Annotated in this window: 43 protein-coding genes (2 of these 43 running past the window's edge); 11 read left to right on the top strand and 32 right to left on the bottom strand. The window is 74.4% G+C overall.

Features of this window, described 5'->3' with window-relative positions; translation table 11 throughout:
* Positions 1–1,971, top strand: partial view of a type VII secretion protein EccCa gene (gene eccCa / locus ACIQCH_RS22335; protein ID WP_402583366.1) — the 3' portion only. The gene continues 1,983 nt to the left of window position 1, outside the view; only the last 1,971 of its 3,954 coding nucleotides appear in the window; its start codon lies off the left edge, out of view; its stop codon occupies positions 1,969–1,971.
* Between the two features lie 82 nt (positions 1,972–2,053).
* Positions 2,054–2,293, top strand: coding sequence for a DUF397 domain-containing protein (locus ACIQCH_RS22330; protein WP_402583364.1), 240 nt, complete (start codon positions 2,054–2,056; stop codon positions 2,291–2,293).
* A 143-nt stretch (positions 2,294–2,436) separates the two neighbouring features.
* Here ACIQCH_RS22330 and ACIQCH_RS22325 read toward each other — a convergent pair whose 3' ends face one another.
* The 4 genes from ACIQCH_RS22325 to eccB all read right to left on the bottom strand — a co-directional run bounded on the left by ACIQCH_RS22325 (position 2,437) and on the right by eccB (position 6,058).
* Positions 2,437–2,727, bottom strand: a complete 291-nt coding sequence (locus ACIQCH_RS22325) for a WXG100 family type VII secretion target (protein WP_030195416.1) — start codon at positions 2,725–2,727, stop codon at positions 2,437–2,439.
* Positions 2,728–2,782: 55 nt separating this feature from the next.
* Positions 2,783–3,124 (bottom strand): WXG100 family type VII secretion target, encoded by a 342-nt coding sequence (locus ACIQCH_RS22320; protein ID WP_402583362.1) that lies wholly within the window; start codon positions 3,122–3,124, stop codon positions 2,783–2,785.
* Positions 3,125–3,294: 170 nt separating this feature from the next.
* Positions 3,295–4,479, bottom strand: coding sequence for a type VII secretion-associated serine protease mycosin (gene mycP / locus ACIQCH_RS22315; RefSeq protein WP_402583360.1), 1,185 nt, complete (start codon positions 4,477–4,479; stop codon positions 3,295–3,297).
* Positions 4,480–4,498: 19 nt separating this feature from the next.
* Positions 4,499–6,058, bottom strand: coding sequence for a type VII secretion protein EccB (gene eccB, locus ACIQCH_RS22310; protein ID WP_402583358.1), 1,560 nt, complete (start codon positions 6,056–6,058; stop codon positions 4,499–4,501).
* Positions 6,059–6,390: 332 nt separating this feature from the next.
* Here eccB and eccE point away from each other — a divergent pair, with 332 nt between their 5' ends.
* From eccE to ACIQCH_RS22295, 3 genes are all read left to right on the top strand, one after another.
* Positions 6,391–7,740: a type VII secretion protein EccE gene (eccE, locus tag ACIQCH_RS22305; protein WP_402583356.1), complete on the top strand. Its 1,350-nt coding sequence runs from the start codon at positions 6,391–6,393 to the stop codon at positions 7,738–7,740.
* 134 nt (positions 7,741–7,874) lie between these two features.
* Positions 7,875–8,570 (top strand): hypothetical protein, encoded by a 696-nt coding sequence (locus ACIQCH_RS22300; RefSeq protein ID WP_402583401.1) that lies wholly within the window; start codon positions 7,875–7,877, stop codon positions 8,568–8,570.
* 716 nt (positions 8,571–9,286) lie between these two features.
* A complete protein-coding gene (locus tag ACIQCH_RS22295; protein WP_402583354.1) occupies positions 9,287–12,694 on the top strand; it encodes an SCO5717 family growth-regulating ATPase in 3,408 nt (1,135 codons plus the stop codon).
* Positions 12,695–12,806: 112 nt separating this feature from the next.
* Here the strand turns inward: ACIQCH_RS22295 and ACIQCH_RS22290 are convergent, their stop codons facing one another.
* The 9 genes from ACIQCH_RS22290 to rimP all read right to left on the bottom strand — a co-directional run bounded on the left by ACIQCH_RS22290 (position 12,807) and on the right by rimP (position 25,061).
* Positions 12,807–13,763, bottom strand: coding sequence for a bifunctional riboflavin kinase/FAD synthetase (locus ACIQCH_RS22290; protein WP_402583353.1), 957 nt, complete (start codon positions 13,761–13,763; stop codon positions 12,807–12,809).
* A gap of 95 nt (positions 13,764–13,858) precedes the next feature.
* Positions 13,859–17,671 (bottom strand): hypothetical protein, encoded by a 3,813-nt coding sequence (locus ACIQCH_RS22285; RefSeq protein WP_402583351.1) that lies wholly within the window; start codon positions 17,669–17,671, stop codon positions 13,859–13,861.
* 381 nt (positions 17,672–18,052) lie between these two features.
* On the bottom strand, positions 18,053–18,958 hold the full coding sequence (truB, locus tag ACIQCH_RS22280; RefSeq protein WP_402583349.1) for a tRNA pseudouridine(55) synthase TruB: 906 nt from the start codon (positions 18,956–18,958) through the stop codon (positions 18,053–18,055).
* Complete coding sequence (rbfA, locus tag ACIQCH_RS22275; RefSeq protein WP_030195384.1) at positions 18,955–19,395, bottom strand: 30S ribosome-binding factor RbfA; 441 nt, start codon at positions 19,393–19,395, stop codon at positions 18,955–18,957. Before rbfA ends, truB begins: the two co-directional genes overlap by 4 nt.
* Positions 19,396–19,430: 35 nt before the next feature.
* Complete coding sequence (locus ACIQCH_RS22270) at positions 19,431–19,724, bottom strand: DUF503 domain-containing protein (protein ID WP_030195381.1); 294 nt, start codon at positions 19,722–19,724, stop codon at positions 19,431–19,433.
* Between the two features lie 182 nt (positions 19,725–19,906).
* Positions 19,907–22,987 carry a translation initiation factor IF-2 gene (gene infB / locus ACIQCH_RS22265; RefSeq protein ID WP_402583346.1) on the bottom strand — a complete coding sequence of 1,027 codons (3,081 nt, stop codon included), beginning with the start codon at positions 22,985–22,987 and terminating at the stop codon, positions 19,907–19,909.
* 147 nt (positions 22,988–23,134) lie between these two features.
* Entirely contained in the window at positions 23,135–23,410 is a 276-nt protein-coding gene (locus ACIQCH_RS22260) for a YlxR family protein (RefSeq protein WP_402583344.1), read from the bottom strand.
* Positions 23,411–23,553: 143 nt separating this feature from the next.
* Positions 23,554–24,546 carry a transcription termination factor NusA gene (nusA, locus tag ACIQCH_RS22255; RefSeq protein ID WP_030195373.1) on the bottom strand — a complete coding sequence of 331 codons (993 nt, stop codon included), beginning with the start codon at positions 24,544–24,546 and terminating at the stop codon, positions 23,554–23,556.
* A 2-nt stretch (positions 24,547–24,548) separates the two neighbouring features.
* Positions 24,549–25,061, bottom strand: a complete 513-nt coding sequence (rimP, locus tag ACIQCH_RS22250) for a ribosome maturation factor RimP (protein WP_402583342.1) — start codon at positions 25,059–25,061, stop codon at positions 24,549–24,551.
* Positions 25,062–25,225: 164 nt separating this feature from the next.
* Here rimP and ACIQCH_RS22245 point away from each other — a divergent pair, with 164 nt between their 5' ends.
* The 4 genes from ACIQCH_RS22245 (at position 25,226) to ACIQCH_RS22230 (ending at position 28,346) form a co-directional block, all read left to right on the top strand.
* Positions 25,226–25,867, top strand: a complete 642-nt coding sequence (locus ACIQCH_RS22245; RefSeq protein ID WP_402583340.1) for a hypothetical protein — start codon at positions 25,226–25,228, stop codon at positions 25,865–25,867.
* Complete coding sequence (locus ACIQCH_RS22240) at positions 25,864–26,322, top strand: ferritin-like domain-containing protein (protein WP_402583339.1); 459 nt, start codon at positions 25,864–25,866, stop codon at positions 26,320–26,322. Before ACIQCH_RS22245 ends, ACIQCH_RS22240 begins: the two co-directional genes overlap by 4 nt.
* A gap of 16 nt (positions 26,323–26,338) precedes the next feature.
* Positions 26,339–27,232 carry an aminoglycoside phosphotransferase family protein gene (locus tag ACIQCH_RS22235; protein WP_402583337.1) on the top strand — a complete coding sequence of 298 codons (894 nt, stop codon included), beginning with the start codon at positions 26,339–26,341 and terminating at the stop codon, positions 27,230–27,232.
* 112 nt (positions 27,233–27,344) lie between these two features.
* The gene (locus tag ACIQCH_RS22230) at positions 27,345–28,346 is read left to right on the top strand and encodes an SPFH domain-containing protein (protein ID WP_402583335.1); all 1,002 of its coding nucleotides are present in this window, start codon (positions 27,345–27,347) and stop codon (positions 28,344–28,346) included.
* Between the two features lie 40 nt (positions 28,347–28,386).
* Here ACIQCH_RS22230 and ACIQCH_RS22225 read toward each other — a convergent pair whose 3' ends face one another.
* The 11 genes from ACIQCH_RS22225 to ACIQCH_RS22175 all read right to left on the bottom strand — a co-directional run bounded on the left by ACIQCH_RS22225 (position 28,387) and on the right by ACIQCH_RS22175 (position 45,511).
* Positions 28,387–30,081 (bottom strand): proline--tRNA ligase, encoded by a 1,695-nt coding sequence (locus ACIQCH_RS22225; RefSeq protein ID WP_402583333.1) that lies wholly within the window; start codon positions 30,079–30,081, stop codon positions 28,387–28,389.
* A gap of 125 nt (positions 30,082–30,206) precedes the next feature.
* Complete coding sequence (locus ACIQCH_RS22220; RefSeq protein ID WP_402583331.1) at positions 30,207–30,809, bottom strand: GNAT family N-acetyltransferase; 603 nt, start codon at positions 30,807–30,809, stop codon at positions 30,207–30,209.
* Positions 30,810–30,896: 87 nt separating this feature from the next.
* A complete protein-coding gene (locus ACIQCH_RS22215) occupies positions 30,897–31,739 on the bottom strand; it encodes a GNAT family N-acetyltransferase (protein ID WP_402583399.1) in 843 nt (280 codons plus the stop codon).
* A 149-nt stretch (positions 31,740–31,888) separates the two neighbouring features.
* A complete protein-coding gene (gene ispG / locus ACIQCH_RS22210) occupies positions 31,889–33,046 on the bottom strand; it encodes a flavodoxin-dependent (E)-4-hydroxy-3-methylbut-2-enyl-diphosphate synthase (protein ID WP_037887509.1) in 1,158 nt (385 codons plus the stop codon).
* A 208-nt stretch (positions 33,047–33,254) separates the two neighbouring features.
* The gene (locus ACIQCH_RS22205) at positions 33,255–34,556 is read right to left on the bottom strand and encodes a M50 family metallopeptidase (protein ID WP_402583329.1); all 1,302 of its coding nucleotides are present in this window, start codon (positions 34,554–34,556) and stop codon (positions 33,255–33,257) included.
* The gene (gene dxr, locus ACIQCH_RS22200; RefSeq protein WP_402583327.1) at positions 34,553–35,803 is read right to left on the bottom strand and encodes a 1-deoxy-D-xylulose-5-phosphate reductoisomerase; all 1,251 of its coding nucleotides are present in this window, start codon (positions 35,801–35,803) and stop codon (positions 34,553–34,555) included. The genes ACIQCH_RS22205 and dxr overlap by 4 nt, the downstream gene beginning before the upstream one ends.
* A 21-nt stretch (positions 35,804–35,824) precedes the next feature.
* Positions 35,825–37,198: a hypothetical protein gene (locus ACIQCH_RS22195; RefSeq protein WP_402583325.1), complete on the bottom strand. Its 1,374-nt coding sequence runs from the start codon at positions 37,196–37,198 to the stop codon at positions 35,825–35,827.
* A 150-nt stretch (positions 37,199–37,348) separates the two neighbouring features.
* Positions 37,349–39,292 (bottom strand): acyl-CoA dehydrogenase family protein, encoded by a 1,944-nt coding sequence (locus ACIQCH_RS22190; protein WP_402583323.1) that lies wholly within the window; start codon positions 39,290–39,292, stop codon positions 37,349–37,351.
* Between the two features lie 513 nt (positions 39,293–39,805).
* Positions 39,806–41,251: an aldehyde dehydrogenase family protein gene (locus ACIQCH_RS22185; protein ID WP_402583321.1), complete on the bottom strand. Its 1,446-nt coding sequence runs from the start codon at positions 41,249–41,251 to the stop codon at positions 39,806–39,808.
* Between the two features lie 177 nt (positions 41,252–41,428).
* Positions 41,429–43,009, bottom strand: a complete 1,581-nt coding sequence (locus ACIQCH_RS22180) for a PucR family transcriptional regulator (RefSeq protein WP_402583319.1) — start codon at positions 43,007–43,009, stop codon at positions 41,429–41,431.
* Positions 43,010–43,186: 177 nt separating this feature from the next.
* Complete coding sequence (locus ACIQCH_RS22175) at positions 43,187–45,511, bottom strand: ATP/GTP-binding protein (protein WP_402583317.1); 2,325 nt, start codon at positions 45,509–45,511, stop codon at positions 43,187–43,189.
* Positions 45,512–45,732: 221 nt separating this feature from the next.
* Here ACIQCH_RS22175 and gabT point away from each other — a divergent pair, with 221 nt between their 5' ends.
* Together gabT and ACIQCH_RS22165 are read left to right on the top strand one after the other, a co-directional pair.
* The gene (gene gabT / locus ACIQCH_RS22170; protein ID WP_402583315.1) at positions 45,733–47,067 is read left to right on the top strand and encodes a 4-aminobutyrate--2-oxoglutarate transaminase; all 1,335 of its coding nucleotides are present in this window, start codon (positions 45,733–45,735) and stop codon (positions 47,065–47,067) included.
* Positions 47,068–47,456: 389 nt separating this feature from the next.
* Complete coding sequence (locus tag ACIQCH_RS22165) at positions 47,457–48,146, top strand: phosphatase PAP2 family protein (protein WP_402583313.1); 690 nt, start codon at positions 47,457–47,459, stop codon at positions 48,144–48,146.
* On the opposite strand, the gene ACIQCH_RS22160 is transcribed toward ACIQCH_RS22165, so the two are convergent.
* The 8 genes from ACIQCH_RS22160 to ACIQCH_RS22125 all read right to left on the bottom strand — a co-directional run.
* A complete protein-coding gene (locus ACIQCH_RS22160) occupies positions 48,134–49,930 on the bottom strand; it encodes a chitinase (RefSeq protein WP_402583397.1) in 1,797 nt (598 codons plus the stop codon). The genes ACIQCH_RS22165 and ACIQCH_RS22160 overlap by 13 nt on opposite strands.
* Positions 49,931–50,097: 167 nt before the next feature.
* Positions 50,098–50,583: a hypothetical protein gene (locus tag ACIQCH_RS22155; RefSeq protein WP_402583311.1), complete on the bottom strand. Its 486-nt coding sequence runs from the start codon at positions 50,581–50,583 to the stop codon at positions 50,098–50,100.
* Between the two features lie 198 nt (positions 50,584–50,781).
* On the bottom strand, positions 50,782–52,200 hold the full coding sequence (locus tag ACIQCH_RS22150; protein ID WP_402583310.1) for an NAD(P)/FAD-dependent oxidoreductase: 1,419 nt from the start codon (positions 52,198–52,200) through the stop codon (positions 50,782–50,784).
* A gap of 26 nt (positions 52,201–52,226) precedes the next feature.
* On the bottom strand, positions 52,227–53,021 hold the full coding sequence (locus ACIQCH_RS22145) for an ABC transporter permease (protein ID WP_402583309.1): 795 nt from the start codon (positions 53,019–53,021) through the stop codon (positions 52,227–52,229).
* Positions 53,021–53,947 (bottom strand): ABC transporter permease, encoded by a 927-nt coding sequence (locus ACIQCH_RS22140; RefSeq protein ID WP_402583307.1) that lies wholly within the window; start codon positions 53,945–53,947, stop codon positions 53,021–53,023. Before ACIQCH_RS22140 ends, ACIQCH_RS22145 begins: the two co-directional genes overlap by 1 nt.
* A complete protein-coding gene (locus ACIQCH_RS22135) occupies positions 53,944–55,095 on the bottom strand; it encodes an ABC transporter ATP-binding protein (RefSeq protein WP_402583305.1) in 1,152 nt (383 codons plus the stop codon). Before ACIQCH_RS22135 ends, ACIQCH_RS22140 begins: the two co-directional genes overlap by 4 nt.
* A 45-nt stretch (positions 55,096–55,140) precedes the next feature.
* Positions 55,141–56,388, bottom strand: a complete 1,248-nt coding sequence (locus ACIQCH_RS22130) for a spermidine/putrescine ABC transporter substrate-binding protein (protein ID WP_402583395.1) — start codon at positions 56,386–56,388, stop codon at positions 55,141–55,143.
* A gap of 54 nt (positions 56,389–56,442) precedes the next feature.
* On the bottom strand, positions 56,443–57,671 hold the 3' portion of the coding sequence (locus tag ACIQCH_RS22125) for a gamma-aminobutyraldehyde dehydrogenase (protein ID WP_402583303.1). Its footprint extends 286 nt past the window's final position; only the last 1,229 of its 1,515 coding nucleotides appear in the window; the start codon falls outside the window, past its right edge; it ends in the stop codon at positions 56,443–56,445.

The following is a 57,671-nucleotide window of genomic DNA, read 5'->3' as shown; positions in this document are numbered from 1 at the left end:
CCGCCGGTGCCGGGTTCGGGCTACCTGAAGTTCGGTACGGACGACATGACGCGCTTCAAGGCGGCGTACGTGTCGGGCACCTACCGGGCGGCCGGTCCGGAGCTGTCGGTGGGCCGGTTCCCGGTGGAGCGGCGCCCCGCGCTGTTCACGGCGGCGCCGGTGCCGGTGGTGTACGCGGCGCCGGACCCGGCGTACCTGGCGGAGGAGGCGGCGCGCGGGGACGACGCGCTCGCCGACACGGTGCTGGACGTGATCGTGCGGCGGCTGGAGGGGCAGGGCGTACCTGCCCACCAGGTGTGGCTGCCGCCGCTGGACGAGGCGCCGCCGCTGGACCAGCTGCTGCCGGGCCTCGCGCCGTCGGCGGAGCGGGGTCTGCACGCGGCGGGGTACACCCGGCCGGGCGGTCTGGTGGTCCCGCTGGGGCTCGTCGACAAGCCGTTCGAGCAGCGCCGGGAGGTGCTGTACCGGGACTTCTCGGGGGCGGCGGGGCACCTGATGGTGGTGGGCGGTCCGCAGTCGGGCAAGTCGACGCTGCTGCGGAGCCTGGTGTCGGCGTTCGCGGTCACGCACACCCCGCACGAGGTGCAGTTCTTCGCGCTGGACTTCGGCGGTGGCTCGCTGGCGTCGGTGGCGGAGCTGCCGCACGTGGGCGGGGTGGCCTCGCGGCTGGATCCGGAGCGGGTGCGGCGCACGGTCGCCGAGGTGGCCGGGGTGCTGGCGCGGCGGGAGGAGTTCTTCCGGGCGCACGGGGTGGACTCGATGGCCACGTACCGGCGCCGGCGGGCGGCCGGGGAGCTGCCGGGCGAGGTGTTCGGCGACGTGTTCCTGCTGGTGGACGGCTGGGGCGCGTTCCGGGCCGACTACGAGCACCTGGAGCCGGTGGTCGCGGACGTCGCGGCGCGCGGGCTGGGCTACGGCGTGCACGTGGTGCTGACGGCCTCCCGCTACATGGAGGTGCGGGCGGCGCTGAAGGACCAGATCCTGGGCCGGCTCGAGCTGCGGTTGGGCGACCCGATGGACTCGGAGTTCGACCGCAAGGTGGCGGCGAACGTGCCGACGGGCGCGCCGGGCCGCGGCCAGGTACCGGAGAAGCTGCACTTCATGGCCGCGCTGCCGCGGGTGGACGGGCGGACCGGCGCCGAGGGGCTGTCGGAGGCGACCGCCGCGTTCGTGGCGTCCGTACGGGCCGGCTGGGCCGGTCCGGGGGCGCCCGCGGTACGGCTGCTGCCGCGCACGCTGCCGGCCGACCGGCTGCCGAAGGGCTTCGAGTTCCCGGAGCGGGGCATCGCGATCGGCATCGACGAGACGGACCTGGAGCCGGTGTTCGTCGACTTCGAGACCGATCCGTTCTTCCTGGTGTTCGGCGAGGGCGAGGCGGGCAAGACGGCCCTGCTGCGGCTGATCGCCAAGCAGCTGGCGGAGCGGTACACCCCGGACCAGGCGCGGATCGTGGTGGGCGACTACCGGCGCACGATGCTGGAGGCGGTGGCCCCCTCGCACCTGCTGGAGTACGCGCCGATGGCGTCGTCCATGCAGACGCACATGGAGGCGGTGGCCACGGTGATGGGCCGGCGGGCGCCCAAGCCGGACGTCACGCCGCAGCAGCTGCGCGACCGCAGCTGGTGGACGGGTCCGCAGCTGTTCGTGATCGTGGACGACTACGAGCTGGTGGCCACGCAGGCGGGCAGTCCCATGGCGGGGCTGGTGGAGCACCTGCCGTTCGCCCGGGACGTGGGCGTGCGCTTCATCGTGGCGCGCAGTACGGCGGGCGCCTCCCGGGGCGCGTACGAGCCGTTCCTGCAGCGGGTCAAGGAGCTCGGGGCGCAGGGCGTGGTGCTCTCCGGCGACCGCAACGAGGGGGACGTCCTCGGCGGGGTGCGGGCGCGTGCGCTGCCGCCGGGCCGGGGCGTGTTCGTCTCGCGCAAGCGCGGGCAGTCACTCGTCCAGCTGGGCTGGCTGGCGGATCGCTGACGCGGGCGGAGGCGGACAAGTACGATCCGCGGCAGGGCTGTTCGTACGACCGCTCCCCCGCACGCCCGAGAGGAAGGCGCCGATGGCCGACGCACGTGAGAAGGACGAGCTGTACGCCCTGGACATCTCGGGGGTGGAGTGGCTGAGCGCCCCCGGGACCGAGGAGCACGAGGAGCGCGTGGAGATCGCGCACCTGCCCGGCGGGGCCGTGGCGATGCGGTCCTCGCTGGATCCGGGCACCGTGCTGCGGTACACGGAGGCGGAGTGGGAGGCGTTCGTCCTCGGCGCCCGCGACGGGGAGTTCGACCTCGAGGAGCGGTGACGGGTCCGCCGCGCCCCGCGGACGGCGGCGACGCGTACGCCCCGCCTGCTCGCCGCGTGGCCCGGTCGCCGCACGCGCCGGAAGGGGCCCGCGCTGCTCGGCGGCGGGGCCCCTTCCGGGTGGTGCGGGTGCGCGCGGGGCGCTCAGACCATGCGGAAGCGCGCGGCGTTGCCCCGGTCGGTGTCCTGGTAGCCGACGAGGGAGTTGTCGAGCAGGCGGGCGATGGTGCCGAGCTTGTTGTTCATGCCGGCCATCTCGGTGCTGACGACCTGCTGGATCTCCAGGTACGAGGTCTTCGCCTCGCCCTCCCAGGACTCGGCGACGGTACGGACCTGGGCCATCAGCTGGTCCAGCTCCTCCGACAGCTTGTGGCTGGTGGTGCGGACGTCATCGGCGGCGGTGGCGACGGTGTCGTAGTTGACTGCGAAGGACATGTCGGTCTTCTCCCGTGGGAATGCGGCTGCGGCAGGGCGGGGCGGGGCGGACGGCTCAGATGTCGAGGATCGCGCTGTGCGCCGGCTCGCCGTCGCTGTCGTTGACGCGGCGGATCTCCGCGATGCGCTGCTGCTCCTCGGCGGTGAAGCCCTTGACGCTCATGCGCATGGCGTCCTCGAGCTCCTGGAGCTTCTGCTTGATCTTCCGCAGGTGGTCGTTCACCCCGCGCTGCAGGACGTCGTACTCCTGGCTGGCGGCGCCTTCCCAGCCTTCCTGGATCCGGTCGACCACGTCGTTGAGCCGGGTGATCCGGTTCGACAGCTCGGTGTGGTAGCTCAGGATCTCGTCGGCGAGCTTTTGCTTCTTCGCGTCGTCGACTGCGAGGTTGAACGCCATGGTCGGTGCACTCCCGTCATTACTTCTGTGAAGTCGCTTGCCACTCTAGCCACTTCATAGGACAGGCCCAACAAGTACCCCTGATGGCCCAGGGTGACGGTCCGCGGGCGCCGCGTGTTCGCCGACTGCAAAGTTCCGTACGGCAGTCGCTCGGGCGGCGCGTCCGCCGGCTACCGTCCGCGGCGTCGGCGGCGCAGGTCCCTGGTGACCGTCGCGGTGCCCGCGACGACCGCGATCAGCAGCCCCGCGAGGGCCAGGGCGTACGTGGCGTACCGGGCCTCGCGCTCCTGGCGCGTCTCGGCGGTGGACAGCGGCGCGGCGTCGGGGGCCGCGGCGGGGGCCGGTCCGGGGTCGGGGGTCGGGGACTCGCGCGGGTCCTCGTCCTCGGTCAGGGCGCGCACCGGGTCGACCACGCCCCAACCGACGAAGTCGTCGTGGCCGTTGACCGAGCGCACGGCGGTCTGCTCGATCTGGGCGACGATCTGGCGCGGGGTCCAGTCGGGGTGCTTGGCGCGCAGCAGGGCCGCGACACCGGCGACGTACGGGGCGGAGAAGCTGGTGCCGTTGTCGACGCACTGGCCGTTGCCGGGAACGGTGGAGACGATGTCCACGCCGGGCGCGGCCACGCCGACGAAGGGGCCGGGCTGGGAGAACGCGGCGCGCTCGTTGTTGCGGTCGGAGGAGGCCACGGCCAGGACGCCGTCGAAGGCGGCCGGGTAGGTCTTCTTCTGTTCGCCGGTGAGGCCGTCGTTGCCGGCCGAGGCGACGATGACCACGCCCTTGCCGATCGCCCGCGCCACGGCCTGTGCGAGGGCGGAGGCCGGCGGCAGGGGCTTGTCGGTGTCCTGCGAGATGTTGATGACCTGGGCGCCCTTGGCCACCGCGTGGTCGATGGCCTCGGCCATGGTGGCGGCGGTGCCGCTGTTGCGGTCGTCGTTCTGGCGGACGGGGATGATCGTGGCTTCGGGGGCGAGGCCGACGAAGCCGGTGCCCTCGCGCGGGCGGGCGGCGATGAGGCCGGCGACCTTGGTGCCGTGGCCGACCTGGTCGTCGGTGCCGTCCTTGCCCTTGTCGAGGAAGTCGCGGCCGGCGGTGGTGTCGACGGCGTCGCGCAGCTGGGGGTTGACGCGGTCGACGCCGGTGTCGATGACGGCGACGCGGACGCCCTTGCCCTTGGTGTCCTGCCACAGCTGGTCGAGCAGGACGCGCTGGAGGGGCCACGGCCGGCCCGCTATCTGCTTCTTCATCGGGAACGTGCACTGGCCGGCGCCGGCCAGGCGCGGCCCGTCGGCGGGTCGGGCGGCGGTCGGGGCGAGCACGAGCGCGGCCGCGAGCAGGGCGGTCGTACGGATCACTGGCGTCCCTCCCCGGTCCTCAGGAACCCTGCGGCTGGCGGGCGCTGTTGGTGTCCAGCCGGGGCCCCTTCGAGAGGAACTCCGACCACGCGATCGGCACGAGGGTCGGCACCACCTTCTCGTAGCCGAGCCGGATCTGGGCCTGGCTCGCCTCGGGGCGGCCGTCCTCCTCCCTGCCCCCGCCCGCGCCGGCGCCGACGGCGGAGCGGCGCGCGTCGCTGTCGCCGTTGGCCTGGAGGGCGTAGCGCAGCCCCGTGTCGGTGAGGAGGAAGAGGGAGCCGTCCGGGCGGGACCGGGCGCCGCCCTGGACCTGGGTGTAGAGGAGTCCGGTGCCGGGCGTGACGTACGTGCTGGTGCCGGTGGCGGTGAGGTCCACGGGGAAGCCGGTGCCGGCCCAGGTGCTGAGGGTGGCGCGGCCCTTGGCGTCGACCTCGCGCAGCACGGCGCAGACGGTGTCGCGCGGCGCCGCGCCGGAGGTGCCGGGGGCGGCGGCCCTCGTACGGTTGACCTGCGCGGGCCGGGACTGGGGCCAGCGGGCGGAACCGGCGAAGGTGCCGCGGGCCGGGTCGAGGGACTGCAGGTCCACGTCCCGCGGCCGGCCGTTCATGTCGAGGCCCGCGGTGACGGGGGCGTTGATGAGCAGCCAGGCGGTGAACTCCGAGACCGGCTGGACCTTGCCGGGCAGCACGACGTAGTGCTGGGGGCCGGCGCCGGTCTGGGCGCGCAGCACCAGGCCGACGCGGTTGTCCGCGGTGGCCAGTCCCGACACCCTGGCGTCGGCGCCGGGGCGGCCGGGCAGCTCGGGGAAGGCGACGGGGGTGCCGGTGCGCAGGGCGGCCAGCCAGGCGGCGGTGACGGGTTGGGAGCGGGCGGTCTCGCCGACCAGGGCGCGCACGAGGGTGTCGCGGTCGGACTTCGGGCCGGCGATCGCGTACTTGATGCCGGCGGCGTCGACGAGGTAGCGGGTCTTGTCGGGGCCGTGGACGTAGAGCACCTGGGCGCCGGTCAGCCGGTTCGGGCCCTCGGTGCGGGCGGCGTCGCGGTCGGCGAGGACGAAGGCGGCGGTCTGCGTGCCGTGGCCGCCGGCGCCGGGCTGCTGGCAGACGGCCCAGCGCTTGGCGGTGCCGGCGTCCCGCGCGGTGGGCAGCCGGTCGGGGGCGTAGGGGATGCCGAGGATGGGTCCGCGCGGGGGCCTGCCCGAGTCGAGGATCTCGTCGCTGACCTGGATGACGTCGAACTGCTGGGGGGTCAGCAGCAGGCGGGCCGAGGCGAGGTTGAGGACGGGGTGCAGCAGCGTCTTGTCACCGGTCTTGAGGACGACGTACCGGGTGGTGGACTGCTCGCCGACGATGACCTTGGCACCGGGGGTGTCCCAGCCCTTGGGTGCGACGGGCTTGAACATGCCCCAGGCGCCGAAGCCGGCCAGGACGAGCGCGCCGGCCACGAGGCCGGGCACGACGGCGCGCAGCGGGCGCGGGGCGCCCTCCTCGCTGCCGGTGGCGGAGGGTTGCAGGAACGCGGCGACCGTGCGCCGCTTCGCAAAGGTGTAGGCGTTGAGTTCGTCGCGCCGTGATGCCATGACCGCCTGTCTCTCCCCGCTTCTCCCCGGTCGCGCCCGGCCGTTGCCGGCCGTTCCCGGCCGTCGCGGGCCCCGTGACGGGGCCCCCGGTGGCCGGTGCGCGCGGGCTGGACCGCGGTGGGCGGTCGGCCGCGGGCTGTCGGACCGGGCACCTACTATGCCTGTTGCCGGACGGCGAGTTCGGGCCGGGTAGGGTGGCCGCGCCCCTGCGGGCGTTCCGCACCGGCCCGTTCGGGCCCGCGTCAGGCCGATGGGGGCGGATCGGGCGGATTCCGGACGGCGCGCGGCGCGGGTGCGGGTCCGCCGCACACGAAGGGGGAGGTGCGCGGGAGATGGCCACCGCGACGGAACCACGGGCCGCGGGGGCCCTGCGGCCGGACGCCGGGAGTTCGGGCCCGGGCGGCGGCGCAGCCGCGGCCGACCGGGGCGGGGTGACGCCGCGTCCGACGGCGCGGCCCGGGCGCTTCGGTCCGTTCCGACTGCAACAGGTCGTCCTGCTGGAGCTGGCGGCCGCGCTGCTGTTGGTGGCGTGGGTGCTGGGGCCGTGGCTGCTCGTGCCGGCCGGCGTGCTGGCCGCGGTGCTCGTCCTGCTCGCGCTGGTACGTCGTCACCAGCGCTCCCTCCCCGAATGGCTGGGCACCGCGCTGGCCCTGCGGGCGCGGCGGCGCCGGGCGGCCGCGTCGACGGTGCCGGCGGGCACCGAGCCGGGGCTGGCTCCGCTGGTGGAGGCCGAACCGGCGCTGCGCACCTACACGTTCGCGGACCGGGAGAGCGAACGGGAGCGGGGCCGTGAGCGGCCGCCGGTGGGGATGGTCGGCGACGGCACGTTCCTGACGGCCGTGGTGCAGGTGGACGTGGAGGCGACGGCCCTGCGGCCGGACCGCTCGGAGCGGGCGCTGCCGCTGGGCCTGGTCCGGGACGTGCTGGAGGCGGACGGGATACGCCTGGAATCGGCCCAGCTGGTGCAGCACACCCAGCCCGCGCCGGCCCCGCACCTGCCGAAGGAGGCGATGGCGGCCCGCAACTACGCGCCGCTGCAGGCCCGGACGGGCACGCCGGCGGTGCGGCTGACGTGGATCGCGCTGAAGCTGGACCCGGAGCTGTGCCCCGAGGCGGTGGCCGCGCGCGGCGGCGGCCTGGTGGGGGCGCAGCGGTGCGTCGTACGGGCGGCGGACCAGCTGGCGAGCCGGCTGACCGGTGCCGGGTTCCGGGCGACCGTGCTCACGGAGCAGGAGCTGACGGCGGCCCTGGCCACCTCGTCCTGCGCCAACCCGATGGCGATCACGCAGGCGGGCCGCGCGGGACAGGCCGGTACGGCGGGGCGGCGCACGGAGGAGACCGCGCGCAGCTGGCGCTGCGACGACCGGCGGCACACGACGTACTGGGTGGGGCGCTGGCCGCAGCTGGGCGGCGGGTCGGCACCGTTGGCGCAGTTCGCGGCGCTGCTGACGTCGGTGCCCGCGGTGGCGACGAACTTCAGCCTGACGCTGGCGCGCGGGGCGCGGCAGGAGGTCGCCCTCGCGGGCCACGTCCGCATCACGGGGCGCAGCGACGAGGAGTTGGTGGTCGCGCGCCGCGAGCTGGAGCGCATGGCGCGGGGCGTGCGTACGGGACTGGTCCGGCTGGACCGCGAACAGGTGCCGGGGCTGCTGGCCTCGCTGCCGCTGGGAGGTGCGCGGTGAGGGCGCGGCGGAGTGCGGGGGCCTGGAGGGGCCGGGGCGGTGCTGGTTCTGGGGCTGGTTCTGGCTCTGGGGCTGGTGCTGGTGCTGGTGCTGGTGCTGGTGCTGGGGCGGCTGGGGACCGGCGCGGTCGGCAGCTGCTCGGCTTCGGTCTGATCGGCCCGCGGCGCGAGCGGCACGCGGTCTCGTCCGAGGAACTCGACGCGCTGGCGCTGCCGGTGGCGGACGACGGCGTGGTCATCGGCGTGGACTCCGGTGGCCGGCCCGCCGTGCTGGGGCTGAACCGGCCCACGGCGTACGACGTCACGCTGGTGGGCGGCCTGTGGACCGCCCAGGTGGTGGCCCTCCGGGCGGCGGCGACGGGGGCCCGGGTGGCCGTGGAGACCGGCCGCGCCCCGGCGTGGACGACCCTGGCCCGCTCGGCCGGCGGCGGCCAGCAGTGCGTGACGCTGCACGAGGTGGGCCGGGTGCCGCCGCAGGGCGCGTCGGCGGGCAGCCCGGTGCTGGTGGTGCGCGACTGCGGGATGCGGCCGCCGCGGGGCCGGGTCGTGGCCGGGCCCTGGCAGTCGGTGCTGACGCTCCTGCCCTATCTGAGCCCGGCGGCGCCGCGGCTGCTGGAGCAGTCCGCGCTGGTGGGCGTGCAGCGGGTGTCCCCGGACGAGGCCGAGCAGGTCGGCCGCCTGATGAACCTGCCGCGCTCGGCGGTGGACGCATTGCCCACGCTGGGCGACGGCGTCACCCTGTGGTGCACGGGCCGGGACCGGCAGTTCGTGATGACGCAGGGCACGGAGGCGGAGCTCGGGCTGCTGGGCGCGGCCCGGCGGATCGACTGAGCGGGCGGCGCGGGGCGGGGCGACGCGGAGCGGTGGGCGGTGTCGGGGAGGTGGACTCCGGCTTCGTGGGGTCGTCCCGTGGTGTGTGGAGCCCCTCGCCTCTTGACCCGCCATGGCCTGCAGGCCCTGCGGCAGGCCTACCCCGAGGGCTTCGGGGCTTCGCCCGGGCCTGCGGCCCCCCCTCGGCCCGGGCCCGCCTCCGGACCAGCCTGCCATGGCGCCTCAAGAGGCTCCCCCACACACCACGGGACGGCCCACTCCCTCGATTTCGTGGGCCCGGGGCTTCGCTGCCGGGTCGGCCGGGGTCCGGACCGCTTCGGGCGCGGCGGCTGGGCGCCGTACCCGGCTGGACGCGGGGCGCATCGGCTCGCGGCGGTGCGGAGGGCCGTACCGATCGGGGCAGGCGGAGGAGCATCAGGGGGCACCCGAACTGCGTTCCGATGGTGGGGCGTTGGCGCGGCCCGTCGCCATCGGCGGCTCATTGCCGCCCGCCGGGGCCGGTGCAAGGCGGCGGGAGCCCGGCGGGAGCGTCGGGACACCCCCTAGGCTGGCCGTGTGCGCGGAGGCGCCACGTGGGGGGTCCGGTCGGGATCGCCCGGCCGTCCAACCGGCCGGCTCGTACGGCAGCTGCGGTCGGCACCTGGACCGGGCCGGGCCCCGGGCGGTCCGCCCACGCGAGTGCCGGACGTCGGCACTCGGACCGAGCAGGAGGATGTGTGTACGGCGATCGGAACGAGAGCCGCGACGGGTCGCGAGACGTCCCGACGGACGATCAGTCCGACGCGGAGCCCGAGCTGACGGGCGAGTTCACCATCGACTACACGCCGCCGGCCTGGTACACGCAGACCGCGGCGCCGGGACCGGTGCCGGGCGTCCCGGTACCGGGGCTGCCTCCGGGCAGCGGCTTCGAGCCGAACTGGCCCCCGCAGGACGCCGCCCCGGCGCAGCCCGCGGTCCCCCCGGCCTGGTCCACCCACGGCACCCCGCCGGGGCCGTCGGGCCCCGTACCGGCGCGGCCGGAGCAGGGCGTCCCCGCCCAGGCCGGCCCCCCGGCGACTCCCGCACACCCTGACCAGGGCTACGAGGCCCCGGCCCGGCCCGGCTTCTCGACCCCGCCCGCCCCGGCGCCGGTCCACTCCGGACACGAGGCGCAGGCGCAGTACCCGGTGCAGCCCGGTGCCCCTGCCGCCCCGCAGCACGGCACGGCCGCGCCCTCGGGCGCGGTGGCGGCGCAGCCCGGGTTCGAGGCCGCACCTCCCGTTCTTCCTGCGCAGGCCCAGCACGGACCCGCGTACCAGGGCCCGGCCCCCGCGCAGCCCGGCCATGGTGTGCCCGTGGTCCCGCCGGCACCGGTCCCGCCCCGTGCGGGCGTCGGGTCGACGCCGGCACAGGGTGCGACCGTCGCGCCCGCCGTGCCGGCGCCGCCCGCGGAGGGCGGGGTCGCGTTCCCCGTACTCGCTCAGCCCGGTCGCGAGGCCGGCGCACCGCCGGCTCCTGGTGGGCTGCCGGTCGGGCCCGGGTCCGCCGCTTCCCCCCAGGCCGACCCGCTCGGCGCGACGGCTCCCGTACCGGCTGGGGTCGAGCCGTTCGGCTCCGGTCCGCAGGCCGCGGTGACCGCCGGAACCCCGCACGAGGGGGTGCCCGGCGCGGCCGCGGAGGGCCTCGCCGCCGGGCCCTTCGTGGACGTACCCGGGTCCGGTCCCGGCGGCGCACGGGGCCCGGCCGGGTCAGCCGATCGGGTGACGGGTGCCGTCGAGCGGGTCACCGGTGCGGGCGACGCGGCCCCGGGCCCCGGCAACGGGCCCGCGGACGCGGTCCTGACCGCCCCGACGCCCCCGGCCGGAGAGGCGGTCCGCGCACCCGTCACCCCCTACGCCGACTACTCGGTCTCGGCCGAGGCTCCCGGCGCGTTCCCGGACCCGGAGCACGCGCCGATGCCCCCGGCCGAGCCGGCCACGGCTGCGCCCCTCGCTGCTGCCCCGGGCCGCAGCGTCGAGGCGGCCCCGGCGCCGACCCCCGAGCACCCCGCGCCGCTGCCCGCCGCGGCACCGGCGGACGCGGAGCCGTGGGCAGCCGGTACCCCGGACCCGACGCGGGGCACGGACCCGGGCCCGGCCCGGGACGCGGCCGCGGCTGTGCCCGCCGGCACGCGTGCGCTCCCCGACGCGGGTGCGGTCCCGGCCCCGGAGCCGTACCCGGCCGTGGCGGCGGACGGCACCGGCCCCGACGCTCCGGGCACGGACGCGGCACCGGAGCCGTACCCCGCCGCGCGGCCGGACGCCGCCGGCGCGGCCATCGACTTCGGGGACGACGCCCTGCTGCCCCCGCCGGGACCCGGTGCCGTGCCGGTGTCGGACGCGCGGCCCCCGGCCGGCGCCGGCACCGACGACTACCCGCTGCCCGCCGCGACGGGCGGGCCCGCACCGGCGCAGCAGGCCTCCGACGGGTACGGCTTCCCGTCGCCGGCGGTCCCGCAGGCACCCGCGGCAGCCACCTCGGGTCCGGCTCACGTTGCGGCCACGGCTCCGCAGGGGCCCGGCACTTCGTACGACGCCGGCTACGGCGTCACGGCCGCCCAGCCGCCCGTTCCGCCGGCACCGGCCGCCGCCGCGCCGTACGGGCAGCCGCAGGCGTACGCGCAGCCGCCCGCCGACCCGCGGACCGGGGCCGTGTGGCCCGCGCCGTCCGGTGACCCGGCCGGGGCTCCCGTGGCGGGACTTCCCGGAGGGCACTCGGGTGCGCCGGCCCCGGGCCCCGGTGGTGCGTTCACGACCGGCCACGCCCCCGGCCACGGCGGGGCCTTCCCCGCCGGCCCCGTCCCGGGCGGTCCCGGCGCCGGACCGGCCGGCGCACCGGGTACCGGACCGGTCCCCGGTCACGCCCCCGGCACCACCCCGCCGGCGGCCGGCCCCGCCGGCCCGATGGGCCCCGACCCGCGCCAGCAGCAGCCCGGCCCCGGTGCGCCCCTCGGCTACACCGCCGCCGTCGAGCTGTCCTCCGAACGCCTGCTGCGCGCCAAGCCGCAGAAGCCGCGCAGCAACCGCGGCGGATCCGGCGGCGGGCTGTTCCGGTTCGGCGGCAAGGCGGCCGAAGCCGAGCGCCAGCGGAAGCTGGAGCTCATCCGCACCCCCGTCATGTCCTGCTACCGGATCGCCGTCATCAGCCTCAAGGGCGGCGTCGGCAAGACGACGACCACCACCGCCCTCGGTTCGACGCTGGCGAGCGAGCGCCAGGACAAGATCCTGGCCATCGACGCCAACCCGGACGCCGGCACGCTCGGCCGCCGCGTGCGCCGTGAGACCTCGGCGACCATCCGCGACCTGGTCCAGGCGATCCCGTACCTGAACTCGTATATGGACATCCGGCGCTTCACCTCCCAGGCCCCGTCCGGCCTGGAGATCATCGCCAACGACGTGGACCCGGCGGTCTCGACGACCTTCAACGACGAGGACTACCGCCGCGCGATCGACACCCTCGGCAAGCAGTACCCGATCATCCTCACGGACTCGGGCACCGGGCTCCTCTACTCCGCCATGCGCGGCGTACTGGACCTCGCCGATCAGTTGATCATCATCTCGACCCCGTCCGTCGACGGCGCGAGCAGCGCGAGCACCACGCTCGACTGGCTGTCCGCGCACGGGTACGCCGACCTCGTCGCGCGCTCCCTCACGGTCATCTCCGGGGTCCGCGAGACCGGGAAGATGATCAAGGTGGACGACATCGTCCGGCACTTCGAGACCCGCTGCCGCGGGGTGGTCGTGGTGCCGTTCGACGAGCACCTGTCGGCCGGCGCCGAGGTCGACCTGGACATGATGCGGCCCAAGACCCGGGAGGCGTACTTCCACCTCGCGTCCCTGGTCGCCGAGGACTTCGTGCGGGCCCAGCAGGCCCGGGGCGCGTGGGGCCACCCCACGGCACCCCACGGGCCGCAGGCCGGGTACGCCCCCGGGTCGGCGGGGACCCCCGGCGCACCGGTCCCGGGCCCGTACGCCGGCCAGGGCCCCCACCCGGGGCAGGCGCCGGTGCCCGGTCCGGCCCCGGCCCCGCAGCCGCACCAGCAGCCCGGCGCACCCGCCCCCGGCCAGGACTGGCAGCAGCCCCCGCCGCACCCGCAGCACCCGTGACCGGAAACGGCCGAGGGCCCGTACCCCTGATGGGGACGGGCCCTCGGCCGTTGCTCGGGCTCGACTCCGGGTGACCCGGCACGAGCGGGGAACCGGCAGGAACCGGCAGGAACTAGCGGTCCGCGTCGTACGCCTCGGTCAGCGCCCGCGCCCGCTTCACGTCGTCCGCGATGGCCTCCAGCAGGCCCTCCAGCGACTCGAACTTCGCCATGCCGCGCACGTACGCCAGGAAGTCCACGGTCACGTGCAGCCCGTACAGGTCGAGCCCGACCCGGTCGATCGCGTAGGCCTCGACGGTCCGCTCGGTCCCGTCGAACTGGGGGTTGGTGCCCACCGAGATGGCCGCCGGCATCCGCTCGCCGTTCGCGCTCAGCCAGCCCGCGTAGACGCCGTCCGCCGGGATCGCGGTGTGCGGCACGGTCTCGACGTTCGCCGTCGGGTAGCCGAGCTCGCGCCCGCGCTGCGCGCCGCGCACGACCACGCCCTCGACGCGGTGCGGGCGCCCGAGGATCTCGGCCGCACCCTCGACGTCGCCCTGGGCGACCAGCCGCCGGGTCAGCGTCGAGGAGAACGGCTCGCCGCCGCCCGCCTCGCCGCTCACGTGGAGGTCGACGACCTCGACCTCGTAGTCGTACGTCGCGCCCAGCTCGGTGAGGTAGGCGGTGGTGCCGGCGGCGCGGTGGCCGAAGCGGAAGTTCGGGCCCTCGATGACGGCCTTCGCGTGCAGCGCCTCGACCAGCACCTTCACGATGAAGTCGGCCGGGGAGAGCTGGGAGAACTCGGCGGTGAAGGGCAGGATCAGCACCGCGTCCACGCCCAGCTCGGCCATCAGCTCGGCGCGCCGGTGGTGCGGGGCCAGCAGCGGCGGGTGGCTGCCGGGGCGGACGACCTCGCTCGGGTGCGGGTCGAAGGTCACGACGACGGAGGGGACGCCGAGTTCACGCGCGCGGGCCACGGCCCGGCCGATGATCAGCTGGTGTCCGCGGTGGACGCCGTCGTAGGAGCCGATGGTGACGACGCTGCGCCCCCAGTCCTGGGGGATCTCCTCCAAGCCACGCCAGCGCTGCACTGTGACCGCTCCTCGCCCGAAACCCGTAGTGCCGGTAGTGAAATGCCTCTGCCCTGCGGACGTCATTCGCTCACACGGATGACACGGATGACGCCTTACGCAGGTCTAAGACTGCCATGTCCCCGCTCGTCCGCCGTCATCGGCATGGTCCTGAGTGGCGGGCTCGAGTGCCTCTCGAGCACGGTGAGGAGCGTCAGGGCCGGGCCGTGGGCCGTGGTGTCCTCGGGACGCGCCAGCAGCGCGAGGGCGGCGAACCGCAGCAGGTCGCGGTCGGCGGGGGTGGCGGCGTACGGGGCGGTGGCGAGGCCGTACGCGGCCGCGGCGACGCGGCGTTCCGGACGGGGGTCGCGCGACCAGCGGTCCACCGCGCGGCAGAGCGCGGGCGGCTCCTCCTCCGCGAGGACCGCGAGGAGTTCGTCGGCGCGGGGATGGGCACGGGCGACCAGGGCCTCGGCGAGGTCGTCCAGGGCCAGGCGACGGTGGGTGTGGAGGAGGGCCTGGGCGGCGGTGGCCACGGTGGCGCCGGGGGTGGCGGCGAGCGGGGTGTCGTCCGCGAACCAGTCGCAGAGCAGGGGCTGCACGGCCCGCGGGTCCGCGTGCAGCCGACGGACGACGGCGTCCAGACGGCGGTCGGGCGAGCCGGGAGCCGCGTCGCCGGGGAGCAGGGTGCGCAGCAGGTCCAGCCGGTCGGGCTCGGGGAGGGCGAGCCGCTCCCAGAACCACCCGCCGAGCCCGGCCCCCGGCGGCGCGGGGACGAGCGCCAGGACGCGCAGGACACCGAGGTACGGCCGTACGTCGCCCAGCCGCAGCAGCACCTCCCGCAGCAGCCGCCCGGCCCACCACCCCCGCTCCCCGGCCCCGCCGGCACCCGTCGCTCCACCGGCCGCGCCGCCGCCCGCCGGGCCGGGGAGCCCGCCGTCGACCGGTCGGCCGTCGCCCCCGCCGTCGCCCGCCGGGCCGGCGGTGCGGCACCCGGTCGGCTGCCGCGGCACCCAGACGCCGCCCCGCATGGGGTCGGCGCCACCGTCCGGCGGTGCGGCCGCCCCGCCCCCGTCGGGCACGCCCTGGCTCCCGGCGCGCTCACGCGGGCCCTCGGCCGCGCCGCCCGGCCCTGCGAACGCCGCGCCCCCGTCCGGGCCGACGACCGCCGCCCGCCACAGGCCCGCGGGGCCCGCCTCCCCCACGGGGGCGGGACGGGCGCGCCCGACCGGCGCCGCGCCCCACCCGGCCCGCGGGTCGGGACGGTCCTCGCCGGCGCGCCCGCCGCCCCCGGTGCGGAGCGTCCGTTCCGGACCGGCCGGGCCGGGCCCCGCGGAGGGTGGCGGTGACGAGGCGGGTGGCGGCGGCGCGGCGGCGGCGAGCGCCTCGACCAGGCCGGCCAGGGACCGGGTCAGGGCCGGGGCGTCCTGCTGGAGCAGTGCCTCGACGACCACGCCGACCCGGTGCCGGGGCACCCGGGGCGCGGCCCCCGCCCCGTCCGCGACCGCCGCACCCGCGGTCGCGGACGGGGGCCACGCCGCCGGCCCGGGGCCGCCGGCGGGCACTGCGGGCGGCGGGGCCCCGGCCGGTCCGGCCGCCGACGGCACCGGCCCCGGCGGCGTCGCCGGGGGCCGTGTCGGGGGGAGCGGGGGGCCGGTCAGGAGGTGCAGGGCGCCGGGCAGGTCGAGGTGGGCGGCCTGGAGCCAGTCGGCGAACTCCTCGTGGGCGAACCGGTACCCCTCCCCCGCCGGGACCAGCAGCCCCTCCGTGAGGACGGCCGAGGCCCAGCCGGTGCGCCACGGGAACAGCGCCTCGAAGGCGGCGCGGTCGAGGTCCCCGCGCGCCAGGCAGAGCCGGGCGGCCTCGTGCACCCGGCCGGAGACCCGCGCGGCGAGCCGCCGGACCTCCCGACCCGGCACCCCTCCCGCGGCATGCCTCCCGGAGCCGCTCCCACCGGGCCGGTCCCGGAAGGCCGTGCCGGCCTGGTCGCGCGTCGCACCGCCGCCGGTCCGCCGCCGGCGGCCGCCGCCCGCGCCCGGTCCCGCGGCCTCCCGACCGGCTCCCGCCCACGACCCCGCTGCCCCGGTACGCCCCGGACCCGCACCCGAACCCCCGGCCGTACCGGCGGACCCCGCCCACGGATCCGCGCCGGCGGGTCCCGTCCCCGCGTCCCCCCGAGGGCCGTCGCCTCCCGCCCCCGCACCCGCGTGCGCTGCCGAACCCGCCCGCGCACCCCTCCCGGCACCACCCGGTCCCGCCCCCGGGGCCGCCCCACCGGAACGCGTACCCGACCGCGCGCCGGCACCACCCGCCCCCGCTCCGCCCGGGCCCGCCCCGGAGCCGTGCCCGGGCGTCAGGGGGTCGGCGGTCAGGCGGGTCGCGATGCGGAGGCAGACCAGCGCGAGGTACGCCGTGAAGGTCTCGTCGCGGTCCGGGCAGCCGTCGGTGACGCCCGCCGCGCGCACCTCCCCCAGCAGCCGCAGCGTCAGCGGGTGGCCCGCGTCCCGCGCGGCCACGCCGGAGTCGGGGATGCCGTACCGGCAGCGGACGGTGGCCGCCTCCGGCGCGGCCAGGTCCCCCAGCCGGACCGCGGGCGCACCCGTGAGGCCGGCCTGCTCCCAGTACTCGTGGAACTCCCACCGGCAACCCGCCACCAGCCGCGCCCCGCTCCGACGCAGCCAGCGCAGGGTGGCGGCCGTCCAGTCCCCCAGCGCTCCCGAGAGCCGCAGCGGCATCTCCTCCGGCGCGTCGAGCACGACGAGCAGCGGCCGGCCCGCCGCCAGGGCCAGGGCCGCCACCCGGGTCGGGTCCGCCGGCTCCGCGGGGTCGCCGACCGGGCGCCCGTGCCCCGCGGCCCGGGACGGTCCGGCCGCCCCTCCCCCGGGGCCGCGGGATCCGGCCACCGTCCCGTAGGGCGGCGCCTCCGTCCCGTACGGCACCGCGTCCGTCCCGTACGGCGCGGCTTCCGCCGCGGCCACGATCCGGCCAGCCTCGCGCAGGGCCCGGCCGACCGCCTCGGCCAGGGAGGTGTCCCCCGCCTTCAGGTCGGCGCCGCGCAGCCACACGGTCGGGGCCGGCTCGGGGCCGCGGGCCCGGCGGCGCGCGAGGGCGGCGAGTTCGGTCGTACGCCCGGCGCCCGGGTACCCGACCACGGCACAGACGGCCTCCGGGCCCGCCGCGAAGGCCGCCAGCTCCCGCGCCACGGCGGGGCGTGCCACGGGGTCCGGTCCGCCGTCCGCCGCTCCGAGGGTGGTGGCGGTGAGCTGCAGGGCGCCGGCGAGGTTGAGTTCCGGGCCGTACGCGGGCACGGTCGCGGCGTTGCGCGCCAGCAGCGCGGCCAGCGGGCCGTCGGGCGCGGCCGCGGCGGCGGCGGCGGCCCGCAGCGGCACCGCCCGCGGACCACCGGTGAGGACGCCGAGGACCGCCCCGGTCGCGCCGTCCAGGACCGGTCCGCCGGTCGCCTCGCCGCCGTGCCGGAGCGCGTCGCGGCCGTCCGTGCCGATGGCGAGGTCCAGCGCGGTGCCGGTCGCCCGGAGCACCCGGGCCTGACGCCAGCCGCCCGCGGCGAGGTGCACGTACGTCCCGGCGGCGATCCGCGGCGCCGCGCCCACCGGCAGCGGCCGCACCCCGAGACCGTCGGTCCGTACGAAGGCCAGCCCGTGCTCCGGGACCGGCACCACGGCGTCGGGCCCGGCCTCGAAGGACCGCTCCCCCGCGCCGTGCAGGACCAGCGGTCCCCAGGCGCCGGTCACGGCCTCCAGGCAGGTGACCACGGTGCCGGTGTCGTCGGCGACGAACCCGCTGCCGCGGGGCCGGCCAGCCCGGTCGCTCAGCCGTACCAGGGCGGGGCCGTGGACGGCTCCGCCCTCGCCCGGACCCCTGTTCCTGCTCCCGTCCCCACCGCCGTCGCGGTCGGCGCCAGCCGCCATCACGCCCCCTCGCCCGCCTCCCCACCGCTCCCCCGTACGGCAGACGGTAGGGGGCGAAGATCGCCCGAGGAGGACGCCTGGGAAACGCGCCCCCTCACGCTCCCTCCTTTCACTCCGAGCGCCGCCCCGGAAGGGTGAATAGCGGAGGTCGGGTGGATAGAGACCGTGCAGGGGGAGCGAGGGGGACGCGGAGCGGTGAGCGGCGCAGGGGGGTGCGCTCACCGCTCCGCGACGGCACGGGAGGACGGACCGGAGCGGACGACAAGGGCGGCCCCGCCGAGCGGGGCCGCCCTTGTCACCACGTCCGGGACCGCCGGCCGTCCCAGGACCGTCGGGCCGCGCGCACGCCGCCCGACCTCCCGAGGACGGCCCGCCGTCCCGCTACGCGAAGACCGCCAGCGACTTCGCCTTGCCGTTCTTGCTCTCGACGAGCGCGAGCAGCCGGCCGTCCGGGCCGAAGACCGCCACCGGCTTGCCCGGGGCGTACTCGTCCGGCATGTCCAGCCGCACGCCGTTGGCCAGCAGCCGGGAACGCCTCGCGTCGATGTCCCAGCGGGCGAAGGCCGCGGTGGCCGCCTCGGCGATCGGCATGACCGTGAGCTCCTCCTGGAGCTGGTCGAGGGTGCGGGCGCGGTCGAGCTTGTACGGGCCCACGCGCGTGCGCCGCAGCGCCGTCAGGTGGCCGCCCACGTCGAGGTCGGCCCCCAGGTCCCGGGCGAGCGCGCGGATGTACGTACCGCTGGAGCAGACCACGGAGACGACCAGGTCGACGACCTTGGTGCCGTCCGCGGCCTCCGCCTCGCGCATGTCGTACACCTGGAACGAGGAGATCGTGACCGGCCGCGCCGGGATCTCGAACTCCTCGCCCTCCCGCGCGCGCTTGTACGAGCGCACGCCGTTGATCTTGATGGCGCTGACCTTCGACGGCACCTGCATGATCTCGCCGGTCAGCTTGGCGATCCCGGCGTCCACCGCCTCCCGGGTGACCCCGGAGGCGTCGGTGGACGAGGTGATGTCGCCCTCGGCGTCGTCGGTCAGGGTGTCCTGCCCGAGCCTGATGGTGCCGAGGTACTCCTTCTCGGTCAGCGCGAGGTGGCCGAGGAGCTTGGTGGCCTTCTCGACGCCGAGCACGAGCACGCCCGTGGCCATGGGGTCGAGGGTGCCGGCGTGGCCGACGCGGCGGGTCTTCGCGATCCCGCGCATCTTGGCGACGACGTCGTGCGAAGTGAAGCCGGACGGCTTGTCGACGATGACAAGGCCGTCCGGCGTCCGGGGCGTGGTGCTCATTCGGCGGCTTCGTCCTCGCCAGGCTTCTTGTAGGGGTCGGCCTCGCCCGCGTACGTGGCGCCCGAGGAGGCCTCGCGGACCTGCTCGTCGGAGGCGCGCGCCTTGTCGAGCAGGTCCTCGATCGTGCGGGCGTTCTCCGGGAGGGCGTCCGCGACGAAGGTCAGGGTGGGCGTGAACTTGGTGCCCGCGGCCCGGCCGACCGCGGAGCGCAGGAGGCCCTTGGCGCTCTCCAGGCCGGCGGCGGCGCTCGCGCGCTCCTCGTCGTCACCGTAGACCGTGTAGAAGACCGTGGCCTCCCGCAGGTCGCCGGTGACCCTGGTGTCCGTGATGGTCACGTGCGTACCCAGACGCGGGTCCTTGATGCCGCGCTGCAGCTTCTCGGCGACCACCTCCCGGATGAGGTCCGCCAGCTTCTTCGCCCGCGCATTGTCGGCCACTGGTCCTTCTCCTTCTTTTCTTGCAAGTCAAGCATTCAGTCTTCATCACCGTGGAGCCGGCGCCGCACCGACAGCAGCTCCACTTCCGGACGCGCCGCGACCAGCCGCTCGCAGCGGTCCAGTACGTCCGAGAGGTGCCCCGTGTCCCCCGACACCATGGCCACCCCGATACGGGCGCGGCGGTGCAGGTCCTGGTCGCCGACCTCGGCCGCGCTCACGGAGAACTTCCGCTGGAGCTCGGCGACGATGGGCCGGACGACGGAGCGTTTCTCCTTCAACGACCGTACGTCGCCGAGGAGCAGGTCGAAGGACAGAGTCCCTACGTACATGCAGATCCGGATGTCCCGCCGGTTCGGGTTCGGTGGCGCCCGCCATGGGGTGCCCGCCGGGCCGACACGCTCGACCGACGCGCTCGGCGGGAACATCCAAACCGTACACGCAACGGCCGGGGCCGATCGACGGAAATTCCGCCGACCGGCCCCGGTCACGACACGGCGCGAACCGCTGCGCGTCAGACGCGCGGCTTCTCGCGCATCTCGTACGTCGCGATGACGTCGTCGATCTTGATGTCGTTGAAGTTTCCGAGGTTGATACCACCCTCGAAGCCTTCGCGGATCTCGGTGACGTCGTCCTTGAAGCGGCGCAGGCCGACGATGTTGAGGTTCTCGGCGATGACCTTGCCGTCGCGGATGAGGCGCGCCTTGGTGTTGCGCTTGACCTCGCCCGAGCGGATGAGGACACCGGCGATGTTGCCCAGCTTGGACGAGCGGAAGACCTCGCGGATCTCCGCCGTGCCGAGCTCGACCTCTTCGTACTCCGGCTTGAGCATGCCCTTGAGGGCCGCCTCGATCTCCTCGATGGCCTGGTAGATCACCGAGTAGTACCGGACGTCGACGCCCTCGCGCTCCGCCATCTGCGCGGCACGGCCGGCCGCACGGACGTTGTAGCCGATGACGATGGCGTCCGAGCCCATGGCCAGGTCGATGTCCGACTCCGTGACCGCACCGACGCCGCGGTGCAGGACGCGGATGTCGACCTCTTCGCCGACGTCCAGCTGGAGCAGGGACGACTCCAGGGCCTCGACCGCACCGGACGCGTCGCCCTTGATGATGAGGTTGAGTTCCTGGACCAGACCGGCCTTGAGCACCTTGTCGAGGTCCTCGAGGGACACCCGGCGGGTGCGCTTGGCGAAGTTGGCGTTGCGCTCGCGCGCCGCGCGCTTCTCGGCGATCTGGCGGGCCGTGCGGTCCTCGTCCACGACGAGGAAGTTGTCGCCGGCACCCGGGACGTTGGTGAGACCCAGGACCAGGACGGGGGTCGACGGACCCGCTTCCTCGACGTTGTTGCCCTTGTCGTCGAGCATGGCGCGGACACGGCCGTACGCGTCGCCGACGACCATCGTGTCGCCGATGCGGAGGGTACCGCGCTGCACCAGGACGGTGGAGACGGCACCGCGACCGCGGTCGAGGTGCGACTCGATCGCAATACCCTGCGCGTCCTGCTCCGGGTTGGCCCGCAGGTCGAGCGAGGCGTCGGCGGTGAGGACGACGGCCTCCAGCAGGGAGTCGATGTGCAGACCCTGCTTGGCGGAGATGTCGACGAACATCGTGTCGCCGCCGTACTCCTCGGCCACCAGGCCGTACTCGGTCAGCTGACCGCGCACCTTGACCGGGTCGGCACCCTCGACGTCGATCTTGTTGACCGCGACCACGATCGGCACGTCGGCCGCCTTGGCGTGGTTCAGGGCCTCGATCGTCTGCGGCATGACACCGTCGTTGGCCGCCACCACGAGGATCGCGATGTCGGTCGACTTGGCACCGCGGGCACGCATGGCGGTGAACGCCTCGTGACCCGGGGTGTCGATGAAGGTGATCTTGCGCTCTTCGTCGTTGACCTCGGTGGAGACCTGGTACGCACCGATGTGCTGCGTGATGCCGCCGGCCTCGCCCGCGACCACGTTGGTCTTGCGGATCGCGTCCAGCAGTCGGGTCTTACCGTGGTCGACGTGACCCATGACGGTCACGACCGGCGGACGCGGCATGCGGAACTCGTCGCCGCCCTCGTCCTCGCCGAACTCGATGTCGAAGGACTCGAGCAGCTCGCGGTCCTCCTCCTCCGGGCTGACGATCTGAACTTCGTAGTTCATCTCGCCCGCGAGGAGCTGGAGGGTCTCGTCGGAGACGGACTGCGTGGCAGTGACCATCTCGCCGAGGTTCATCATGACCGCGACCAGCGACGCCGGGTTGGCGTTGATCTTCTCCGCGAAGTCGGTGAGGGACGCACCGCGCGACAGGCGAACGGTCTCGCCGTTGCCGCGGGGCAGCATCACGCCGCCCACGGACGGGGCCTGCATGGCCTCGTACTCCTGGCGCCTCTGACGCTTCGACTTGCGGCCGCGACGGGCGGGACCGCCGGGACGGCCGAACGCACCCTGCGTGCCACCACGGGCACCCGGGCCGCCGGGACGACCACCGAAGCCGGGACGACCGCCGCCGAAGCCGCCGCCACCACCGGGAGCGCCGCCGCCACCACCGGGACGACCGGCGAAGCCGCCGCCGCCACCACCGGGACGACCGCCGCCGCCCGGACCGGCCGGACGACCGGCGAAGCCGGGACGACCGCCGCCGCCGCCGGGACCGGCCGGACGACCGCCGGGGCCACCGGGGCCACGACCGCCGGGGCCCGGACGCGGGCCGGCAGCCGGACGCTGCGGCATCATGCCGGGGTTCGGACGGTTACCGCCCGGGGCACCGCCCGGACGCGGGGCGCCGCCCTGCGGACGGGGCATGCCGCCGGGGGTCGGGCGCGGACCCTGCGGACGCGGGCCGCCACCGGGGCCGGCCTGCGGACGGGGACCACCGGGAGCACCGGCGCCGGGGGCACCGGGGCGCGGGGCGCCGCCCGGACGGGGCGCCTGCGGGCGCGCCATGCCGGTGGAGCCGCCGGAGGTGAAGGGGTTGTTGCCCGGACGGGGACCCGCGGGACGGGCACCCGGACGCGGGGCCTGGCCGCCGGGACGCGGGGCCTGGGCACCGGGGGTGCCGGCCGGACGCGACGCGCCGGGACGGGCGCCGCCCTGGCCGGAAGCGGCCGGACGGTTGCCGGTGGGACGCGGGCCCGGGGTCGCGCCGGAGGGGCGCTGGGCCTGCGGGGCCGCCGGGGGCGCCTGGAACTCGGCCGCGACCGGAGCCGGAGCCGCCGGAGCGGGCTTCGGGGCCGGGGCCTTCGGACCGGGACGCGGGCCGGGGGCGGCCGGGGTCACCGGGGCGCTGACCGCGGGAGCCTCGGCAGCGGCCGGCTTGGGGGCCGGTGCGCCGGGCTTCGGGGCAGCAGGACGGGCCGCGGAGGCCGGAGACGGCGCGGGCGCCGCGGGCTTCGCAGGGGCGGCCTTGCGGGGCGCGCCGGGCTTCGCAGCGGTCTTGCCGGCACCGCCGGGACCCTGCAAAGCGTCGGTCAGCTTGCGTACAACGGGCGCCTCGATCGTCGAGGACGCCGAACGGACGAATTCACCGAGTTCTTGGAGCTTGGCCATGACGACCTTGCTCTCAACCCCGAACTCCTTGGCGAGTTCGTATACCCGGACCTTAGCCACTTCGCTCCTTTTAGGTCCGGTTACCGCCGGACCGTTGCTACTTCATGGGCGTACTCATCGCGTACTCATCGAGTGCTCATCGCAATCTCGACCTACTTCCAACTCGCGAGGTACCTGACCGCACGGAGATCCGTGCCGCACTTCTTCTTACGGTGTCGCCTCGAGCGCCTTGCGCAGTTCCGCCGTGTCGAGCGCCCTCTGGGTCCGAAGGGCCCTGGGGAACGCCCGGCGGCGGACCGCCAGCTCGAGGCAGTTCACGGCGGGGTGCACGTACGCACCCCGGCCGGGCAGCGTACCGCGAGGATCGGGGACGCACTCGTCCCCTCTCGCCACGATCCGCAGCAGGTCGCTCTTGGCCGCTCGCTCCCGGCACCCCACACACGTGCGCTCAGGGCATGCGCGGGCATGCGTCCGGCCAGACACGCCTAAGTCTACCTCCCCGCACCGACCTCACCCCTTCGGGCGAGAAATCGAACGGATGTTGTCCCGATCCGGGGGCTGGACAAGCCGCCCCCGCTCCTCTTGTCTACCCGCCGGGAACCCCCGGCGGGTAGCGGTTTATTCCCTCAGCCCTGCTCGGCGGGCTGCTCGGTGTCCGGACGGATGTCGATCCGCCAGCCGGTCAGGCGTGCGGCCAGGCGGGCGTTCTGCCCCTCCTTGCCGATCGCCAGCGACAGCTGGTAGTCCGGCACGGTCACGCGCGCGGAGCGCGCACCCATGTCGACGATCTCCACCTTGCTCACCCGTGCGGGGGACAGCGCGTTGGCGACCATCTCCGCCGGGTCGTCCGACCAGTCGACGATGTCGATCTTCTCGCCGTGCAGCTCGGCCATCACGTTGCGCACCCGGCCGCCCATCGGGCCGATGCAGGCGCCCTTCGGGTTCAGGCCCGCCCGGGTGGAGCGGACCGCGATCTTGGTGCGGTGGCCGGCCTCGCGGGCGATCGCGGCGATCTCGACGCTGCCGTCGGCGATCTCCGGGACCTCCAGGGCGAAGAGCTTCTTCACCAGGTTCGGGTGGGTGCGCGAGAGCGTCACCGACGGGCCGCGCACGCCCTTGGCCACGCGCACGACGTACGTGCGCAGGCGCAGGCCGTGCGGGTACTCCTCGCCGGGGACCTGCTCCTGCACGGGCAGGATGGCCTCCAGCTTGCCGATGTCCACGAGGACGTTCTTGGGGTCCTTGCCCTGCTGGACGACGCCGGTGATGACGTCGCCCTCGCGGCCCGCGAACTCGCCGAAGGTCAGGTCGTCCTCCGCGTCGCGCAGTCGCTGGAGGATCACCTGCTTGGCGGTGGTGGCGGCGATCCGGCCGAAGCCCGACGGCGTGTCGTCGAACTCCTGGGCCTCCTGCCCCTCCTCCAGGTCCTGCGGGTCCTCCTTCGCCCATACGGTCACGTGACCGTTGGTGCGGTCCAGCTCGACGCGGGCGCGCCGGCGGCTTCCCTCGGTGCGGTGGTACGCGATGAGGAGGGCCGACTCGATCGCCTCGACCAGCAGGTCGAAGGAGATCTCCTTCTCCCTGACCAGACCCCGCAGGGCACTCATGTCGATGTCCACGGCTACGCCTCCTCTTCCTTCTTGTCCTTGCGGTTGAACTCGATCTCGACACGCGCCTTGGCGATGTCCGCGAACGCGATCCGGCGTGTGGTGGCCTTGCGCCCCTTGACGCCCGGGACCTCGACGTCGAGGCCCTCGTCGTCGACGTCGAGGATGCGCGCGACCAGCTCGCCGGCCCCCTTGTCACCGGGGGTGGTCAGCTGGAACTTCACGAGGCGGCCGAGGGCCCGTACGTAGTGGCGGTGCTCGGACAGCGGGCGGTCCGCGCCCGGCGAGCTCACTTCGAGGACGTACTCGTCCTCGCCCATCGCGTCGGTCTCGTCGAGCTTGTCGGAGATCTCACGGCTCAGCTCGGCACACAGGTCCAGCTCGACGCCCTCGTCGGAATCGACCACGATCCGCAGCATCCGGCGCCGACCCGCACGGGACATCTCGATCTCTTCGAGGTCCAAGCCCTTGTCGGCGACGAGCGGCTCCAGCAGTCCGCGCAGCCTGTCGCTCTGGGTGGTGCTCATCCGGGTGACTCCTCGGCCGCGTGTGCTGTTGTGGTTTCCGTCGCGTGTCAGACCAAAGGGTATCCGGTCCCGGGGGGTGTTGCCGTCCGCCCCGGCCCCGCACGCCGCGGGTACGGTGATCACCGTCCCGCCCCGTACCTCCGCCACCCCACGAGGACGTCACCGTGCCGTTCCCCCTGCCCGCGCGGCCCCCGCGCCCCTCGCGAAGAAGCCTGCTGGCCGCCGGTGCGGCCGCGACCGGCGGCGCCGTCCTGCTCTCCGGGTGCTCCGGGGAGGGCGGCGGCCCGCGGCGGCCCACGGCGGTACCACCCGATCGGCGCATCAGGGAATCGGCCGTCCGGGAGACCCTGGAGCTGCTGGGGCGCTACGACGCCACGCTCGCGGCCCACCCGGCGCTCGGCACCCGGCTCGCCCCGCTGCGCGCCGCGGTGGCGGCGCACGCCCTGGCGCTGGCCCCGGCCGGGACGCACCCGGTGACGGCACCGCGTCCGACCGGTTCGACCGGTCCGTCCGCTCCCGCGTCCCCGGCGTCTCCCCCGCCGTCCGCGGCGGCGCCCGCCGCTCCGGCCGGCTCCGGGGCGCCCGCGCCGTCGGGGTCCCCGGCCCCCACGCCCCCGGCCGACCCGGTGCCGTCCGACCCCGCGGCCGCGGTGGCCTCGCTGGCCGGGGCCGAGCGCCGTACCGCCACCGCCCGCACCGCGGCGCTCGACGGTGCGACCGGGGAGCTGGCACGGCTGCTGGCCTCGGTCGCGGCCTGCGCCACCGTGCACGCGTACCTCCTGACCGGAACGGAGCACCGGGCATGACCGACAAGCCGGAGAGCGGCCCCGGCGTGCTCGCCGCCGCGCAGGCCGCCCTGGCCGCCGAGCACGCGGCCGTCTACGCCTACGGGATCGTCGGCGCGCGGGTCGCGGGCGAGCGGGCGCCCGAGGCCCGCACCGCGTACGCCGCCCACCACGCCCGCCGCGACGCGCTGACCCGCACCGTACGGGCGCTCGGCGGGACGCCCCGGCCCTCGGAGGCCGCGTACGCCCTGCCGGCGCCCGTCCGCACCACGGCGGACGCCGAGCGGCTCGCGGCCGGCGTCGAGGACCGGGTGGCGGGCGCGTACTCCGATCTGGTGCGGGCCGCGGAGGGCCCGCTGCGCCGGGAGGCGGCCGACGCGCTGACCGCCGCGGCCCTGCGCGCGGCGCGCTGGCGGGGCGGCGGCGTAGCCTTCCCTGGGCTCGTGGAACGATCGGAACGAGCCACGACCAGCTGAAAGGGACCTCGCACGTATGGCTTTCGAACCGCCTGAGCGGCTTGTCAGGGCGCTCGGCGAAGGGTCCGCGGACACCGCCGGGGAGTGGCTGGATCGTCTCCCCGAACTCACCCAGGAGGCGCTCGACCAGCGGGAGTTGACCGCCCAGCGGGTGCAGGCTCCGGGGGGCCGCAGCAGCCTGGTCGTGCTGGTCCGGTACGCGGACGGCACCCCTGCCGCGCTCAAGCTCGCGCCGCCGGTCGCCCGGCCGCAGCTGGAGGTGGCCGCACTGGCGCACTGGGGCGGGTTCGGGGCCGTACGGGTGCTCGACACGCGGCACGAGGACGGGGCGATGCTGCTGGAGCGGCTCCAGTCGGAGGTCTCGCTGCGCTCGCTGCCCGACGCGAAGGCCCAACTGGAGGCGCTCGGCACGATCCGGCGGCTGTGGGTGGCGCCGCCCGTCGGCCACGGCTTCGAGACGGTGGCCGGGCGCACGGCCCGGCAGGCGGAGGCGATGGCGAAGGCGCCCGAGGAGGCGCGGGAGCTGGTGCGCACGGCGCTGGCGGTCCGGGACGAGCTGGTGGCCCTCCCGCCGGAGGAACTGCTGCTGCACGGCGCCTTCCGACAGGGCAAGGTGCTCGCGGGCGACCGGGCGCCGTGGCTGGCCGTGGGCCCCGAACCGGTGGTCGGTGAGCGGGCGTACGACCTGGCCCGGCTGGTCCGGGACCGGCTCGAGGACCAGATGGCCGCCGCATCGGGGGCTGCCGTGGCCCGGCGGCGGGTGAACCGGCTGGCCGACGCGCTGGAGGTGGACCGGGACCGGCTGCGCGGCTGGACGGTCTACCGGGCGGTGGAGTCGGGAACGCGGGCGCTGGCGGCGGGGCGCCGGCGGGACGCGGAGCTGCTGCTGGAGTTCGCCACCTGGCTGTAGGGGGTGCCCGCCCCTGATCCGCCGGACGTCCCCCGAGCGTCGGCCGGACCGGTTGTGACCCCCGCCGTCGGGCATACCGTTAGGTAGTGGACATGTCTGGCAGGGGGCCGTCATGGTCGAGGAACTGCTGGCAGTAGCCGCCGCGGCGGTCGTGGGCGCCGGGGTGTACACGGCCGCGGCGGCGCGGGTCGTGAAGCAGTACGAGCGGGGTCTGGTCCTGCGCTTCGGGCGGCTGCGCGAGGGCGTCCGGTCACCCGGCTTCACCATGGTCGTCCCGTTCGTCGACCGGCTGATCAAGGTGAACCTGCAGATCGTGACGCTCCCGGTGCCGGCCCAGGAGGGCATCACCCGGGACAACGTCACGGTGCGGGTGGACGCGGTCGTGTACTTCAAGGTGGTCGACCCGCGGAACGCGATCATCGAGGTCGAGGACTACCGGTTCGCGGTCTCCCAGATGGCGCAGACCTCGCTGCGGTCGATCATCGGCAAGTCGGACCTGGACGACCTGCTCTCCAACCGGGAGAAGCTCAACGAGGGCCTGGAGCTGATGATCGACAGCCCGGCGGTCGGATGGGGCGTGCAGATCGACCGGGTGGAGATCAAGGACGTGTCGCTGCCGGAGACCATGAAGCGCTCGATGGCGCGGCAGGCGGAGGCCGACCGCGAGCGGCGGGCGCGGGTGATCAACGCGGACGCCGAGCTGCAGGCGTCGAAGAAGCTGGCGGAGGCGGCGGGGGTGATGGCCGATCAGCCGGCCGCGCTCCAGCTCCGGCTGCTCCAGACGGTGGTGGCCGTCGCCGCCGAGAAGAACTCCACGCTGGTCCTCCCCTTCCCGGTGGAGCTGCTGCGCTTCCTGGAGCGCGCGGCCGAGGCCCAGCCGGTCCCGCCGCACGCCGACCCCGCCGCCCCGAAGCCCCCGTCCAAGGCCCCGGGCGGGGCCCCCGCGGCCGTGGACCCCGTGGTCGAGCTGGCGGAACTCCCCGCCGACGCCCTGCCCTCCGACGCGCTGCCCGCGGGCGGGTCCTCCCTCGACGCGCACCCGGGCCCGGCGGTGGAGGTGTCCCGCGGCGCCGCCGACGTACCCGACGGCGCCGCGCCCGGCGACCCGGCGTGACCGCTCGGGGCGGCCGGGGCGGCCGGGGCGGCCGGACGGGCTAGGCGAGGCGGGAGAGCGCCTCGGAGAGGGCGAGGGTCTCCCGGGTGCCGGTGCGGCGGTCCTGGAGCTCCACGAGGCCGTCCGCGGCGGCGCGGCCGGCGACCAGGACGACCGGGACGCCCAGCAGCTCCGCGTCGGTCAGCTTGACGCCCGGGGACAGGCCCGGCCGGTCGTCGAGCAGGACGCGGCGGCCGGCGGCGGCGAGGGCGTCCGCGGCCCGGGCCGCGAGGTCGAGCTGCACCGCCTTGCCGGCGGCGACGACGTGCACGTCGGCCGGCGCGACCGCGGCGGGCCAGCACAGCCCCCGCCCGTCCGCCGTCTGCTCGGCGAGCGCGGCGACGACCCGCGAGACCCCGATGCCGTACGACCCCATGGTCACCCGGACGGGCTTGCCCTGGGGCCCGAGCACGTCCAGCCCGAAGGCGTCGGCGTACTTGCGCCCGAGCTGGAAGATGTGGCCCACCTCGATGGCCCGGTCCAGCCTCAGGCCGGCGCCGCAGGCGGGGCAGGGGTCGCCCTCGCGGACCACGACCACGTCGAGGTGGCGGTCCACCTCGAAGTCGCGCCCGCACACGACGTTGCGGGCGTGGGTGTCGGGCCGGTTCGCGCCCGTCACCCACGAGGTGCCCGGGGCGATCCGCGGGTCGGCGAGGTAGCGGACCTTCTCCAGGCCCTGCGGGCCGACGTAGCCGCGGACGAGGTCGGGCCGGCCGGCGAAGTCGGCCTCCGTCACCAGCTCGACCACCGCCGGGGCCAAGTGCTCCCCGAGCTTGCCGAGGTCCACCTCGCGGTCGCCGGGCACGCCCACGGCGACGATCTCCCCGTCGACCTTGACCAGCAGGTTCTTCAGGGTCGCCGAGGCCGGTACGCCCAGGTGGGCGGCCAGCGCCTCGATGGTGGGCGTGTCGGGGGTGTCCAGCTCCTCGACCGGCCCCACCCCTTCGGCGGAGGCCGGCGCGAGTGCGAAGGTCACCGCCTCGGTGTTGGCCGCGTAGCCGCAGGACGGGCAGTCGGCGAAGGTGTCCTCGCCGGCGGCGGCCGGCGCCAGGAACTCCTCGGAGGCCGAGCCGCCCATCGCGCCCGAGACGGCCGAGACGATCCGGAAGTCCATGCCCAACCGGGTGAAGATCCGCCGGTAGGCCTCCCGGTGCAGCGCGTAGGAGGCGGCCAGGCCCTCGTCGTCGACGTCGAAGGAGTAGGAGTCCTTCATCTGGAACTCGCGCCCGCGCAGCACGCCCGAGCGGGGCCGCGCCTCGTCCCGGTACTTGGTCTGGATCTGGTACAGCATCACCGGCAGGTCCTTGTAGGACGCGCACTGGTCCTTGACGATCTGGGTGAAGACCTCCTCGTGGGTGGGCCCGAGGAGGTAGTCGGCGCCCTTGCGGTCCTTGAGCCGGAAGAGCAGGTCGCCGTACTCCTCCCAGCGGCCGGTCAGTTCGTAGGGTTCACGGGGCAACAGCGCGGGGAGCAGGACCTCCTGCGCGCCGATGGCGTCCATCTCCTCGCGCACGATGCGCGAGACGTTGTCGAGGACCTGCTTGCCGAGCGGCAGCCAGCTCCAGACGCCGGCCGAGCTGCGCCGTACGTAGCCCGCGCGGACCAGCAGCCGGTGGCTGAGGGTCTCCGCGTCCGCCGGGTCCTCGCGGAGCGTCTTCACCATGAGTCGGGACATCCGCTGGACGGGCTGGGACATGCTGCGCTCCTGCTCGAAGGGCCGTGGGAAACGGTGGTTGAGCAGGAGGTTAGTCCGTGCGGGAGGACGGCCCGTACCGGTTTACGGGCCAGCGCACCGGTCTACGGCACCGCGGCCCGGTCGCGCTACCAGGCGGCGGCGGCGCGCAGCAGCGGCAGCGGCGCGCCCATCACGGCGTACGGCTGGGGTGCGCTGGGGAAGTACACGCGGCGGGCGAGGTCCCGGTATCCCAGGGCGCGGTACAGGCCGCGCGCCGGGCTCTCGATGTCGATGGCGGAGAGGATGGAGCGGGACTCGGCCGCGCCGTCGGTGATGCGGGTGATCAGGCCCCGGCCCACGCCCCGGCCCTGGAAGCCGGGGTGCACGTGCAGTTCGGTGATGGTGAACGAGCCGTCCAGCCAGCCGTCCTCGCCCTGGACGCGCAGGTACGGCTCGACGACGGTGGACCACCAGTGCATGCGGTCGTTGGGCATGCCGTACACGAAGCCGACGAGCCGGGCGTCGTCCTCGGCGAAGGCGCCGAGCGCGCGGGCCCCGGGGTAGGTCATGTGCCGCTGCACGATGTGGCGGCGGATGCCCACTTCCTCGTCGGTGAGTCCGAAGGCGACGGCCTGGACCTCCAGGGCCTCGTCCACGCGGGCGGCCAGGTCCAGCGGCGCGAGCACGACGCCGGCCGGCAGCCGGTCACCGTCGGGAAGGCGGGGGTCACCCCCGGGCGAATGCACCATGCGGCGAACCCTACTCGGCGGTCATACGGTCGGAACAGCGCTCGTCGGGCCGCGTGTGCCGGTGGCGGCACACCGTGCGCCCGGCCCTCAGAACAGCACGCTCATGAACGCTCCGACCTCGCGGAAGCCGACGCGCCGGTACGCCGCCCGGGCCGCGGCGTTGTAGTCGTTGACGTAGAGGCTCACCACGGGGGCCACGTCCCGCAGCGCGTACGCGACCACGGCGGCCATCCCGGACTCGGAGTGGCCCCGGCCGCGGAACTCGGGGGCCACCCACACGCCCTGGATCTGGCAGGCGCGCGCGGTGGCGGCGCCGATCTCGGCCTTGAAGACGACCCGGCCGTCCTCGACCCGGGCGAAGGAGCGGCCGGCCGCGACGAGTTCGGCGACCCGGGCCTGGTAGAGCAGTCCGCCGTCCCCGGCCAGCGGGGAGACGCCGACCTCCTCGGTGAACATGGCCACGCAGGCCGGCATGATCAGGTCCATCTCGTCCTTGCAGACCCGGCGGACCAGCGGGTCGGGGGCGACGTCGCGGGAGGGTTCCTCGATGACCATGAGCGGCTGGTGGGCGCGGACCTCGCGGGCGGGCCCCCAGTGGGGCTCCAGCAGCCGCCACAGCTGCCCGGTGGGCTCGGCCGGGCCGACGACGGACGAGCAGCGGCGGCCGGTCCTGCGGGCGCGGTCGGCGAAGGCCCGTACGGCGGCGGGGGTGGCGCACACGGGGACGAGGTTGGCGCCCGCGTAGCAGAGCGAGACCAGCCGGCCGTCCTCGTAGTAGCCCCACATCTCGCCGCCCAGGCGCCAGGGGTCGAGGCCGGCCACCCGGACCCGGGAGGTGACGAACGCGTTGGCGACCGGGTCGCGGTCGAGCACCTCGAGCGCGGCGCCGAGGTCGCTGGGCTCGAGGACCCTGGTGGTGGTCTGCGTCAACACTGTGGGGGCCTCACCGTGCGGGTCTGCTGATCTGTCGCACTGTACCCGGCGACACCCGGGGTTGCCCCCGCTCACGGGTCACGGAACGGGACCGGCCCCGCCCGCGAGCTGCGGGAACGGGGCCGGGCGGGGTACGGGGAGGACGGTCAGCCGGCGACGGCGACCGTGGGCTCGCCGGACATCACGCCGTCCTTCTCCATCTGCTCGGCGATCTTCATCGCCTCCTCGATCAGCGTCTCGACGATCTTCGACTCGGGGACGGTCTTGATGACCTCGCCCTTGACGAAGATCTGGCCCTTGCCGTTGCCGGAGGCGACGCCGAGGTCGGCCTCGCGGGCCTCGCCGGGGCCGTTGACGACGCATCCCATGACGGCGACGCGCAGCGGCACCTCCATGCCCGTCAGGCCCGCGGTGACCTCTTCGGCCAGCTTGTAGACGTCGACCTGGGCGCGGCCGCAGGAGGGGCAGGAGACGATTTCCAGGCGGCGCTGGCGGAGGTTGAGCGACTCCAGGATCTGGATGCCGACCTTGATCTCCTCGGCCGGCGGCGCGGACAGCGAGACGCGGATGGTGTCGCCGATGCCCTGGGAGAGCAGGGCGCCGAAGGCCACGGCGGACTTGATGGTGCCCTGGAAAGCGGGGCCGGCCTCGGTGACGCCGAGGTGCAGCGGGTAGTCGCACTGGGCGGCGAGCTGGCGGTAGGCCTCGACCATCACGACCGGGTCGTTGTGCTTGACCGAGATCTTGATGTCGCGGAAGTCGTGCTCCTCGAAGAGGGAGGCCTCCCAGAGCGCGGACTCGACGAGGGCCTCGGGGGTGGCCTTGCCGTACTTCTTCAGCAGCCGGGCGTCGAGGGAGCCGGCGTTGACGCCGATGCGGATCGGAGTGCCGGCGTCCTTGGCCGCCCGGGCGATCTCCTTGACCTTGTCGTCGAACTGCTTGATGTTGCCCGGGTTCACGCGGACGGCGGCGCAGCCGGCGTCGATGGCGGCGAACACGTACTTGGGCTGGAAGTGGATGTCGGCGATCACCGGGATCTGCGACTTCTTCGCGATGGTCGCGAGCGCGTCGGCGTCGTCCTGGGTCGGGCAGGCCACGCGGACGATCTGGCAGCCGGAGGCGGTCAGCTCGGCGATCTGCTGGAGGGTGGCGCCGATGTCGGAGGTGCGGGTGGTCGTCATGGACTGCACGGAGACGGGCGCGTCGCCGCCGACGGCCACGGAGCCGACCTGGATCTTGCGGCTGACCCGCCGGTCGGCGAGCTTCGTCGGCACGGCCGGCATTCCGAGAGAAATGGCAGTCATCTGCTGTGCAACCCCAAGGTCTGGATCAAGGTCCCGCTGACGGCGGACTCCGAGCCCGGCTTCCGGGCGGGCTCCAGGCCCGAGATTACGCCAATCAGCGCGCGCCCCGCGCACGCGGCGGGGCTCCGACGCCGGGCGTACACCCGAACGTAGGGGGCCGGGCACGCACCGTGCCCGGCCCCGTTCGCACGTCTGCCCGAAGGCGGCGTCAGCTGATCTTGACCGGGTTCACCACGTCGGCGACCAGGACCAGCAGCGTGAAGCAGACGAAGATGCCGGCCACGACGTAGGCGACGGGCATGAGCTTGGCGACGTCGAACGGACCCGGGTCGGGCCGCTTGAACAGCCGCGCCAGGTTGCGCCGCACGGACTCCCACAGCGCGCCCGCGATGTGCCCGCCGTCCAGCGGGAGCAGCGGGAGCATGTTGAACAGGAACAGCGACAGGTTGAAGAAGCCGATCAGCTGGAGGAAGAACACCAGCCGGTCGGTGGCGGGGATGTCGAGGGTGGCGATCTCGCCGCTGATCCGGGCGGCGCCGACGATGCCCATCGGGGAGTCGGGCTCGCGCGGGCCGTCGCCGAACGCGGCGTCCCACAGCGCGGGGATCTTCGACGGCAGCTTGATGAGGCCCTGCACGCCCTGCTCGACCATCTCGCCCATGTGGTCGACGGACTGGCCGAAGCCCAGCTGGACCTTCTCGGTGCGGGGGGTGAAGCCGAGGAAGCCCGCCTCGACGAACTTGCCCTCGACGTAGCCGCCGTGGCCGTCGGTCCTGGCGACCTGGTTCTCGATCAGCTTGGGGTGGAGCGTGAGCTCCGCGCCGCCGCGCTGCACGGTGACCGTGGCCGGGCCGATGGTGTCGCGGATCTTCTGCTGGAGGACCGACCAGTCGTCGACCTTCTCGCCGTTGAAGGCGACGATCCGGTCGCCGGGCCGCAGGCCCGCCGCCTTGGCGGGGGCCACCGGGTCGCCGGCCTTGCAGATGTCGCGCTTCTCGCTCTGCTGGATGACGCAGGCGGTCACCGACTTGACGTTGGTGGTCTGCATGTTGACGCCGAAGGTCATCCAGACGCCGAAGAACACCACGAGGGCGAGCACGAGGTTCATGAACGGGCCCGCGAACATCACGATGACGCGCTTCCACGGCTTGCGCGTGTAGAAGAGCCGGGTCTCGTCGCCGGGCTCCAGCTCCTCGTACGCGGCCGAGCGGGCGTCCTCGATCATCGAGCGCCACGGGGAGGTGGAGCGGGCGGTGATCCGGCCGTCCTCGCCGGGCGGGAACATGCCGATCATGCGGATGTACCCGCCGGCCGGGATGGCCTTGATGCCGTACTCGGTCTCGCCCTTGCGCCGCGACCAGACGGTCGGGCCGAAGCCCACCATGTACTGCGGCACGCGGATGCCGAAGATCTTCGCCGTCGACAGGTGGCCCAGCTCGTGCCACGCGATGGAGAGGAGCAGCCCGAAGACGAAGACGAGTATCCCGAGCACCGTCATCAGAAGGATCATGCGCGCGCCTCCACTGCGGCCTTCGCCGCCATCTCCCTGGCCCGGGCGCGGGCCCAGGTCTCCGCTGCGAGGACGTCGGCGACGGTGAGGGAAGTTCCCCGGTCCGGCGTTCCGTGGTCCCCGACGACAGCGGTGACCGTATCCATGATTGCTGTGAACGGCAGCCGACCGGCCAGGAACGCGTCGACACACTCCTCGTTCGCCGCATTGAACACGGCCGGTGCCGTGCCGCCCAGGTCGCCCACGTGGCGGGCCAGGCCGACCGAGGGGAAGGCCTCGGTGTCCAGGGGGAAGAACTCCCAGGTGGAGGCCTTGGTCCAGTCGAACGCGGGGGCCGCGTCCGGGATCCGCTCGGGCCAGCCGAGGCCGATCGCGATCGGGCCGCGCATGTCGGGCGGGGTGGCCTGGGCGAGGGTGGAGCCGTCGGTGAACTCCACCATCGAGTGAACGTACGACTGCGGGTGGACGACGACCTCGATGCGGTCGAAGGGGATGTCGTAGAGCAGGTGCGCCTCGATGACCTCCAGGCCCTTGTTGACGAGGGTCGCGCTGTTCACCGTGATCACCGGGCCCATCGCCCAGGTGGGGTGCGCGAGGGCGTCCTCGACGGTGACGTGGGCCAGCTCGGCCTTCGTCCGGCCGCGGAACGGCCCGCCGGAGGCGGTGACGACGAGCTTGCGGACGTCGGCGCGGGTCCCGGCGGCCAGCGCCTGGAAGAGCGCGGCGTGCTCGGAGTCGACCGGGATGATCTGGCCCGGCTTGGCCAGCGCCTTCACCAGCGGGCCGCCGACGATCAGCGACTCCTTGTTGGCGAGGGCGAGGGTCCGGCCGGCCTCCAGGGCCGCGAGCGTGGGGGCGAGGCCGATGGAGCCGGTGATGCCGTTCAGGACGGTGTGGCACGGGGACGCGGCGATCTGCGTGGCGGCGTCCGGGCCGGCCAGGACCTCGGGCAGCGGCTCGGTGCCGTACTGGGCGCGCAGCGCCTCTCGGAGGGCCGGTACGACGTCCTCGCGGGCCACCGCGACCGTGTCCACCCGCAGCAGGCGGGCCTGCTCGGCCAGCAGGCCGACGCGGCCGCCGGCCGCCGAGAGGGCGGTGACGCGGAACCGGTCGGGGTTGCGCAGGACCAGGTCGATGGCCTGGGTGCCGATGGACCCGGTGGAGCCGAGGATGACGATGTCCCGGCGGCCGACCGCGGGGTCGAACAGGAGGTGCGGGTCGGCGAGGGGGGCTGGGCTGTCGCTCATGCCCCCCATTGTTGCCGGAACTCAGCCGCGCTCGGGCACGGAGTCCCCCTGTACGAGCGCACCGAGGAGTTCGGGCAGGCTGCCGGGGAACTCGGGCAGCGCGCGGGCGGCACGCCACCAGGCGGCGGTGTCGCCGCCGAGCGCCGCCCCGAGCAGCCGGTCGGCGGCCGCGTGGGCGGCCAGCATGGCCTCGGCCCGGAGCCGGGCGGCCCGGCCGGCCGGGTAGTCGTCCGGCTCGTCGAGGCGGGTGTTCCAGTGGTCGATCTCGCCGAGCCAGTGGTCCTCGTCGAGGGCCCAGGCGGCGGGGGCCTTGTGCCACAGCACGTCGGCGCCGGTGAGGAGGCCCCGGTCCAGGCAGGCCCGTACCCAGCGGATGTCCTCGGCGAGGTCGCCCATGGCGTTGGGCACGGCCAGGGCGGCGAGCGCGAGTTCGCGCTCGACCCCGCCGGCGGCCGCCGCGTCGGGCGGCGGCGGGGCGAGGGCGGCGACGGCGCGGGCCAGCGCGGGGGCCTCGGGGGGCGACGGGGCCGCGGAGGGGGCGGGAGTCGCGGACGGGCCGGCGGCCACGGCCTCGGCCAGCTCCGGCAGGGTGCCCGCGAACGCGGGGGCGCGGCGCAGCAGTTCCTCCCACAGGAGGGGGTCCTGGCCGAGGGCGGGCCGCAGGACGCGGTCGAGGGCGCCCCGGACCGCGGCCTGCTCGGGCAGCGACCAGCGCAGACCGCTGCGCAGCCGCAGGTCGGCCAGCAGCAGCGCCCGGTGCGCGGGCGCCACCCCGGTCACCAGCTCGTCGCAGGTGAGCAGGCCCATGCGGACGGCCCGGACGGCGGGCCGGTGCCAGGCGGGCCCGTACGAGCGCTCCGCGCGCGTGTCCAGCAGGCCCAGGCACGTCTCCCGGGGCAGCCCGCCGGCCAGGAGCAGGGCTTCGACGGAGCCGGGCGGCAGCGGCTCGCGGGCGTGCGCGCGCAGCAGGGCGTCGGGGTCGAGGTCGCCGGCCAGCGTCAACAGGTCCAGGGGCACCCGGGCACGGCGGCGGCCGTGCCGGCGCAGCAGCGCGACGACCGCGGCGGTGTCCAGGGGGCGGCCGTCGTCGGCGTACCCCTCGGCGGTAGGCCCGTCAGCGGCAGGCCCCTCGCCCGCGCGCCCGTCGGCGGCGGCGAGCGCGGCGCGCACCGATGCCCGCAGCTCCGCGCTCGGCCCGGGCCGGGCGGCGTAGCGGCGTACCGACGGCAGGCCGGGCAGCGGGCGGCCCAGGACGTACGGGTTGGCGGCCACGCGGCGGCGGTCCTCGGCGGATCCGTCGCGCAGCAGCAGGGTGACGGCCGAGGGCGGCAGCAGCTCGTCGCGGCACAGGAAGCCCCGCGCGGCCGGGTCCATGCGGTCCAGGAGCCCGGTCACGACGGGGTCCGGTGCGTGGCGCAGGAGAAGCGCCACGCACCACGCGAGCCGTCTGTGCTCTCGGTCGCCGTCTGTCATGTCCTGCTCCGCTCGCCGGATTCGTACGCCTGTCCGGCGTTGCGGCGATGATCGCAGGTCGGGCCGTGTCCGTCAGCGGACGGGCCGGCGGACGTTCTCGTGCTTGGAGGGGCCGGGGGTGGCGTCGGCGATCCACGGGCCCTCGCTGGACGTGTCGATGACGCCGTCCTCCAACCAGGTGTACGTGCCCGAGAGGACTCCGGCGACCACCTTGCGGTCGAGGTCGTCGGTGTTGGCCCACAGGCGCCCGAACAACTCCTCGACGCGCAGCCTGGACTGCCGGCAGAACGCGTCGGCGAGCTGGTAGGCCTCCCGCCCGTGGTCGCCGGTGGCGCGCAGGTGCTCGGCCCGCACGCAGGCCGCGCTCATCGCGAACAGCTCGGCACCGATGTCGACGATCCGGCCGAGGAAGCCCTGCTTCGTCTCCATCCTGCCCTGCCAGCGGGACATCGCGTAGAACGTGGAGCGGGCCAGCTTGCGGGCGTTCCGCTCGACGTAGCGCAGGTGGCCGGAGAGGTCGACGTGGCCGCGCGGGTGGAACTCGCGGTAGCTGGTCGGGACGTGGCCGGGGCCGGTGGCGAGCCTGGGCAGCCAGCGGGCGTAGAACCCGGCGGCGCGGGCCCCCGCCCTGGCCTTTTCCTGCACGGCCTTGTCGGGGTCGATGAGGTCGCCGGCGACCGAGAGGTGGGCGTCGACGGCCTCGCGGGCGATCAGCAGGTGCATGATCTCCGTCGAACCCTCGAAGATCCGGTTGATGCGCAGGTCGCGCAGCATCTGCTCGGCGGGTACGCCCCGTTCGCCGCGGGCGGCGAGGGACTCGGCGGTCTCGAAGCCGCGGCCGCCGCGGATCTGCACGAGCTCGTCGGCCATCAGGCAGGCCATCTCGCTGCCGTAGAGCTTGGCGAGGGCGGCCTCGATGCGGATGTCGTTGCGGTCCTCGTCGGCCATCTGGGAGGACAGGTCGACGACCGCCTCCAGGGCGAAGGTGGTGGCGGCGATGAAGGAGATCTTGGCGCCGACGGCCTCGTGCCCGGCGACCGGACGGCCCCACTGCTCGCGGACGCCGGACCACTCGCGGGCGATCTTCAGGCACCACTTGCCGGCGCCGACGCACATGGCGGGCAACGAGAGCCGGCCGGTGTTGAGGGTGGTGAGCGCGATCTTCAGGCCGGTGCCCTCGGGGCCGATGCGGTGCGCGGCGGGCACCCGCACCTGGTGGAAGCGGGTGACGCCGTTCTCCAGGCCGCGCAGGCCCATGAAGGCGTTGCGGTGCTCGACGGTGATCCCCGGCGCGTCGGCCTCGACGACGAAGGCGGTGATGCCGCCCTTGTGGCCCTCGGACCGGGGGACGCGGGCCATGACGACGAGCAGGTCGGCGACCACGCCGTTGGTGGTCCACAGCTTCACGCCGTCCAGGACGTACGTGTCGTCGCCCTCGGGCACGGCGGTGGTGGCCAGCCGGGCCGGGTCGGAGCCGACGTCGGGCTCGGTCAGCAGGAAGGCGGAGATGGCGTCGGTGGCGCACCGGGGCAGGAAGGCGTCCTTCTGCTCCTGGGTGCCGAAGATCTTCAGCGGCTGGGGCACGCCGATGGACTGGTGGGCGGAGAGCAGGGCGCCGACGGCGGGGCTGGCGGAACCGACCAGGGCCAGCGCCTTGTTGTAGTACACCTGGGTCAGGCCCAGGCCGCCGTACTTAGGATCGATCTTCATGCCGAGGGCGCCGAGCCTCTTGAGGCCGCGGATCGTCTCGTCGGGGATCTGCGCCTCGCGTTCGATGCGGGCGCCGTCGATCTCGTGCTCGCAGAACTCCCGCAGCCGGGCGAGGAAGGCCTCGCCCCGCCTGACGTCCTCGGCGTCGGGCTGGGGGTGCGGGTGGATCAGGTCGAGCCGGAACCTGCCGAGGAACAGTTCCTTGGCGAAGCTGGGCTTGCGCCAGTCCTGTTCCCTGGCCGCCTCCGCGACCTGCCGGGCCTCGCGCTCGGTCACCTTGGGCTGTGCGGGCTGTGTTGCGGACATGAGGGGGCTCACCTCGCCGCCGGGAGTGGGGACGCTACCGATCGGTGCTACCTCCCAGTCGTACCCGCTCCACCGCGCCCGGAAAAGCCGGGTTGGGCCGGGCGGGTAGTTCGGGCGGGGTGCGAAGATCCGGGCGCCGCGGGCACGGGAGTGGCCGGCCCGTGGTGTGTGGGGCAGCCTCTTGAGGCGTCATGGCAGGCTGGTCCGGAGGCAGGCCCGGGCCTGGGGTGGCCGAAGGCCAGGGGCGGAGCCCCCTTGCCCCAGGGGTGGGCCTGAGGCAGGGCCTGCAGGCCATGGCGGGTCAAGAGGCGAGGGGACCCACACACCACGGGCCGGCCCCACGAAGCGAGAGCAAGCCCCGACACCGGCCCGCAAGCACGGCGCTGAAGCCGAGGGGACCCACACACCACGGGCCGGCCCACCACGGCGAGCTCGAGCCGGGGCGCGCCGGAAAGGGGACGGCCGGAGCCCCCGCACAGTGGGCTCCGGCCGTCGGCTCCGTGGCCGTACGAATCAGATGTTCAGGCCGGTCAGGACCAGAACGCGCTCGTACGTGTAGTCGTCCATCGCGTAGCGGACGCCCTCGCGGCCGACACCGGACTGCTTGACGCCGCCGTACGGCATCTGGTCGGCGCGGTAGGACGGGGCGTCACCGATGATCACGCCGCCGACCTCGAGCTCGCGGTGGGCGCGGAACGCGGTCTGGACGTCGTGGGTGAAGACGCCGGCCTGCAGGCCGAACTTGGAGTCGTTGACGGCGGCGAAGGCCTCGTCCGTGTTCTCCACCCTGTGCAGGGTGAGGACCGGGCCGAAGACCTCCTCGCACGCGAGGGTGACGCCCTCGGGCAGCTCGGCCACGACGGTCGGCTCGTACGAGGCGCCCTCGCGCTTGCCGCCGGCCAGGAGCTTGGCACCGGCGGAGACGGCCTCGTCGACCCAGGACTCGACGCGCTTGGCGGCGTCCTCGGAGACGAGCGGGCCGACGTCGGTGGCGTCGTCCGCCGGGTCGCCGGTGACCTGGGCCTGGACCTTCGCGACGACCTTCTCGACCAGGCGGTCGTAGACGGCGGCGTCGGCGATCACGCGCTGCACGGAGATGCAGGACTGGCCGGCCTGGTAGTTCGAGAAGGTCGCGATGCGGGTGGCGGCCCAGTCGAGGTCGGCCTCGGAGGACCAGTCCGACAGGACCACGGCCGCGGCGTTGCCGCCGAGCTCCAGGGTGCAGTGCTTGTGCGGCACGGACTGCTGGATGGCGTAGCCGACCTTGTCGGAGCCGGTGAAGGAGATGACCGGGAGGCGCTCGTCCTTGACGAGGGCGGGCATCTTCTCGTTGGCGACCGGCAGGACCGACCAGGAGCCGGCGGGCAGGTCGGTCTCGGCCAGCAGCTCGCCCAGGATCAGGCCGGAGAGCGGGGTGGCCGGGGCGGGCTTCAGGATGATCGGGGCGCCGACGGCGATGGCCGGGGCGACCTTGTGGGCGCACAGGTTCAGCGGGAAGTTGAACGGCGCGATGCCCAGGACCGGGCCCTTGACGAAGCGGCGCGTCAGGGCCAGGCGGCCGGTGCCGCCGGCGTCGGTGTCGAGGCGCTGGGCCTCGCCACCGTTGAAGCGGCGGGCCTCCTCGGCGGCGAAGCGGAACACGGACACCGCGCGGCCGACCTCACCACGGGCCCACTTGATGGGCTTGCCGTTCTCTGCGGAGATCAGCTGGGCGATCTCCTCGGTGCGCTCGACCAGACGCTTGGACACGTGGTCCAGGGCGGCGGCGCGTACGTGCGCGGGGGTCGCGGAGAACTCCGCCGTCACGGCGTGGGCGGCGGCCACGGCCTCTTCGACCTGGGCGTCGGTCGGCACGCTGACGGTGCCGACGAGACGGCCGTCCCACGGGTTGTGGACGTCGAAGCTGCTCTCGCCGGTGGCCTGGCGGCCGGCGAGCCAGAAGGCGTGGGTGGAAGTCATGCGAATCCCGGCCCTTCGGAAGTTGTGCGGTGTCCTTGTCATCACCACGGTAGGACCGGCGGCGCGAAAGGTCGTTTGTCCGGGGTGGAGTGGCCGGGCGCGCCGTCGCGCCGGTTTGTCACGGTGCCAACCGGAAGCTTTCACTCCGGCCGGGGTTCTTACCGCCCGTCGCCCCGGTCACCGCGCGGGGACGGGCGGGCTGGCCTTGAGCGCCAGCCACAGCTCCATGCGCACGTCCGGATCGTCCAGCGAGCGGCCCAGGATCTCCTCCACGCGCCGCATCCGGTAGCGCAGGGTGTGCCGGTGCACGCCCAGGTCGGCGGCGGCCGCGTCCCACTGGCCGTGCCGGGAGAGCCAGGCCTGGAGGGAGGCGACGAGATCGCCCCGGCCGGTGGCGTCGTGGTCCCGCAGGGCGCGCAGGGTGCCCTCGGCGAAGGCCCGTACGGCGTCGTCGGCGAGCAGCGGCAGGACCGAGCCGTCGGCGAGGTCCTCGTGCTCGACCAGGGCGCGGCCGCGCCGCCGGGCCACGGCCATGGCCTGGTCGGCCTGCTTGTACGCGGTGGCGGCCGCGCCGGTCCCGGCCGGCGCGGACAGGCCCACCACGAGGTCGTCGGCGGCGGCCCCCGGGGTGCCGCCGGCCTCGCTGCCGCGCAGGGCCTCGAGGGCCTCGGCGTAGTTGGCGCAGGCCCCCACGGCCGCCCCGCCGTCGGCGGCGAGCAGGACCAGGCGCGCCGTCTCCGGCACCACGAGCACGGCCTCACCGGCCCGGGCGGCGGCCGACTCGACGGCGTCGGTCAGGGCACCGATCTGCTCGGGAGCCGAGGACTCCGCGATGACCAGCCGGAACGGCGCGTCGAGCAGTCCGCCGTACAGGTCGCCGGCCACCGCGCGGGCGTGCCCGGGCTCGCCGTCGAGGAGCATCCGCAGCACGGCCGCGCCCAGCCGGGACTCGGCGTCGTGCAGGGAGCGGGAGCGCTCGGTGGTCAGCGTCAGCAGGGCGACGGCGGAGTGGACGGCGTACCGCTCGGCGGTGCCGAGGGGGGCGCCGGTGCCGACGGCCAGGGCGCCGCGGGCCCGCCGGCCGGTGCCCAGGGACTGCAGCTCGACCCGGTCCTCGGTGCCGCCGACCACGGCGCTGGCCGGGGCCGGGCGCTCGCGCAGCCGCTCCACGTCGGCGGTGAGCCGGGCGGCGCGGCGGGCCGCCCACTCGGGCGCGGCGGCGACCACGCTGCCGGAGGTGTCGTAGAGCGCGGCCCAGCCGTGGACGTGCGCGGCCAGCTTGGCCAGCAGTTCGGCCGGGCCGTCGGCGGACAGGGCGGCCCGGGTGAGCTCGCGCTGTGCCTCGAAGCCGGCGGTCACGGCCCGGTACTGGTCGGCCGCCAGCGCGGCGGAGACGGCCTTGGAGATGGCGAGGAAGGGGGTGCGCCGCGGCACCTCCAGCAGCGGCAGGTCCTCGGCGCGGGCGGCGTCGACCAGGGCCTGCGGGATCTCGTCGTAGTTCACGCCGACGGCGAAGCCGATGCCGACCACTCCGGCCGCGGCGAGCCGCCGGACGTAGCGGCCCATCTCCTCCGGGTCCCCCGCGTCCAGCGTCATGGCCGTGATCAGCAGCAGCTCCCCGCCCTCCATGTAGGGGACGGGGTCGGCCAGCTCGCTGACGTGGGCCCAGCGCACCGGGGTGTCCAGATTGCCCTCGCCCGCCCGGACGCTGAGCTTGAGCGCCGAGTGCTGGACGAGCGAGGCGAGGGTGAGCGGCATCGGGACCGTGCGCTTTCGGAGGGTGGGCGGCAGGGAGGTTTTTCGCCGTTGCGTATGAACGGCTCAGCTCGATTCTGCCACCCCGTAGGGGTCGGGTCAGCTCGGTTCGAGCCGGGCGGTTACCGGCGGTCCGCCCGGCCTGCGGCGGCGGGCCGCCCGGACGCGGGTACGCCCCGTTCAGCCCTCGAGGTCCACCAGCAGCGGGGCCGCCCGCTCCCCGCGCACCGAGGTGACCGACAGGACGGCGTGCCCGGGCGGTACCGCGTGGGCGAGGTCGGAGGCCGACCAGCGCTCCCGTTCGACCTGGCGGACGGTGACCGCGTCGGTGGTGACGGCCTTGCCGGTGACGAGCTTGCGGAAGGAGTGGATCGCCCGGGTCAGCGGCTGGTCGGCGAAGACGGTGCGGCTGGTCACGTCCCGGGTCTCCACCCACTCGGTGCCCCAGGCCTCGGCGAACCGCTGCCCGTCCCAGGTCGTGACGCCGGAGAAGGCCATCCGGCAGCCCACCGCGCCGAACAGCGGCGTGCGCAGCGCCTCGGGCACGTCGTCCAGCGTGCGCAGGGTCAGCACCACCCCGGCGTGCGCCGAGCGCAGCCGCCCGAGCCCGCGCACGGTCTCCGGGGTCAGCGCCTGCGCGGCGTCGTCGAGGACCAGGCAGGCGAACAGCGAGCGGTCCGCGCGCGCGGCCGCGCTCGCGGTGAACTGCGCCAGCAGCAGCCGGGCGAGCATGCGCGACGCGTCCGCGTGCCCCCGCTCGGGCAGGTCGACGCGGACCCGCAGCGGGTGCTCCAGCGAGCGCAGCGAGAAGGGGCGCCCCTTGCCGCTGGTGTCGAAGAACCCGGCGAAGGCGGGCCGGTCGAGCAGCGCGACCCGGTCGGCGAGCAGCGGCGCCGGGTCGCCGGGGTGCCCGGCCTGCCGCTCGCGCGCGTCGAGCTCCCGCAGCTGTGCCTGGTCGCCCGCGGAGTCGAGGTGTTCGCGCAGCGCGCCGAGGGCCGCGGGCGCGCCGTCGAGGAGCAGGCGCAGTTCGGGCACCGCGGGGAAGCGCCCGTACGCCGCCCGGAACGGGCCGAGGAGCTGGGCGAGGGCGGTGGCGGCCCGGCGCGCGTCGGCCCCGGGCACGTCGCCGGCGAGGGCCTCGGCGAGCAGGCCGGCCGCCTCGTCGGGGTCGGTGGTGCCGCCGTACAGGTCGAGGTCGTACACGGAGTCGGGGTCGCCGAGCCGGACCACCACGTCGTACGCCCCGTCGGGCCCGAGCCGGCCACCGGCCGGGCCCACCGCGATCACCGCGGCCTGCCCGGCCAGTGCCTGCAGCGCGAGGGACTCGACCACGGGCCGCACGAGCCGGCCGGTCTTGCCCGCTCCGGAAGGGCCGACCGCCAGCAGGGAGGTCCCGAGCAGCGCCGGGTCGAGGGCCAGTCCGGTGCCGCGCCGGGCGTACGGGTTGCGCTCAGCGTCCGCGACCGTGCCGAGCCGCACCTGGCCGGTGAACAGGTCGTGGCGGGCCGCCCGGGCGGGCAGGTCGCGCACCCCGGACGGGTGGACGCAGGCCCCGGCGCCCTTGGCGCGCACGGCCTCGGCGAAGGCCCGCAGCCGCGAGGGGTCGGCCCGTACGGACAGCCAGGCGCGCCGGATCCGGGCGTAGTCGACGTCGGTCATGCCGCCGCCGGCGGCCTCGGAACCGAGCCGGTCCGCGGTCTCGGCGAGTCCCGCGGCCCGCAGCTCGGGCCAGGCGGCCGGGTCCTCGGCGGGCGCCGGGGCGGCGGTCGGCCCGGCGCCCGCCGGGGCCCGGCGGCCGCCTGCGAGGCCCCGGACGAGCCCGAAGAGGCCGCCGAGCCACGAGAAGAGCACGACCACCGCGAAGTTGATCACGGGGTCGACCACCCGGTAGCCCTCGTCGTTGCGGAAGAGCTGAGCGACGAGTCCGCGCACGGGCACCTGTTCCCCGTCGATCAGGCGCATCACGAGAAGGATCAGCACCACCACGCCCGCGATCTGAGCCCAGGCGCCGCGCGCCACCACCAGCCGCTGCCATGCCAGGCGCCAGTTGCCCAGCCGGCCGAAACCGATGAGCAGGCCGATGTCGACCAGCAGTTCCCACACCCAGCTCGCGACGTACCCCGCCAGCCCCAAGGGCTCGCCGCTCGTCTGCTGCCACCAGTCGTTCGGGGTGAACATGCGCACCGGCAGCGTCCAGAAGCGGTACGGGACCAGCCCGTTGCGCAGCAGCGACCACAGCAGCGCGCAGGCCAGGAAGGAGATCACCGCGCTGCTGAGCAGGGCGCGGTCGGGCACCTCGTCGGCGGCCCGCTCGGGCCGGGGCGTGTGCCCGAAGCGCCACACGCCCGGCGCGGCGGCGGGCCGGGGCGTGCGCAGCCAGTCGACCAGGGACGGCCCGGCGGCGGGTGCGTGCGCGGGCGGCGGCGGGACCCGGGGGGCGTCCCCCGGCGCCGCCGGGGCGGGAATGGGCACACCGGCCTGCCGCTGCGTGCCTTCGCTGTCCATGTCCCCTGCCCCCTGACCGCTCACCCTGACTGCGCAGTTCAATCTAGTGGCCGGGCAGGACACGCGGACCGCATCCCGGCGCGATCCACAAGACACTCCCTATGGCCGTACCGGACAAGGACACGCGGGCACCACTCCCGAACGGAGCATGCCGCCACCCCCTGCGCGGGCCTAGCCTGCGGACGAAGAACAAGTGCGTCCGAACCATCCCAGGAGCCCCCATGACCGCTGTCCCGCAGGAGCGCAAGCTCGTCACCGCGATCCCCGGCCCGAAGTCCCAGGAGCTGCAGGCCCGCCGCCTCGAGACGGTGGCCGGCGGCGTGGGCTCGGTACTGCCCGTGTTCACGGCCCGCGCGGGTGGCGGCATCATCGAGGACATCGACGGCAACCGCCTGATCGACTTCGGCTCCGGCATCGCCGTGACCTCCGTCGGCGCCTCCGCCGAGGCCGTCGTGCGCCGCGCCTCCGCGCAGCTCGCCGACTTCACCCACACCTGCTTCATGGTGACCCCGTACGAGGGCTACGTGGAGGTCTGCGAGGCCCTGGCCGAGCTGACCCCGGGCGACCACGCCAAGAAGTCCGCGCTGTTCAACTCGGGCGCCGAGGCCGTCGAGAACGCGGTCAAGATCGCCCGCGCGTACACCAAGCGCCAGGCCGTCGTCGTCTTCGACCACGGCTACCACGGCCGCACCAACCTCACGATGGCGCTGACGGCGAAGAACATGCCGTACAAGCAGGGCTTCGGCCCGTTCGCCCCCGAGGTCTACCGCGTGCCGGTCGCCTACGGCTACCGCTGGCCCACCGGCCCGGAGAACTGCGGCCCCGAGGCCGCCGCCCAGGCCATCGACCAGATCAGCAAGCAGATCGGCGCCGAGAACGTCGCCGCGATCATCATCGAGCCGGTGCTCGGCGAGGGCGGCTTCATCGAGCCGGCCAAGGGCTTCCTGCCGGCCCTCGTGAAGTTCGCCAACGACAACGGCATCGTCTTCGTCGCCGACGAGATCCAGTCCGGCTTCTGCCGCACCGGCCAGTGGTTCGCCTGTGAGGACGAGGGCATCGTCCCCGACCTCATCACCACCGCCAAGGGCATCGCCGGCGGTCTGCCGCTGGCCGCCGTGACCGGCCGCGCCGAGATCATGGACGCCCCGCACGCGGGCGGCCTCGGCGGCACCTACGGCGGCAACCCGGTGGCCTGCGCCGGTGCGCTGGGCTCCATCGAGACCATGAAGGAGCTCGACCTCAACGGCAAGGCCAAGCGCATCGAGGAGGTCATGAAGACCCGCCTCTCCGCGATGGCCGAGAAGTACGACATCATCGGCGACATCCGCGGCCGCGGCGCCATGATCGCCATCGAGCTGGTCACCGACCGCGCCACCAAGGAGCCGAACGCGGCCGCCGCCGGCGCGCTGGCGAAGGCCTGCCACAACGAGGGCGTCCTCGTCCTCACCTGTGGCACCTACGGCAACGTGCTCCGCTTCCTGCCCCCGCTGGTCATCGGCGAGGACCTCCTGAACGAGGGCCTGGACGTCATCGAGGCCGCGCTGGCGGCCCTCTGAGGCACGGCGCCGGGCCGTCCGACGGCCCTGGCCTGAACACCCTTTCGCAGTACCCGCGGTAACCGGTCGGGCACTGTGAAGATGGTGTGGGGGGCCGATGGCGGGACGGCGTTCCCGCTGTCGGTCCCCCTTTCGCTGCCGTACGGTTTCTGCAGATGAGTGAGACACCCCGCCCGCGGGAGACCGCGGACGAAGCCGGCTGCGAGCTTCCCCAGCTCACCGCCGGTCGTGCCTGCACCCACCCCGCCGAGGCTGACGGCCCCGGCAATCCTCACCGATCGGACGGCCGCCCGCCCCAAACCCCCCGGGGCGCGCGGCGATCCGATCCGGGCGGCCGCCCCGGAACCATCCCCCCTGTTCCGGGGCGGCCGACCTTCTCCCGGGCCCTCGTGCGGGCCTTCTCCCCCCGGCACCGCTCCGTCCGACTCGCCCTGCGCGTGGCCCTGCCCGCAGTGGTCCTGTGTCTGACGACCTGGCAGGTCCTGGTCTCCGGAGCCCTGTTGGAGCCCGACGAGGGGCTGAGCCGGAAGCTGGTCCGGGCCCTGCCCGACACGGTCACCGAGCCCCTCGCGGACCTGGGCAACGGGCAGGTCGCCGTGCCCGTCCTCGCGCTCGCCATGACGTACGCCGGCTGGCACGCGCGCCGCGCCGGCGCGCGGCGCTGGTGGCTGCCCCCGTTGGCGGCCGGGCTCGCGATGGCCGCGGTGCCCGCGGTGGTCGCCCCCCTCAAGGAGTGGACGGCGCGGCCCGGCCCGCTGGAGCCCTGGGCGGCCGGCTACTTCCCCTCCGGACACACGGCGACGGCCGCGGTGGCGTACGCGGGTGCCGCGCTGCTCGTACGGCCGTACGTGCGCCGGGACGGGCGCGGGTCGCGGTGGCCGATGGCCGCCGCCCTCACGCTCGCGGGGGCGACGGCCGTCGGTCTGGTGCTGCGCGGCTGGCACTGGCCGCTGGACGTGCTGGCCAGCGGGTGCCTGAGCGTCCTGCTGCTCGGGCCGGTGGCGCTGGCGAGCGCCCGGGTGGTGCGGGGAGCGTCGCACCGGCCCGGGGAGTCCGGGCGGACCCGTCAGCCGAAGTAGGCGTCGAAGTTCTTCGAGAACTCCCAGCCGCCGAAGCGGTCCCAGTTGACCGACCACGTCATCAGGCCGCGCAGGCCGGGCCAGCTGCCGTGGGTGGCGTACGCGCCGCAGTTCGCCTTCCTCGTCAGGCAGTCCAGCGCCTTGGTGACCTCGGCGGGGAGCGTGTACCCGTTGCCGGCGTTGGTGGTGGCGGGGAGTCCGACGGCGACCTGCTCGGGCCGCAGCGCGGGGAAGAACCGGGAGGCGTCGCCCGCGACCGGGAAGCCGGTGAGCAGCATGTCGGTCATGGCGATGTGGAAGTCGGCGCCGCCCATGGAGTGGTACTGGCCGTCCAGGCCCATGATCGGGCCCGAGTTGTAGTCCTGGACGTGCAGCAGCGTGAGGTCGTCGCGCAGGGCGTGGATGACGGGCAGGTAGGCGCCGGCGCGCGGGTCCTGGCCGCCCCACGGGCCGGATCCGTAGAACTGGTACCCCAGCTGCACGAAGAACGTCTCGGGCGCCATGGTGAGGACGAAGCCGGCGCCGTACTTGGCCTTCAGGGCCTTCAACGCCGCGATCAGGTTGACGACCACGGGCGTGGTGGGGTTGCGGAAGTCGGTGTCGCCGGTCGCCAGGGAGAGCGAGTGGCCCTCGAAGTCGATGTCGAGGCCGTCCAGTCCGTACTCGTCGATGATCCTGCTCACGGACGCGACGAACGTGTCGCGCGCGGCCGTGGTGGCGAGCTGGACCTGGCCGTTCTGGCCGCCGATGGAGATCAGGACCTTCTTGCCCTTGGCCTGCTTGGCCTTGATGGCGGCCTTGAACTCGGCGGGCGTCTCGACGCCCGGGCACTCGGTGGCCGGACACAGGCCGAACCGTACGTCCCCGGAGGTGACGGAGGTCGGCTCGCCGAAGGCCAGGTCGATGACGTCCCAGGAGTCGGGTACGTCGACCATGCGCAGGTACCCGGAGCCGTTGGCGAAGCTCGCGTGGAGGTAGCCGACGAGCGCGTGCGGGGGCAGTTGGCCGCCGGGATCGCCGCCGGAGGCGGTGGTGGTGGCCGTGACGGCCGTGCTGCGGCCCGACTCCCCCGCGCCGTTGGTGGCGCTGACCTGGAAGGAGTACGAGGTCGAGGGGGCGAGGCCGGTGACGGTGGCACCGGTGCCGGTGGTCGTGAGGACCTTGGCGCCGTCGCGGTACACGGTGTACCCGGTGGCGCCGGCCGCCGGGGACCAGCTCAGCGCGACGCTGGTCGCGGTGGCGGAGCCGGCGGCGAGACCGGTCGGGGTGGCCGGGGGCTGCTGCGGGCCGGGGTCGGTGGCGGGTCCGACGAGCGTGAGGTCGTCGACGTGGTGGGCGGGCTGGCCGTACCAGCCGTGGGTGTACACGGTGACCCGAGTGGTGTTCGCGCCGGTGGTGAAGGTGGTCGACAGCCGGCTCCAGGCGCCGGCGGACTGGGTCCAGGTGGACGTGTCGGTGGTGCCGGTGCCGCTCGCGCCCAGGTAGACGTAGGCGCCCTGCACCCAGGCGGCGAGGGTGTACGTGGAACCGGGTCTGACGGTGACGGTCTGTGCGCAGCGGGCGTTGTCCTGGCCCGCCGGGGTGGCCTTGAGGGCGGAAGTACCGCTGCGGACGGGCGTGGTGACGGTGGTCGCGCTGCCGGCGGAGCAGGTCCAGCCGTCGAGGCCGGACTCGAAGCCGCCGTTGCGGGCGATGTCGGCGTCGGCCGCGGCGGCGGACGGGCCGACGGCGACGAGGGCGGCCGCGGCGAGGGCGGTGGCGGACAGGGCGGACAGGGCGGACAGGAGCCGTCGTGGGGGACGGGATCCAGCGGTCCGCGACGTGCGGGGGAACGGACGTGGCACAACTGCCTCCGGTGCACGGGGGGATGAGAGGCGCCGATCGCCGCACAACATGGTCCAGACCAATGCCCGTGTCAAGTCATCGGGCACACAGCGGTACTGACCGGCGGTCACGCGGGCCCCCCGCGCTCCCCCGCACCCCCCTCCGCGACCAGCGCCGCCGCCTCGTGCAGGGCGAGCTCCAGCAGGGCGGGGTCCGTGAGCGTGCCCGTGCCGTCCGGGGCCACCAGCCACCGGACCCCGCCGGTGGCCCGCCCGGGGTACGGCACGACGATCCAGGTGCCGCGTCCGGCGGCCCGTACGCCGGTCCCCAGCCAGCAGGCGGCGGTGCCGGCGGGCACGAAGAAGCCCAGCCTGGAGTCGCCGAAGTCGGCGAGCACCGGGCCGGGCCGGGTGACGAGGCGGGCGAGCACGTCCAGCGCGGGACGGCCGAGGGCACCGGGCAGGATCAGGACGTCCCAGTACCGGCCGGCCGGGAGCAGGGCGACCCCGAGGGGGTTGCGCTCCCAGTCCCAGCGGCAGGCGTCGGGGTCCGGGGCCACGGACACCAGCCACTCCACCGCGGACTTCGTCGCGGGGCTCTCCGAGCGCGCCATCTCTCCCTGCTCTCCCTCCGTTGCGACGGTGTGTCGTAGGAGGGAGAGCGGGGCGGGAGCCGGGGATGACGCGGGTTCCACGACCGGGTGGTGGTGAGCCGGCTCACGTTTCGATCATGGTTGTGCGCCCCCGGGTCCCGGGGGCGCACACACCGCGCTCGTACGGTCAGCCACTCACCCGGTCGGCCGCTCGTACGGTCAGCTGTCGAAGCCGAGGCCGAACCTGTCGAGGGTCTTCAGCCACAGGTTGCGCCGTCCGGCGCGCTCGTCGGCCCGGGCCAGGGACCACTTGGTGAGCGAGATGCCGGTCCACTTGAAGGGCTCGGGCGGGAACGGCATCGGCTTCTTGCGGACCATCGCCAGCTCGGTCCGCTCGGTGCGCTCCCCCGCCAGCATGTCGAGCATGACGTCCGCGCCGAACCGGGTCGCGCCCACGCCCAGGCCGGTGAATCCGGCCGCGTAGGCGACCTTGCCGGAGTGGGCGGTGCCGAAGAAGGCCGAGAAGCGCGAGCAGGTGTCGATCGCGCCGCCCCAGGCGTGGCTGAAGCGGATCCCCTCCAGCTGCGGGAAGCAGTCGAAGAAGTGGCCGGCCAGCTTCAGGTAGGTCTCCGGGCGGTGGTCGTACTCGGAGTCGAGCTTTCCGCCGTACGGGTAGATGGCGTCGTAGCCGCCCCACAGGATGCGCCGGTCGGGGGTGATCCGGAAGTAGTGGAACTGGTTGGCGCTGTCGCCCATGCCCTGGCGCCGCTTCCAGCCGATCGACGCCACCTGCTCGGCGGTGAGCTGCTCGGTCATCAGGGCGTAGTCGTAGACCGGGACGGTGTACGGGCGCAGGCGCTTGACCAGCGACGGGAAGATGTTGGTGCCCAGCGCCACCCGGCGGGCCAGGATCCGGCCGTAGGGGGTGGTCACGGCCATGCCGGGGCCGGTGGACCTGAGCGACAGGCCGCGGGTGTTCTCGTAGATCCGCACGCCGAGGTCGAGGCAGGCCTGCTTCAGGCCCCAGGCCAGCTTGGCCGGGTTCAGCATGGCCACGCCGTCGCGGTCCCACAGGCCGCCGAGGAAGGTGGGCGAGTCGACCTCGGCACGCAGCGCGTCGCGGTCGAGGAACTCGTAGCCGCCGCCCAGGCCGAGGCGCTCGGCCTCGGCGTGCAGCTCCTTGAGTTCCTCCACCTGGTGGGGCTCGGTGGCCACGTCGATCTCGCCGGTGCGCTCGAAGTCGCAGTCGATGCCGTAGCGGGCCACGGCCTCCTCGATGGCGTCGAGGTTGCGCGCGCCCAGCTCCTCGAGCTTGGCCAGCTCGTCGGGCCAGCGGGTCAGCCCGTTGTAGAGCCCGTGCGTGAGGGAGGCGGCGCAGAAGCCCCCGTTGCGGCCGGAGGCGGCCCAGCCCACCTCACGGCTCTCGATCAGTACGACGTCCCGGCCGGGGTCGCGCTCCTTGGCCAGCAGCGCGGTCCACAGGCCGCTGTAGCCGCCGCCCACGACGAGGAGGTCGCAGTGCTCGTCCGCCGTGAGGGCGGGCAGCGGGGCCGGCTTGCCGGGGTCGTCGAGCCAGTACGAGACCGGCAGTGCTTCGGAAAGTGATTGTGCAACGGTACGCATGGCGACTGGGGCCATGGTTTCCATCTCCTAACGGGACGTGCTCAGTTCGCTGCTTGCTTCTTGCGCCGGTTGGCGATGGCCTGGCCGGCGACGACCACCAGGACCGCGATGACGAACATGGCGGTGCCGATGACGTTGATCTGCACGGGCGTGCCGCGCTGGGCCGATCCCCACACGAACATGGGGAAGGTGACCGTGTTGCCCGAGTTGAAGTTCGTGATGATGAAGTCGTCGAACGACAGGGCGAAGGAGAGCAGGGCTCCCGCCGCGATGCCGGGGGCGGCGATCGGGAGGGTGACCCGCACGAAGGTCTGGACGGGGCCGGCGTAGAGGTCGCGCGCGGCTTCCTCCAGCCTCGGGTCCATCGAGAGCACGCGCGCCTTGACGGCGGCCACGACGAAGCTGAGGCAGAACATGACGTGGGCGATCAGGATCGTCCAGAAGCCCAGTTCGATGCCCATGTTGAGGAAGAGCGCGAGCAGCGAGGCGGCCATCACGATCTCGGGCATGGCCATGGGCAGGAAGATCAGCGAGTTGACCGCGCCGCGGGCCCGGAACCGGTAGCGGACCAGGGCGAAGGCGATCATCGTGCCGAGCACGGTGGCGCCGATGGTGGCCCAGATCGCGATCTGGAGGGACAGCGACAGGGAGCCGCACATGTCGGCGACGCCGCAGGGGTCCTTCCAGGCGTCCAGGGAGAACTCCTGCCAGGCGTAGTTGAAGCGCCCGGCGGGATTGTTGAAGGAGAAGACCGTCACCACGACGTTCGGCAGGATCAGGTACGCGAGCGTGCCGAGGCCGAGGATGACGACGAGGTTGCGTCGGAGCCACTGCATCAGACCAGGTCCTCCGTTCCGGCGCGGCGGATGTAGACGGTGACCATGATCAGGACGATGGCCATGAGGATGAACGACAGCGCGGCCGCGGTGGGGTAGTCCAGGATCCGCAGGTACTGCGACTGGATGACGTTGCCGATCATGCGGGTGTCGGTGGAGCCGAGCAGCTCGGCGTTGACGTAGTCGCCGCTCGCCGGGATGAAGGTGAGCAGGGTGCCGGAGACCACGCCGGGCATCGACAGCGGGAAGGTCACCTTGCGGAACGTGGTGGCGGGCGTGGCGTACAGGTCCCCGGCGGCCTCGTGGAGGCGGGAGTCGATCCGCTCCAGCGAGGTGTACAGCGGAAGGATCATGAAGGGGAGGAAGTTGTACGTCAGACCGCAGACCACGGCCAGCGGGGTGGCCAGCACGCGGTCGCCCTCGGTCATGCCGAGCCAGCTGGTGACGTCCAGGACGTGGAGGGTGTTGAGGACCTCCACGACCGGCCCGCCGTCGGCGAGGATCGTCTTCCACGCCAGCGTGCGGATGAGGAAGCTGGTGAAGAAGGGCGCGATCACCAGGATGAGCAGCAGGTTGCGCCAGCGACCGGCCCGGAAGGCGATCAGGTACGCGAGCGGGTAGCCCATCACCAGGCACAGGACGGTGGCGGTGCCGGCGTAGAGGAGGGAGCGCAGGAACTGCGGGAGGTACTCGGTGAACGCGTCCCAGTAGGTCTGGAAGTGCCAGGTCACCTCGAAGCCGCTCTCCAGGGAGCCGGTCTGGATCGAGGTCGAGGCCTGGTAGACCATCGGCAGGACGAAGAAGACGAGCAGCCACACGATGCCGGGCAGCAGCAGCCAGTACGGGACCAGCTTGCGCCGCGTCGAGGCCTTGTGGACCGGCGGCTCCGCCTGCGGTTCGGCGGGGGGCGCCACGGTGGCGGTCATGCGCCCTCCTCGACCGTCAGGGCGCCGGCGTCGATGTCCTGGGCGGCGTCGAGGCCGAAGGTGTGCTCCGGGTTCCAGTGGAGGACGACCTCGGTGCCGGGGGTCAGGCGGGCGTCGCGCTCGACGTTCTGGACGTACACCTCGAACTCGGGGCACACCGCGGTGTCGACCACGAACTGGGTGGAGACGCCGATGAAGGAGGAGTCGGCGATCCGACCGGTGAGGGTGTTGCGGCCGGCGGCGATCGTGTGCGCGTCCTCGGCGTGCACCACGGAGATCTTCTCCGGGCGCACGCCCACCAGCAGGTGGCCGCCGTTGCGGGGCGTGGTGGAGCAGCGCTGCGCGGGCAGCCGGAGCTTGCTGCCGGCGGCGGAGACGACCACGTCGTCGGAGCCGGCGGACTCCACGGAGGCCTCGATGAGGTTCGAGGTGCCGAGGAAGTTGGCCACGAAGGTGGTGCGCGGGTTCTCGTAGAGCTCGGCGGGGGCGCCGAGCTGCTCGACGCGGCCGCCGTTCATCACCGCGACCGTGTCGGCCATGGTCATGGCCTCCTCCTGGTCGTGGGTGACGTGGACGAAGGTGATGCCGACCTCGGTCTGGATGCGCTTGAGCTCCAGCTGCATCTGGCGGCGCAGCTTGAGGTCGAGGGCGCCGAGGGGTTCGTCGAGGAGGAGCACCTGCGGGTGGTTGATGAGCGCGCGGGCCACGGCGACGCGCTGCTGCTGGCCGCCGGAGAGCTGGTGCGGCTTCTTGCGGGCGTGCTCGCCGAGCTGGACGAGCTCGATCATGTCGTCGACCTGCTTCTTGACCGACTTGATGCCGCGCCGGCGCAGACCGAAGGCGATGTTCTCGAAGATGTCCATGTGCGGGAAGAGCGCGTAGCTCTGGAACACCGTGTTGACCGGCCGCTTGTAGGGCGGCAGGTGGGTGACCTCGCGGTCGCCGAGGTGGACGGTGCCGGTGGAGGGGTCCTCCAGGCCGGCGATCATGCGCAGGGTCGTGGTCTTCCCGCAGCCGGAGGCGCCGAGCAGGGCGAAGAAGGAGCCCTGGGGGATGGTCAGGTCCAGCGGGTGCACGGCGGTGAAGCTGCCGTAGTGCTTGCTGATCCCGGAAAGGCGGACATCGCCGCCCGCGTTCTTGTCAGTCATGGGTCGCGGTCCCGTGGTGTGGAATTCGGAAGGGGGGCGGCGGGGTCAGGCACCGATGAGCTTGGCGAACTTCTCCTCGTACTCCCGCTCTTCCTGGACGGTCAGGGAGCGGAAGGCGTGCGACTTCGAGGCCATCGCCTTGTCCGGGATGATCAGGGGGTTGGCGGCCAGCGCCGGGTCGATCTTGGCGAGCTCGGGCCGGACGCCCTCGACCGGGCAGACGTAGTTGATGTACGCGGCCAGCTGTGCGGCGACGGGGGGCTCGTAGTAGTAGTCGATGAGCCGCTCGGCGTTCGTCTTGTGGCGCGCCTTCGCGGGGACCAGGAGGTTGTCCGTCGAGGTCATGTAGCCCGCGGCCGGGATGGCGTACTGGATGGCCGGGTTGTCCGCCTGGAGCTGGATGATGTCGCCGGCCCAGGCCAGGCAGGCGGCGAGGTCGCCCTTGTCCAGGTCCGAGGTGTAGTCGTTGCCGGTGAAGCGGCGGATCTGCTTCTTGTCGACGCCCTTCTGCAGGCGCGCGATGGCGGCGTCGTACTGGGGGGTGGTGAAGGTGGCCGGGTCGTAGCCCATGTCGAGCATGGTCATGCCCATGGTGTCGCGCATCTCCGTCAGGAAGCCGACGCGGCCCTTGAGGGAGGGGTCGTCGAGCATCTGGGTGACGGAGTCGACCTTCCTGCCGCCGGTGGCCTTCGTGTTGTAGGCGATGACGGTGGAGATGCCGGTCCACGGGTAGGAGTGGGCGCGGCCCGGGTCCCAGTCGGGCATCCGGAACTGCTGCACGAGGTTGGCGAAGGCGTGCGGGAGGTGGGACGGGTCCAGCTGCTGCACCCAGCCGAGCTTGATCATGCGGGCGGCCAGCCAGTCGGTGACGACGATCAGGTCGCGGCCGGTCTCCTGGCCGGCGGCCAGCTGGGGCCTGATCTTGCCGAAGAACTCGACGTTGTCGTTGATGTCCTCGGTGTACTTGACCTTGATCCCGGTCCGCTTGGTGAACTCCTCCAGCGTCGGACGGTGCTTCTCGTCCTCGCTGGTGTCCATGTACTCGGTCCAGTTCGAGAAGTAGATCACCTTCTCCTGGGCCGAGTGGTCGTCGGAGGCCGCCGCCGGGCCCTCGGAACGCTTGGCCGGGGGGATGCCGCAGGCGGTCAGCGTGCCGAGGCCGCCGAGGGCCAGGGCGCCCATCCCGGAGGCGCGCAGCAGCGAGCGGCGGGTGAGCGCGCCGCGCCCGCTCGTGAGGCTGCGCCGCATCGCCGCCAACTCCACTGCCGAGAGCCCGGACTCCTGGTGCTCCATGCGCTGTGCCTTTCCCATGTGTCGTGTAGTTCCGCTGGTCGGGCGGAGCGCCGTCTATCGGTCCCCGAAGATCGTGCGGTGCCAGTCCTTGCGGGCCACCGCGGTGTTGTCGTACATCACGTGCTTGACCTGCGTGTACTCCTCGAAGGAGTACGACGACATGTCCTTCCCGTAGCCGCTGGCCTTGTACCCGCCGTGCGGCATCTCGCTGATGATCGGGATGTGGTCGTTGACCCAGACGCAGCCTGCCTTGATCTCCCGGGTGGCGCGGTTCGCGCGGTAGACGTCACGGCTCCAGGCGGAGGCGGCGAGTCCGTAGGGCGTGTCGTTGGCCAGGCCGATGGCCTCGTCGTCGCCGTCGAACGGCAGCACGACCAGGACCGGGCCGAAGATCTCGGACTGCACGACCTCGCTGTCCTGCGGGGCGTCCGTGATCAGGGTGGGCCGATAGTACGCGCCGTCCGCGAGCGCCCCGCCGGGGGCCTCGCCGCCGGTCACGACGGTGGCGTAGGCGCGGGCCCGCTCGACGAAGGCGGCGACGCGGTCGCGCTGGACGTGGGAGACGAGCGGCCCGAGGTCGGTGCCGGGCTCGAAGGGGTCACCCACGCGGACGGATGCCATCAGTTCGGCCACCCGGGCGACGAAGGCGTCGTACACGGGGCGCTGGACGTACGCGCGGGTGGCCGCGGTGCAGTCCTGGCCGGTGTTGATGAGCGAGGCGGCGACGGCGCCGTGGGCGGCCGCCTCCACGTCGGCGTCGTCGAAGACGACGAAGGGCGCCTTGCCGCCGAGCTCCAGGTGCAGTCGCTTGACGGTGGCGGTGGCGACCTCGGCGACCCGCTTGCCGACCGGGGTGGAGCCGGTGAACGAGGTCATGGCCACGTCCGGGTGGCCGACCAGGTGCTCGCCGGCCTCGCGGCCGGCGCCGGTGACGATGTTGATGACGCCGTCGGGGATGCCGGCCTCGGTGGCGGCCTGGGCGAACATCAGGGAGGTCAGGGGGGTGAGCTCGGCGGGCTTGAGGACGATCGTGTTGCCCGCGGCGACGGCCGGGAGGATCTTCCAGGCGGCCATCTGGAGGGGGTAGTTCCAGGGGGCGATGGAGCCGACCACGCCGATCGGCTCCCGGCGTACGTACGAGGTGTGGTCGCCGGAGTACTCGGCGGCGGCCTGGCCCTGGAGGTGACGGGCGGCGCCGGCGAAGAAGGCGGTGTTGTCGATCGTGCCCGGGACGTCGAACTCGGTGCTCAGCTTGAGCGGCTTGCCGCACTGGAGCGACTCGG

The sequence above is a fragment of the Streptomyces sp. NPDC093225 genome (assembly GCF_044753805.1).
GTDB lineage: Bacteria > Actinomycetota > Actinomycetes > Streptomycetales > Streptomycetaceae > Streptomyces.
This window is presented reverse-complemented; position numbering and strand designations above follow the sequence as displayed.

Coding starts and splice junctions, on each gene's coding strand:
- ACIQCH_RS22330 (WP_402583364.1), top strand. CDS start 2,054: ATGGCCGACGCACGTGAGAAGGACGAGCTGTACGCCCTGGACATCTCG.
- ACIQCH_RS22325 (WP_030195416.1), bottom strand. CDS start 2,727: ATGTCCTTCGCAGTCAACTACGACACCGTCGCCACCGCCGCCGATGAC.
- ACIQCH_RS22320 (WP_402583362.1), bottom strand. CDS start 3,124: ATGGCGTTCAACCTCGCAGTCGACGACGCGAAGAAGCAAAAGCTCGCC.
- eccB (WP_402583358.1), bottom strand. CDS start 6,058: ATGGCATCACGGCGCGACGAACTCAACGCCTACACCTTTGCGAAGCGG.
- eccE (WP_402583356.1), top strand. CDS start 6,391: ATGGCCACCGCGACGGAACCACGGGCCGCGGGGGCCCTGCGGCCGGAC.
- ACIQCH_RS22285 (WP_402583351.1), bottom strand. CDS start 17,671: ATGGCGGCTGGCGCCGACCGCGACGGCGGTGGGGACGGGAGCAGGAAC.
- truB (WP_402583349.1), bottom strand. CDS start 18,958: ATGAGCACCACGCCCCGGACGCCGGACGGCCTTGTCATCGTCGACAAG.
- ACIQCH_RS22270 (WP_030195381.1), bottom strand. CDS start 19,724: ATGTACGTAGGGACTCTGTCCTTCGACCTGCTCCTCGGCGACGTACGG.
- rimP (WP_402583342.1), bottom strand. CDS start 25,061: ATGAGCACCACCCAGAGCGACAGGCTGCGCGGACTGCTGGAGCCGCTC.
- ACIQCH_RS22240 (WP_402583339.1), top strand. CDS start 25,864: ATGACCGACAAGCCGGAGAGCGGCCCCGGCGTGCTCGCCGCCGCGCAG.
- ACIQCH_RS22235 (WP_402583337.1), top strand. CDS start 26,339: ATGGCTTTCGAACCGCCTGAGCGGCTTGTCAGGGCGCTCGGCGAAGGG.
- ACIQCH_RS22230 (WP_402583335.1), top strand. CDS start 27,345: ATGGTCGAGGAACTGCTGGCAGTAGCCGCCGCGGCGGTCGTGGGCGCC.
- ACIQCH_RS22225 (WP_402583333.1), bottom strand. CDS start 30,081: ATGTCCCAGCCCGTCCAGCGGATGTCCCGACTCATGGTGAAGACGCTC.
- ACIQCH_RS22220 (WP_402583331.1), bottom strand. CDS start 30,809: ATGGTGCATTCGCCCGGGGGTGACCCCCGCCTTCCCGACGGTGACCGG.
- ispG (WP_037887509.1), bottom strand. CDS start 33,046: ATGACTGCCATTTCTCTCGGAATGCCGGCCGTGCCGACGAAGCTCGCC.
- ACIQCH_RS22205 (WP_402583329.1), bottom strand. CDS start 34,556: ATGATCCTTCTGATGACGGTGCTCGGGATACTCGTCTTCGTCTTCGGG.
- dxr (WP_402583327.1), bottom strand. CDS start 35,803: ATGAGCGACAGCCCAGCCCCCCTCGCCGACCCGCACCTCCTGTTCGAC.
- ACIQCH_RS22190 (WP_402583323.1), bottom strand. CDS start 39,292: ATGTCCGCAACACAGCCCGCACAGCCCAAGGTGACCGAGCGCGAGGCC.
- ACIQCH_RS22185 (WP_402583321.1), bottom strand. CDS start 41,251: ATGACTTCCACCCACGCCTTCTGGCTCGCCGGCCGCCAGGCCACCGGC.
- ACIQCH_RS22180 (WP_402583319.1), bottom strand. CDS start 43,009: ATGCCGCTCACCCTCGCCTCGCTCGTCCAGCACTCGGCGCTCAAGCTC.
- ACIQCH_RS22175 (WP_402583317.1), bottom strand. CDS start 45,511: ATGGACAGCGAAGGCACGCAGCGGCAGGCCGGTGTGCCCATTCCCGCC.
- gabT (WP_402583315.1), top strand. CDS start 45,733: ATGACCGCTGTCCCGCAGGAGCGCAAGCTCGTCACCGCGATCCCCGGC.
- ACIQCH_RS22155 (WP_402583311.1), bottom strand. CDS start 50,583: ATGGCGCGCTCGGAGAGCCCCGCGACGAAGTCCGCGGTGGAGTGGCTG.
- ACIQCH_RS22150 (WP_402583310.1), bottom strand. CDS start 52,200: ATGGCCCCAGTCGCCATGCGTACCGTTGCACAATCACTTTCCGAAGCA.
- ACIQCH_RS22145 (WP_402583309.1), bottom strand. CDS start 53,021: ATGCAGTGGCTCCGACGCAACCTCGTCGTCATCCTCGGCCTCGGCACG.
- ACIQCH_RS22140 (WP_402583307.1), bottom strand. CDS start 53,947: ATGACCGCCACCGTGGCGCCCCCCGCCGAACCGCAGGCGGAGCCGCCG.
- ACIQCH_RS22135 (WP_402583305.1), bottom strand. CDS start 55,095: ATGACTGACAAGAACGCGGGCGGCGATGTCCGCCTTTCCGGGATCAGC.
- ACIQCH_RS22130 (WP_402583395.1), bottom strand. CDS start 56,388: ATGGAGCACCAGGAGTCCGGGCTCTCGGCAGTGGAGTTGGCGGCGATG.